At 45.1% G+C, this 54,622-nt stretch carries 62 protein-coding genes and 1 tRNA gene (2 of these 63 cut by a window edge); 45 read left to right on the top strand and 18 right to left on the bottom strand.

Annotated elements, in window-relative coordinates:
• The 3 genes from ACLWOR_RS17550 to ACLWOR_RS17540 form a co-directional block, all read left to right on the top strand.
• Window positions 1-89 carry the end of a hypothetical protein gene (locus tag ACLWOR_RS17550; protein ID WP_413942115.1) on the top strand. It extends 973 nt beyond the left edge of the window, so only the last 89 of its 1,062 coding nucleotides appear in the window; its start codon lies off the left edge, out of view; the stop codon is at window positions 87-89.
• 355 nt (window positions 90-444) lie between these two features.
• A complete protein-coding gene (locus ACLWOR_RS17545; protein ID WP_413942114.1) occupies window positions 445-1,155 on the top strand; it encodes a hypothetical protein in 711 nt (236 codons plus the stop codon).
• A gap of 27 nt (window positions 1,156-1,182) precedes the next feature.
• Window positions 1,183-1,803, top strand: coding sequence for a hypothetical protein (locus ACLWOR_RS17540; RefSeq protein WP_413942113.1), 621 nt, complete (start codon window positions 1,183-1,185; stop codon window positions 1,801-1,803).
• Between the two features lie 2 nt (window positions 1,804-1,805).
• On the opposite strand, the gene ACLWOR_RS17535 is transcribed toward ACLWOR_RS17540, so the two are convergent.
• Both ACLWOR_RS17535 and ACLWOR_RS17530 read right to left on the bottom strand, forming a co-directional pair.
• A complete protein-coding gene (locus ACLWOR_RS17535; RefSeq protein WP_413942112.1) occupies window positions 1,806-2,885 on the bottom strand; it encodes a hypothetical protein in 1,080 nt (359 codons plus the stop codon).
• A 101-nt stretch (window positions 2,886-2,986) separates the two neighbouring features.
• A complete protein-coding gene (locus ACLWOR_RS17530) occupies window positions 2,987-3,838 on the bottom strand; it encodes a LysR family transcriptional regulator (RefSeq protein WP_413942111.1) in 852 nt (283 codons plus the stop codon).
• Window positions 3,839-3,905: 67 nt separating this feature from the next.
• Here ACLWOR_RS17530 and ACLWOR_RS17525 point away from each other — a divergent pair, with 67 nt between their 5' ends.
• Window positions 3,906-5,045: a VOC family protein gene (locus ACLWOR_RS17525; protein WP_413942110.1), complete on the top strand. Its 1,140-nt coding sequence runs from the start codon at window positions 3,906-3,908 to the stop codon at window positions 5,043-5,045.
• Between the two features lie 38 nt (window positions 5,046-5,083).
• Here the strand turns inward: ACLWOR_RS17525 and ACLWOR_RS17520 are convergent, their stop codons facing one another.
• A complete protein-coding gene (locus tag ACLWOR_RS17520) occupies window positions 5,084-5,566 on the bottom strand; it encodes a hypothetical protein (protein ID WP_413942109.1) in 483 nt (160 codons plus the stop codon).
• 161 nt (window positions 5,567-5,727) lie between these two features.
• Between ACLWOR_RS17520 and ACLWOR_RS17515 the strand changes: the two genes are divergently transcribed.
• The 4 genes from ACLWOR_RS17515 to ACLWOR_RS17500 all read left to right on the top strand — a co-directional run bounded on the left by ACLWOR_RS17515 (window position 5,728) and on the right by ACLWOR_RS17500 (window position 9,003).
• Window positions 5,728-6,495 (top strand): SDR family NAD(P)-dependent oxidoreductase, encoded by a 768-nt coding sequence (locus ACLWOR_RS17515; protein WP_413942108.1) that lies wholly within the window; start codon window positions 5,728-5,730, stop codon window positions 6,493-6,495.
• A gap of 63 nt (window positions 6,496-6,558) precedes the next feature.
• Window positions 6,559-7,446 (top strand): tetratricopeptide repeat protein, encoded by an 888-nt coding sequence (locus ACLWOR_RS17510; RefSeq protein ID WP_413942107.1) that lies wholly within the window; start codon window positions 6,559-6,561, stop codon window positions 7,444-7,446.
• A 40-nt stretch (window positions 7,447-7,486) separates the two neighbouring features.
• Window positions 7,487-8,194, top strand: a complete 708-nt coding sequence (locus tag ACLWOR_RS17505; protein WP_413942106.1) for an SWIM zinc finger family protein — start codon at window positions 7,487-7,489, stop codon at window positions 8,192-8,194.
• 92 nt (window positions 8,195-8,286) lie between these two features.
• The gene (locus tag ACLWOR_RS17500; RefSeq protein WP_413942105.1) at window positions 8,287-9,003 is read left to right on the top strand and encodes an SDR family NAD(P)-dependent oxidoreductase; all 717 of its coding nucleotides are present in this window, start codon (window positions 8,287-8,289) and stop codon (window positions 9,001-9,003) included.
• Window positions 9,004-9,006: 3 nt separating this feature from the next.
• Here ACLWOR_RS17500 and ACLWOR_RS17495 read toward each other — a convergent pair whose 3' ends face one another.
• The gene (locus ACLWOR_RS17495; protein ID WP_413942104.1) at window positions 9,007-9,195 is read right to left on the bottom strand and encodes a hypothetical protein; all 189 of its coding nucleotides are present in this window, start codon (window positions 9,193-9,195) and stop codon (window positions 9,007-9,009) included.
• A gap of 164 nt (window positions 9,196-9,359) precedes the next feature.
• Here ACLWOR_RS17495 and ACLWOR_RS17490 point away from each other — a divergent pair, with 164 nt between their 5' ends.
• The gene (locus ACLWOR_RS17490; protein ID WP_413942103.1) at window positions 9,360-9,884 is read left to right on the top strand and encodes a hypothetical protein; all 525 of its coding nucleotides are present in this window, start codon (window positions 9,360-9,362) and stop codon (window positions 9,882-9,884) included.
• A gap of 75 nt (window positions 9,885-9,959) precedes the next feature.
• On the opposite strand, the gene ACLWOR_RS17485 is transcribed toward ACLWOR_RS17490, so the two are convergent.
• Both ACLWOR_RS17485 and ACLWOR_RS17480 read right to left on the bottom strand, forming a co-directional pair.
• Window positions 9,960-10,292 (bottom strand): hypothetical protein, encoded by a 333-nt coding sequence (locus ACLWOR_RS17485; protein ID WP_413942102.1) that lies wholly within the window; start codon window positions 10,290-10,292, stop codon window positions 9,960-9,962.
• A gap of 321 nt (window positions 10,293-10,613) precedes the next feature.
• Window positions 10,614-10,690: transfer RNA gene (locus ACLWOR_RS17480), tRNA-Pro, on the bottom strand.
• A gap of 82 nt (window positions 10,691-10,772) precedes the next feature.
• On the opposite strand from ACLWOR_RS17480, the gene ACLWOR_RS17475 reads away from it, so the two are divergent.
• Window positions 10,773-11,435: a hypothetical protein gene (locus tag ACLWOR_RS17475; RefSeq protein WP_413942101.1), complete on the top strand. Its 663-nt coding sequence runs from the start codon at window positions 10,773-10,775 to the stop codon at window positions 11,433-11,435.
• On the opposite strand, the gene ACLWOR_RS17470 is transcribed toward ACLWOR_RS17475, so the two are convergent.
• Window positions 11,432-11,632 carry a hypothetical protein gene (locus tag ACLWOR_RS17470; RefSeq protein WP_413942100.1) on the bottom strand — a complete coding sequence of 67 codons (201 nt, stop codon included), beginning with the start codon at window positions 11,630-11,632 and terminating at the stop codon, window positions 11,432-11,434. The two genes, ACLWOR_RS17475 and ACLWOR_RS17470, sit on opposite strands and share 4 nt — an antisense overlap.
• A 141-nt stretch (window positions 11,633-11,773) precedes the next feature.
• Between ACLWOR_RS17470 and ACLWOR_RS17465 the strand changes: the two genes are divergently transcribed.
• Window positions 11,774-12,166 carry a hypothetical protein gene (locus ACLWOR_RS17465; protein ID WP_413942099.1) on the top strand — a complete coding sequence of 131 codons (393 nt, stop codon included), beginning with the start codon at window positions 11,774-11,776 and terminating at the stop codon, window positions 12,164-12,166.
• 48 nt (window positions 12,167-12,214) lie between these two features.
• On the opposite strand, the gene rpsR is transcribed toward ACLWOR_RS17465, so the two are convergent.
• A complete protein-coding gene (gene rpsR / locus ACLWOR_RS17460) occupies window positions 12,215-12,484 on the bottom strand; it encodes a 30S ribosomal protein S18 (protein WP_413942098.1) in 270 nt (89 codons plus the stop codon).
• Window positions 12,485-12,642: 158 nt separating this feature from the next.
• Between rpsR and rpmB the strand changes: the two genes are divergently transcribed.
• The 9 genes from rpmB (at window position 12,643) to ACLWOR_RS17415 (ending at window position 19,165) form a co-directional block, all read left to right on the top strand.
• Window positions 12,643-12,927 (top strand): 50S ribosomal protein L28, encoded by a 285-nt coding sequence (gene rpmB / locus ACLWOR_RS17455; protein ID WP_413942097.1) that lies wholly within the window; start codon window positions 12,643-12,645, stop codon window positions 12,925-12,927.
• A gap of 12 nt (window positions 12,928-12,939) precedes the next feature.
• Entirely contained in the window at window positions 12,940-13,200 is a 261-nt protein-coding gene (locus ACLWOR_RS17450; RefSeq protein ID WP_413942096.1) for a KOW motif-containing protein, read from the top strand.
• Between the two features lie 157 nt (window positions 13,201-13,357).
• A complete protein-coding gene (locus ACLWOR_RS17445) occupies window positions 13,358-13,651 on the top strand; it encodes a hypothetical protein (RefSeq protein ID WP_413942095.1) in 294 nt (97 codons plus the stop codon).
• A gap of 6 nt (window positions 13,652-13,657) precedes the next feature.
• Window positions 13,658-14,488, top strand: a complete 831-nt coding sequence (locus ACLWOR_RS17440) for a carbon-nitrogen hydrolase family protein (RefSeq protein WP_413942094.1) — start codon at window positions 13,658-13,660, stop codon at window positions 14,486-14,488.
• Window positions 14,489-14,557: 69 nt separating this feature from the next.
• A complete protein-coding gene (locus ACLWOR_RS17435) occupies window positions 14,558-14,812 on the top strand; it encodes a hypothetical protein (RefSeq protein ID WP_413942092.1) in 255 nt (84 codons plus the stop codon).
• 16 nt (window positions 14,813-14,828) lie between these two features.
• Window positions 14,829-16,565, top strand: coding sequence for a 4Fe-4S dicluster domain-containing protein (locus ACLWOR_RS17430; protein WP_413942091.1), 1,737 nt, complete (start codon window positions 14,829-14,831; stop codon window positions 16,563-16,565).
• 48 nt (window positions 16,566-16,613) lie between these two features.
• Window positions 16,614-17,738, top strand: coding sequence for a THUMP domain-containing class I SAM-dependent RNA methyltransferase (locus ACLWOR_RS17425; protein ID WP_413942090.1), 1,125 nt, complete (start codon window positions 16,614-16,616; stop codon window positions 17,736-17,738).
• Between the two features lie 96 nt (window positions 17,739-17,834).
• Window positions 17,835-18,218, top strand: coding sequence for a hypothetical protein (locus ACLWOR_RS17420; protein ID WP_413942089.1), 384 nt, complete (start codon window positions 17,835-17,837; stop codon window positions 18,216-18,218).
• Window positions 18,219-18,406: 188 nt separating this feature from the next.
• Window positions 18,407-19,165, top strand: a complete 759-nt coding sequence (locus tag ACLWOR_RS17415; protein ID WP_413942088.1) for a transglycosylase SLT domain-containing protein — start codon at window positions 18,407-18,409, stop codon at window positions 19,163-19,165.
• A gap of 3 nt (window positions 19,166-19,168) precedes the next feature.
• On the opposite strand, the gene ACLWOR_RS17410 is transcribed toward ACLWOR_RS17415, so the two are convergent.
• Window positions 19,169-19,648 carry a hypothetical protein gene (locus tag ACLWOR_RS17410; RefSeq protein ID WP_413942087.1) on the bottom strand — a complete coding sequence of 160 codons (480 nt, stop codon included), beginning with the start codon at window positions 19,646-19,648 and terminating at the stop codon, window positions 19,169-19,171.
• Between the two features lie 255 nt (window positions 19,649-19,903).
• Here ACLWOR_RS17410 and ACLWOR_RS17405 point away from each other — a divergent pair, with 255 nt between their 5' ends.
• The 3 genes from ACLWOR_RS17405 to ACLWOR_RS17395 are packed head-to-tail and all read left to right on the top strand — an operon-like array spanning window position 19,904 to window position 21,083.
• Entirely contained in the window at window positions 19,904-20,341 is a 438-nt protein-coding gene (locus ACLWOR_RS17405) for a hypothetical protein (RefSeq protein WP_413942086.1), read from the top strand.
• A 13-nt stretch (window positions 20,342-20,354) separates the two neighbouring features.
• Window positions 20,355-20,759 (top strand): hypothetical protein, encoded by a 405-nt coding sequence (locus ACLWOR_RS17400; protein WP_413942085.1) that lies wholly within the window; start codon window positions 20,355-20,357, stop codon window positions 20,757-20,759.
• Window positions 20,760-20,762: 3 nt separating this feature from the next.
• Window positions 20,763-21,083, top strand: a complete 321-nt coding sequence (locus tag ACLWOR_RS17395) for a hypothetical protein (protein ID WP_413942084.1) — start codon at window positions 20,763-20,765, stop codon at window positions 21,081-21,083.
• 129 nt (window positions 21,084-21,212) lie between these two features.
• Here ACLWOR_RS17395 and ACLWOR_RS17390 read toward each other — a convergent pair whose 3' ends face one another.
• Complete coding sequence (locus ACLWOR_RS17390) at window positions 21,213-21,578, bottom strand: hypothetical protein (protein WP_413942083.1); 366 nt, start codon at window positions 21,576-21,578, stop codon at window positions 21,213-21,215.
• A gap of 12 nt (window positions 21,579-21,590) precedes the next feature.
• Window positions 21,591-22,634, bottom strand: a complete 1,044-nt coding sequence (gene lpxD / locus ACLWOR_RS17385; protein WP_413942082.1) for a UDP-3-O-(3-hydroxymyristoyl)glucosamine N-acyltransferase — start codon at window positions 22,632-22,634, stop codon at window positions 21,591-21,593.
• 125 nt (window positions 22,635-22,759) lie between these two features.
• On the opposite strand from lpxD, the gene ACLWOR_RS17380 reads away from it, so the two are divergent.
• From ACLWOR_RS17380 to ACLWOR_RS17360, 5 genes are all read left to right on the top strand, one after another.
• Window positions 22,760-23,323: a hypothetical protein gene (locus ACLWOR_RS17380; RefSeq protein WP_413942081.1), complete on the top strand. Its 564-nt coding sequence runs from the start codon at window positions 22,760-22,762 to the stop codon at window positions 23,321-23,323.
• A 50-nt stretch (window positions 23,324-23,373) separates the two neighbouring features.
• On the top strand, window positions 23,374-23,592 hold the full coding sequence (gene infA / locus ACLWOR_RS17375; RefSeq protein WP_413942080.1) for a translation initiation factor IF-1: 219 nt from the start codon (window positions 23,374-23,376) through the stop codon (window positions 23,590-23,592).
• 44 nt (window positions 23,593-23,636) lie between these two features.
• On the top strand, window positions 23,637-26,018 hold the full coding sequence (locus ACLWOR_RS17370; RefSeq protein WP_413942079.1) for a helix-hairpin-helix domain-containing protein: 2,382 nt from the start codon (window positions 23,637-23,639) through the stop codon (window positions 26,016-26,018).
• A gap of 209 nt (window positions 26,019-26,227) precedes the next feature.
• Window positions 26,228-27,619: a TldD/PmbA family protein gene (locus ACLWOR_RS17365; protein ID WP_413942078.1), complete on the top strand. Its 1,392-nt coding sequence runs from the start codon at window positions 26,228-26,230 to the stop codon at window positions 27,617-27,619.
• Window positions 27,619-28,962 carry a TldD/PmbA family protein gene (locus tag ACLWOR_RS17360; protein WP_413942077.1) on the top strand — a complete coding sequence of 448 codons (1,344 nt, stop codon included), beginning with the start codon at window positions 27,619-27,621 and terminating at the stop codon, window positions 28,960-28,962. The genes ACLWOR_RS17365 and ACLWOR_RS17360 overlap by 1 nt, the downstream gene beginning before the upstream one ends.
• A gap of 57 nt (window positions 28,963-29,019) precedes the next feature.
• Here ACLWOR_RS17360 and ACLWOR_RS17355 read toward each other — a convergent pair whose 3' ends face one another.
• Together ACLWOR_RS17355 and ACLWOR_RS17350 are read right to left on the bottom strand one after the other, a co-directional pair.
• Window positions 29,020-29,622, bottom strand: coding sequence for a hypothetical protein (locus tag ACLWOR_RS17355; RefSeq protein ID WP_413942076.1), 603 nt, complete (start codon window positions 29,620-29,622; stop codon window positions 29,020-29,022).
• A gap of 130 nt (window positions 29,623-29,752) precedes the next feature.
• Entirely contained in the window at window positions 29,753-30,538 is a 786-nt protein-coding gene (locus ACLWOR_RS17350) for an HAD family hydrolase (protein ID WP_413942075.1), read from the bottom strand.
• A 191-nt stretch (window positions 30,539-30,729) separates the two neighbouring features.
• Here ACLWOR_RS17350 and topA point away from each other — a divergent pair, with 191 nt between their 5' ends.
• From topA to ACLWOR_RS17305, 9 genes are all read left to right on the top strand, one after another.
• Window positions 30,730-33,438, top strand: a complete 2,709-nt coding sequence (gene topA, locus ACLWOR_RS17345) for a type I DNA topoisomerase (protein WP_413942074.1) — start codon at window positions 30,730-30,732, stop codon at window positions 33,436-33,438.
• A 71-nt stretch (window positions 33,439-33,509) separates the two neighbouring features.
• Window positions 33,510-34,412, top strand: a complete 903-nt coding sequence (locus ACLWOR_RS17340) for a hypothetical protein (RefSeq protein ID WP_413942073.1) — start codon at window positions 33,510-33,512, stop codon at window positions 34,410-34,412.
• Window positions 34,413-34,526: 114 nt separating this feature from the next.
• Window positions 34,527-36,545, top strand: coding sequence for a S41 family peptidase (locus ACLWOR_RS17335; RefSeq protein ID WP_413942072.1), 2,019 nt, complete (start codon window positions 34,527-34,529; stop codon window positions 36,543-36,545).
• Window positions 36,546-36,839: 294 nt separating this feature from the next.
• Window positions 36,840-37,934: a thiamine pyrophosphate-dependent dehydrogenase E1 component subunit alpha gene (locus ACLWOR_RS17330; RefSeq protein WP_413942071.1), complete on the top strand. Its 1,095-nt coding sequence runs from the start codon at window positions 36,840-36,842 to the stop codon at window positions 37,932-37,934.
• Window positions 37,934-38,989 carry an alpha-ketoacid dehydrogenase subunit beta gene (locus ACLWOR_RS17325; protein WP_413942070.1) on the top strand — a complete coding sequence of 352 codons (1,056 nt, stop codon included), beginning with the start codon at window positions 37,934-37,936 and terminating at the stop codon, window positions 38,987-38,989. Before ACLWOR_RS17330 ends, ACLWOR_RS17325 begins: the two co-directional genes overlap by 1 nt.
• Window positions 38,989-39,828: a class I SAM-dependent methyltransferase gene (locus tag ACLWOR_RS17320; RefSeq protein ID WP_413942069.1), complete on the top strand. Its 840-nt coding sequence runs from the start codon at window positions 38,989-38,991 to the stop codon at window positions 39,826-39,828. The genes ACLWOR_RS17325 and ACLWOR_RS17320 overlap by 1 nt, the downstream gene beginning before the upstream one ends.
• Window positions 39,829-40,097: 269 nt before the next feature.
• A complete protein-coding gene (locus ACLWOR_RS17315; protein WP_413942068.1) occupies window positions 40,098-40,904 on the top strand; it encodes a penicillin-binding transpeptidase domain-containing protein in 807 nt (268 codons plus the stop codon).
• 112 nt (window positions 40,905-41,016) lie between these two features.
• Window positions 41,017-41,754, top strand: coding sequence for a tRNA-uridine aminocarboxypropyltransferase (locus ACLWOR_RS17310; protein ID WP_413942067.1), 738 nt, complete (start codon window positions 41,017-41,019; stop codon window positions 41,752-41,754).
• A 118-nt stretch (window positions 41,755-41,872) separates the two neighbouring features.
• The gene (locus ACLWOR_RS17305) at window positions 41,873-44,146 is read left to right on the top strand and encodes a hypothetical protein (RefSeq protein WP_413942065.1); all 2,274 of its coding nucleotides are present in this window, start codon (window positions 41,873-41,875) and stop codon (window positions 44,144-44,146) included.
• A 6-nt stretch (window positions 44,147-44,152) separates the two neighbouring features.
• Here the strand turns inward: ACLWOR_RS17305 and trhA are convergent, their stop codons facing one another.
• Window positions 44,153-44,791, bottom strand: a complete 639-nt coding sequence (gene trhA / locus ACLWOR_RS17300; RefSeq protein ID WP_413942064.1) for a PAQR family membrane homeostasis protein TrhA — start codon at window positions 44,789-44,791, stop codon at window positions 44,153-44,155.
• A gap of 120 nt (window positions 44,792-44,911) precedes the next feature.
• Between trhA and ACLWOR_RS17295 the strand changes: the two genes are divergently transcribed.
• Window positions 44,912-46,051, top strand: a complete 1,140-nt coding sequence (locus ACLWOR_RS17295; RefSeq protein ID WP_413942063.1) for a murein L,D-transpeptidase catalytic domain-containing protein — start codon at window positions 44,912-44,914, stop codon at window positions 46,049-46,051.
• A 56-nt stretch (window positions 46,052-46,107) separates the two neighbouring features.
• Here ACLWOR_RS17295 and ACLWOR_RS17290 read toward each other — a convergent pair whose 3' ends face one another.
• From ACLWOR_RS17290 to ACLWOR_RS17275, 4 genes are read right to left on the bottom strand one after another with little or no spacing between them, the layout of a single operon-like run.
• Window positions 46,108-46,968, bottom strand: a complete 861-nt coding sequence (locus ACLWOR_RS17290) for a hypothetical protein (RefSeq protein ID WP_413942062.1) — start codon at window positions 46,966-46,968, stop codon at window positions 46,108-46,110.
• A gap of 45 nt (window positions 46,969-47,013) precedes the next feature.
• Window positions 47,014-47,529, bottom strand: coding sequence for an orotate phosphoribosyltransferase (gene pyrE, locus ACLWOR_RS17285; RefSeq protein ID WP_413942061.1), 516 nt, complete (start codon window positions 47,527-47,529; stop codon window positions 47,014-47,016).
• A 16-nt stretch (window positions 47,530-47,545) separates the two neighbouring features.
• Complete coding sequence (gene cutA, locus ACLWOR_RS17280; protein WP_413942060.1) at window positions 47,546-47,860, bottom strand: divalent-cation tolerance protein CutA; 315 nt, start codon at window positions 47,858-47,860, stop codon at window positions 47,546-47,548.
• A 2-nt stretch (window positions 47,861-47,862) separates the two neighbouring features.
• Complete coding sequence (locus ACLWOR_RS17275) at window positions 47,863-48,903, bottom strand: CNNM domain-containing protein (protein ID WP_413942059.1); 1,041 nt, start codon at window positions 48,901-48,903, stop codon at window positions 47,863-47,865.
• A gap of 203 nt (window positions 48,904-49,106) precedes the next feature.
• Here ACLWOR_RS17275 and ACLWOR_RS17270 point away from each other — a divergent pair, with 203 nt between their 5' ends.
• The 7 genes from ACLWOR_RS17270 to ACLWOR_RS17240 all read left to right on the top strand — a co-directional run.
• A complete protein-coding gene (locus ACLWOR_RS17270) occupies window positions 49,107-49,883 on the top strand; it encodes a dienelactone hydrolase family protein (protein ID WP_413942181.1) in 777 nt (258 codons plus the stop codon).
• Window positions 49,884-49,950: 67 nt separating this feature from the next.
• On the top strand, window positions 49,951-51,210 hold the full coding sequence (locus ACLWOR_RS17265; protein ID WP_413942058.1) for a sensor histidine kinase: 1,260 nt from the start codon (window positions 49,951-49,953) through the stop codon (window positions 51,208-51,210).
• Window positions 51,210-51,620: a response regulator gene (locus tag ACLWOR_RS17260; protein ID WP_413942057.1), complete on the top strand. Its 411-nt coding sequence runs from the start codon at window positions 51,210-51,212 to the stop codon at window positions 51,618-51,620. The genes ACLWOR_RS17265 and ACLWOR_RS17260 overlap by 1 nt, the downstream gene beginning before the upstream one ends.
• Window positions 51,621-51,716: 96 nt before the next feature.
• Window positions 51,717-52,208: a hypothetical protein gene (locus tag ACLWOR_RS17255; RefSeq protein ID WP_413942056.1), complete on the top strand. Its 492-nt coding sequence runs from the start codon at window positions 51,717-51,719 to the stop codon at window positions 52,206-52,208.
• A gap of 136 nt (window positions 52,209-52,344) precedes the next feature.
• On the top strand, window positions 52,345-53,133 hold the full coding sequence (locus ACLWOR_RS17250; RefSeq protein WP_413942055.1) for a M48 family metallopeptidase: 789 nt from the start codon (window positions 52,345-52,347) through the stop codon (window positions 53,131-53,133).
• 4 nt (window positions 53,134-53,137) lie between these two features.
• Window positions 53,138-54,259: a glyceraldehyde-3-phosphate dehydrogenase gene (locus ACLWOR_RS17245; RefSeq protein WP_413942054.1), complete on the top strand. Its 1,122-nt coding sequence runs from the start codon at window positions 53,138-53,140 to the stop codon at window positions 54,257-54,259.
• Window positions 54,260-54,341: 82 nt separating this feature from the next.
• A protein-coding gene (locus ACLWOR_RS17240) for a hypothetical protein (RefSeq protein ID WP_413942053.1) crosses the window boundary here: on the top strand, window positions 54,342-54,622 show its 5' portion. Its footprint extends 130 nt past the window's final position; 281 of the gene's 411 nt are visible here — the first part of the coding sequence; its start codon is at window positions 54,342-54,344; its stop codon lies beyond the right edge, outside the window.

Here is a 54,622-nt window from a genome sequence, read left to right as displayed (position 1 = left end):
CAACACTATTAACATCCGATGGAAATTATCTTGTTGTTTATGATAGTGATGGCAACGAATTTGGAAGTATCAAATACGAAAAAGAATAGTCGTCTTTATTCGGCCTCTCTATTATGTGGAGGCCTGCTAGTTTGTTTGTTCGCAAGGTCTGATTTGTATTCAGACAATCTTATCTAGTATCGACATTCCAAAATCCAAGCTGAGTGATGTAATACGGGGATGGTGAAGACCATTTCCGTTCTTCTACTCCTTATTTTTTCTGCGCATTCAAGTTTCGCGGCCTATCGGCTACGCGATGCCGTTGCGAAAAAGTATGTCGACTCCATTCTCGCCTTGATGTCGTATTCCGCTATTCCAGATTTGGCTTCAAGTTCGCTCTCAATTGATTCCGCACAGACTGGAAATCCCTCTATCCTTATGACTCAATTGGGGGGAGGGGCCACAATGAGCGAAAGCGTGCCCGTCTATTTGGAGGGAGCCATTGCCTACAGCCGCTATGACCCCATTTTTTTGGTGACCGATGGCACTGATACGCGAGAGCTGCCGTTTCGTTGGAACAGTGGCACCTTGCAAGGAGGAATTGGGGGCGACTACAAAATCGCGGAAAACTGGGTGATTCGCCCGATTTTGAATTTTTCAGCGGGTGTGATTGTCAGCGATCTGGAGGTCGGAACAGCAGTGATTGGGGCTCGTCTCGAATTAGAAGATGATTTCCTGGATGGTGGATCGATGACAGTCGGGGGCTTAGGTGGCTCCATGATGTTAGACTATGAGTTTCATTCTCCGGATTTGCACGATATTGATTTTGAACTTCGCTATACCTTTATGCATTTGCAAAGTATGGGAGGTAGCACCTCTGTTAAAGGATATTCTGACTCAAGCACTTCCAGTATGTATTATCGCTGGCGGGCACCGATCGCTGATTGGGTCGCCCTGGAAAAACCATTTCGTTATGTTTTAGAATCTTCGCTGTCGTATTATGCGGGTGACCAAGCTGGCATTTTAGGTTTTGATACCTTGGGCAGTCTTGGTGCTGGTATCGAGTTGGATTCCAGCGCCTACAATGTTTTTGTCACTCGGACGCGTCTTGTAGGCCGTTACATGTTTGGTCCTGGAGTGCGCGGTTACTCTTTCGGATTTGCATGTTCGTTCTAAACGAGAGAAGCTGTGGGGGGAGTTCTTATGTTTAAAAAGTTTTTGACATTCATCAGTTGTCTTTTGTTTTCACTCTTTTTGGGGAGCCCGTCAGCTTTGGCTGCTGATTTTGACTCTAACGATGGGATTTCGAAAGAAAAGCTTGTTGAATCTTTAAAAAAGAACACAACGCTCAATGCAGAACAAATCGAAGCCTTGATTCAAACGCTCCAAAAGCAATTTGCAGTGACACCGGAAGAGAAAATTCCAATTCAAGGTTATCTTTATGCTTCTGGTATGAATGGGGCTTTTTTAGTCGATCATGATGTGTGGACATTTGATGCGGCTTTAAGAGTGCCAGGTTCTAACGAGCTTGTTCGCATTCCTGATCTGTATCTTTGTGATTTTCATAACGGTGGTTTGAAATTTGAGATCGCTTATAAGTGGATGTTCACCTTTATACCCAGCGGGGTTACCGTCGACGAACTGCATGGCGGTATTTATGGGCGCGGACTTGGATTGGTCGCCGAAGCATTCTTAGGTCTTGAAGGATCCTGGATGCCGGCCAAGAATCGGGCCCATGATCTATTTCACGTCGCAATTAAGTTAGGCTTCGGCGGCGGAATTCTGGTTCCTAAAATGGAATTCAAACTCCGCAATATAAAATAATCTTACTGAAAAGCCGCAGCAAAAGCATTGATGAAAGCATCTAACCCTTGGGAGTATTTGGGACCAAGGTTATTGAGAGATTCTTTGTTTTTTTCTCTCCATGTGGCAAACGCGTTCACTAAATTCGGAAGATAATGAATCACGCTGCTTTGATAGTGAAAGTCTTGGAAGTCTGCCTTGTAGGTCGCAGTCAGTTTCTCAATCTCACAATGCATCTGAGTGCTTCTGCTTCCAATGAAAAATGCACTCGCAACCCCACCGCAGGACGGGCCAAAATAGAGCAAGCGTGAAAAGTCCCAATCAAATCCTATGGGGATGATTTGTCCTGAATCTTTGCTTTGGTAGAGGTGCATGTTTTTTTCGTAAAAACTCACGCTGCTTGAAATGTGGTAGTAAAAGCCGGGCACGCCAAAATCCAAGTTGCCGATAAAAAATTGAAAGGCATGCATCAGGGACGCGTATTTTTCGTCAGTCATTCCGACAATTTCTGTTTTAACTTTATCAATATCCTCTTGCTCTAGGCGGTGCAGGTTCAAACGAGCTTCGATATGATCTTCAGGCTCTAGGAAAAAAGCCAACTGTTTGTAAGGAGCAATTTTTCCTGAAGTATCCGTGTATGAAATCTCTGCGAGTCTTGTGCGGTAGTGAACTGGAAAGACCTCTTCATAAAGTTTGTAAATGAGGTAATTGGACAGGACACGTTTATCGAGTTCTTTATCCGTGATATTTGGAATGCAGATGCCCGATGTGAAAAGTTTTACTTTCTTAAAACCTGTAAAAGGGGTTCCTGGGATAGATGACTTATTAAAATTTAGTTTGAGCTGAGGCTGATCACATCCAAAAGAGCCTTTACCTCGGGGAGTGACTGAAACCGGAATGGAAGTTGAGCCATAGGTCACCACACCCTGAAGGCCTTGCTCTGAATTTCGCAAGCTTTCCTTCGAGGTTTTGAGCAATGAAATATCATAGCTCAAAGATATTTGCAGCGGCGTTTGCTCTTGAAAAAGGCTCCCTGCCGGCAAGGACTTTGCCAGGGACAAAGACGATATCAGAAGAGACGTTAAGAAAGCCAACTTATGCATAAACACCATCCCGTGGCGAAGAGAGCAAAGCCCGGGCCGAGCAAAAGTGAGCTCTATTGATTTTGGTAAAGATTTGCTGTCGAGAGTTTCAACAGCGAGCCTTAAATGAGACCCTTGATTAAGCTTTCCACCGCAGGGTTGGGTCGGGATCCCTTGGCATGGTGAAGGAAAATCTCATAATCGCACTGAAACCATTTTGGTTTTAAGATCCGAAGCTGCTTTGTCCGGTCAGGTGTTATGGCAATTTCAGGTACGAGCCCCACACCCTGTCCCGAACGGACCAGATGAACTATCGCATCCCAACTGCCGACCTCATAGCGGGCTGGCAGAGGCTCTTTAAATTCACGGTAGAATTCTTTTTTGAGAAGTTCGGTCTCGTAACGTGGCTCTGTCAGGATATAATCGCGTTCTTCCCACGGAGAAGGTTTTTTGCTTTCGGATTCAATTAAAACAAACTTACCACTACCGATCTGATTTTGTTTTAAGGTGGGCATGGTTTGATGACCGATTGTAAGGCCTATGTCGATATTTCCTTTAACGACGCCTTCGATAATCTCGTTTGTGGTTCCAAACCGAATGTGGGCCTTCATCTTTGGATATTTTTTTGCCAAATCTTGGAGCAGTGGGGAGAGATAAGCGTGACCCAAAGTCCGAGAAAGTCCAATCGAAATGGCTCCGGAGAGATCCTCGGTCTGCAGTTTCAATGAGGTGAACTCTCGGGCAGAAGCCAGCAGAACTCGTGCCTGCTCCGCGACCTGGTAGCCAGTGGGGGTGACCTGAAAGTTTTTTCTTTGGTGAACTAAGAGTTCGACGCCCATTTGTTCTTCCAAGGATGTGATAGCTCGGCTGATCGCGGGATGAGTGACGAAGTTTTTCTGAGCGGCAGCGCTGATACTTCCGAGTTCTACGGCATCAGCGAAATATTTCAAATGGTCCAGATTAGGAAGTGTCATAATAATTTACATATTATGTAGAAATTAAGTAATTTTCAATCACTTATAACTATGGCACATTCCCGGTATGCAGAACAAGGTATTTGATCAAAAGCAGTTTAAGTGTGAGGGGGAAGAATTCCTGACCAGTTTGCTTCAAGACATGGAGGCAGCGGGATTTTCCGTGCAGGGTTTGTCGTCTGATCACCTCTGTTTTCGCGTTGAAAGCTCGGCGGAGTATGAGTTTTATAAGGCCGCTTTGCTGTCGGTGGGTCGGCTTTTGACGGAAGCCTTGGTGAACGGTCGCCCGATCTGCACTTTTAAGTTAAATCAACCTTTTCAGGTTGGTTCGCATACGGTTCCTTTGGTGGAGCTTCCGGCTCCCAAACCGGGGGCGAATTACGCGACAGGCTTTGAGCACGCTGAATTTTTAATCAATGAGAGCTTTGATGTTTTTTCAGCTCGCTATCCAGGGCTTAACTTCACTCAATCGGGCAATAAATCTTTGAATCCCGAGTTGTGTGTTAAGCTTCCACGTGGCCAAGTGAAATTTCATCATCATTCGTTGGAAACAGTCATTGCTGTTGAAGAAGCAAAGCTCTCAGATTTGATTTTTGATCTCGATGGAACTTTGATTGCGTCGCGGGAGACGATTTACGAAATCAATCGTATTGTCTTTTCCGAAGCTTTAGAAAGAACTGTGACTTTAGAAGAGGCGAAGAGCAACTTTCATCCGGAGTTTTCAAAATTGTTCGAAGCATTTCAGTTGAACTGTCCTTTAAAACAAAAGGCGGCAGTTGATCGGTGGGGAGAGGTTTCTGAGACTTTTAAATTTGAACTTTTCCGGGGAATGAAAGAGATGCTTTATCGTTTGCGTGATTTCGGTTACCGACTGCATCTGTGGACGGCCCGAGATGAAAACTCAGGACGAAGTATTTTACGCGACCATGGAATTGACGGTTTATTTGTGACAACGAGTTTTGCAACTGAAGTCGATTCAAAGCCTCATAGCAAAAGCCTTAAATTTGACTGGAATCAGGCCAAGGCGAATAGTTTTATCGTGATTGGCGATAGTGCAACGGATATGCGGGGAGCCGCAAATGTCAATGCCATCCGAGCGGCAGCCCTATGGGATCCGTCAGTGAATGCTCAAGCACTCGTCGCTGAAGGTGCGCATATATTTTTCCATAGCGTCCAAGAGCTTGAGGGGTGGCTCATGCGAAGTTAGCTGCTGAGAACTGAGCTGAGGCTGAGAACTGAGACCTGTTATTGTGTGGTCTCTGTTTCGGTAGTTTGAGGAGCTGCAGCTGATTTTGTTTCAAGTTCGTTCACTCGTTGCTGCAATCTAAAAATTTGAGTTTTAAGTTCGCGAATTTCAGACATGATGTCTTCAGAAGCGACCACGGTCTGAGTTCCCGCAGTCCCGATTGATCCTTCTTTTTTAACTTTATCACCTTGACCATGAAAAAGACCTTCGCTGATCTCAGCGCGCTTGCGATTGATCGCGGTCAGAGTATCGACGTCTTGATCTTCCGGCATGGCAGACGTGACTGATTTCTCTAGCTCAGCTGATTTCGCCGCTGTTCCCATGGCTGAAAGTTGCGTGATGCTTTCGTAGCTGCTTTGAAGTTGTCCAAAGTCGGGCGGAAATTGGCGGGTGATCACGGAAAGACCAATTATAAACATCACACCCGAAACAAAAAGACTCGAAACCAAAGTGCTTAGAATTTTTCCGACAAGTTCTTTCATGGTAGCCCAATTTCCTTTTTAACAATGATGCTTGTTTGTGTTTGTGAAGCCAAGGCGAGGAGTGGACGCCTAGCCTTAGGATGAGCGTTTCAGACGACGATGTCCGATTCTGGCCAGTTTTTTGCCCCACGTCGATTTAATCTTCGGCCATAGGAGAATGTATGTTGCAAAGAAACGAACAAAAGAAAATAGCACTCGTCACAGGTGGCAGTCGTGGAATCGGGCAGGCCATCAGCCTTAAGCTTGCGCAAGCAGGTTTTTTCACGATCGTTCACTACGCGGAACGGGAAGAGGGGGCGCGTGCGACTCTCGAACAAATACACGCTTTTGGAGGCCAAGGAGCGCTCATCAAGGCGAACTTCAAAAGTCCCATGGCTGTCCAAAAATTATATGAAGAGGTGGATCAAATATTGAAAAGTCTCTCGGTTAATAAGTTCGATGTTCTGGTGAACAACGCAGGGATTGGTTGGATTCAAGAGTTTGAAAAAATGAGTGCCGCAGAATTTGATGAACTTATATCGATTAATTTGAAATCGCCTTTCTTTGTGACACAGAATGCCCTTGAACGAATTCAAAATGGGGGACGTATTATCAACCTTACCTCGATTGTCACCCGAATGGCGATGCCTGCGGTTCCAGCCTATTCCATGACCAAAGCAGCCTTAGATTCGATGACGTTGTGGTTGGCAAAACAATTGGGACCTCGGGGAATCACCGTGAATTCGGTTGCTCCAGGAATTGTGAACACCGAAATGAATGCGGGTTCTTTAGGTGATCCCGAAGCGCATAAGTTCATGGCTTCTTTGTCTGCCTTTAACCGCGTAGGGGAACCCCGGGATATCGCGGACGTGGTGGCCTTTCTGGCGTCTGACGAAGCTCGCTGGATTTCCGGACAAAGAATTGAAGTTTCAGGTGGGTCTTATTTGTAATAAGGAAATCTTTGAAAAAAATTTTAGGCAAGTGATATCGAAAATTGTGTTATAGAGAGGACTATGTCTAAACACTCTGAGCACTTGCCTGATTTTGATTCTTTATGGGATTTCTCTAACCCCGCAAAAACTTGCGAACTGTTTGATGATCTTATTCCGCTAGCGAAAGAATCCGGAAATCAAGATTACTTTTTGCAACTTCTGACACAGATCGCTCGTACCCAAGGGTTGCAAAAAGATTTTGATGAAGCTCATCTTACTTTGGATGAAGTTCAAGAGGATCTGACAGCAGAAACTCCCGTTGCAAAGATTCGGTATTTTTTAGAGCGCGGAAGAGTTTTTAACTCATCCAAAGAAGCAGCCAATGCTTTGGTTATGTTCAGGCGCGCATTTGAGCTCGCAGTTGAAGCAAAGGAAGATAATTTAGCCGTTGATGCCGCTCATATGATGGCGATTGCCGAATCATCTCAGGACTCAAAGATGGAGTGGAACTTAAAAGCTCTCAGTCTGGCTGAAAGATCACAAGACCCCAAGGCACAAGCTTGGCTCGGTTCACTTTATAATAATATTGGATGGACGTATCACGATTCGAAAAAATATGTTGAAGCCCTTGAGCTTTTCGAAAAGGCGCTGGCCTTCCGTCAAAGCCGAGGCCAAACTGCAAATATTCGCATCGCGAAGTGGTGTGTTGCACGCACGTACCGATCGATGCAGAAGTTTTCGGAAGCTCTGCAGATTCAAATGGATCTCAAAGGCGAGTTCGAAGCAGCTGGTGAAAAAGATGTCTATGTTTTTGAAGAACTCGGTGAGCTTTCGTTAGCCTTAGGGAAAATCGAAGATTCAAAAGAATTCTTCCGCTTAGCGTACAATCTTTTTTCAAAAGACGAGTGGTTCAAAACGAACGAGCCAGCTCGATTTAAACGCGTGCATGAACTAAGTCTCAAGCGCTAAATCACATGATTTTTAAAATCTTTTAAGTTAGAGTGCATGAATGTCAGTTGAAGCTTGGGAAAACTTTTTTAAACCAGAAGTTCGCAGTGCGGGACGTGCTTTCGTCAGTCAGCGCAAGGTCACAGTGTCACAACTTTCCGACACTGAAGTGCAAAGTTATGTTCGTGGTTCCAAACCTTTTAAAGTCGTTTTTAAAAGTCCTCGCGTCGACAGCAATTTGGTCACAGTCGAATGCAATTGTCCGCAATCGGCGAAAGGACAATTTTGCAAACATATCTGGGCAGCACTTCTTGTAACCGCAAAGCAAAAGCCGGACTTTCTTGAAGGCAAAACAGAAATTGAAAAAGCGACGGTAGAAGTTCAAGAAAAGACTCCACCTAGCTCGACATCAAAATCGAAACCGGCATCTGCTTCTGCGTCCTACGCAGAAAAACAAGCGGCCTTTAAACAAAAGCAAAGTGATTATCGCAAAGCTCAATATCAAAAACAAAAGCAGCGCTTGAAAGATATTAAAAATAAGGAAAGAGGAATTGTTATTGATGACTCTTATCCCGTGCCGGTCGAAGCCGCTTTAAAATACTTTTCTGAAAATGGCTTTGAATTACGCGAGCAAATGAATCGGGTTGCAATTGCAGCTGCGAAAAAACAATTGGCCCGCGTATTTCATCCCGATCTTGGCGGCAGCCATGAAGAATCTTTGGAACTGAATAGACAGGCTGAGATTCTGATGAAATTTGCGAAGTCTTAGTTTTTGCACGGGGAAAAAGTCTAGTTTTTTGCCACAGGCCGCAAATCGGTTCAACATAGTTAAGGTGCCCTTGAGCGCACAAAGGGGAAGACATGAAAAAGATCGCAATCGTCACTGGAGCCAGTCGAGGCTTGGGATATGCTACAAGTGAAGCTCTTGCCAAACGAGGATACAAAGTCGTGATGGCCATGCGTGACCCAGAAAAAAATCAATCTGAAATCAACAAACTTAAAATGAAAGACCTCGACGTCACGGCGCTCAAACTGAACGTAGCCGATGAAAAAAGTATTGAAACTTTCTGTCAAAATTTCAAAAAAGAATTCGGCGGTGTCTTAGATGTCTTAGTGAATAACGCGGGAATTTTCATCGACAATGAAGACGGTGGAGATAGCTCTGTTTACAAAACGAAGTCTTCAACGATTCAAAAAACTTTTACCACCAATACCGTCGGGCCGTTTTTGCTGATCCAGAAACTTTTGCCACTGATGATTGACGGTGGTTACGGTCGCATTGTGAATGTATCAAGCGGTATGGGGCAATTATCTGATATGAATCAAGGTTATGCCGCCTATCGTATTTCCAAAACAGCGTTGAATGTTGTGACCAGAGTATTTTCTCAGGAAGTGGCTTCACAAGGTGATATCTTAGTGAACTCGGTTTGCCCAGGCTGGGTAAAAACTGACATGGGCGGTAAAGGTGCGGATCGCACAATCGAACAAGGTATCAAAGGAATTGTTTGGGCCGCGACTTTGCCGAAAGGTGGCCCGAATGGTGGATTCTTTAGAGACGGCGAGAAGCTAGAATGGTAGCGCCTATTTGTTCTGCTTAAAGATTTCGTCGATATTAGCGTGAAGTTTTGACGTGAGGCTTTCCATGAGAGCCTTTGTGAAATCTTCCAGGCTGTCAGCGTTCTCGAAAGTTTCTTCGAGGAGTTCGGCTTCAGCTGTGAGTTGTTCAGGAGTTTCAGGTTGTTGGATTTTTGGTTCTTGTGTGTTTGGCATGAGTCCTTATCCATGATTGTCTAAAGCATGGCAAGATTCTGATGGCTGGGGCGGTGGCCTCAGTTCCCATCTGAAAAAATTATCTATTTCTTAAGATTTGGGCTTCAAAAGAACACCCAATTCAGCTATGAAGGGCACTCTAAGTTCAAGAAAAGCGAGTACCTGTGATCAGTAAAAAATTTGAAGTCGATGATGAAGTTGTGGCTGTGGGAGCAAGTCCCCTTGAGATTGCTAAAATTCAAATTGAAAGTGCTATTGAAATGCTTTTCCAGGGCCATCATCCGCTTGCTGTTCATGCCGTTGCTGAAGCGGGCTTGCAAATCGTACGCGATCTTGCTTCCGATAAAGAACTACCCCTCCTGCAAAGTTTAGAAGTCGCAGATGTCTCCTTTGATTCTTCAAAGAATTTTGCCGGTATCAGGCAAGATCTTAATGACGTCACTATTTTTTGGGCGATTCAACTTTTTGATGCTTTGGGTGGGAAACAGACAGCGGCTATGCATTCGTTCTATGCGGGTGTTGTTATGAAGTTCCCGGAGTTGGCCAGTACGCAGGTTGCCGGATTGACTGCGGAGATCACGGCAATTGCTAAGAAGCTGACGCGTGAAGAGTTTTTGCGTTACGGGGCAGCTAGTGTTCAGAGTGCGAGAGCTCGGGCAGAGCAGAAGCTGGCTCAGACTCTTCAGTAAGAAGGTCTGATTTTGATTTCAAAACGACTTTTAAAACCCGCAGTTTTTATGGGCTGCGGGTTTTTAATTTTGAATTTACGGACTTACTCTGAAAGTAAGGCGAGTCATCTCGATTGTACCATCCGATTGTTTTGCGAATGTACCGAAGATAACAACATCTTTCTTAGATTTTGCATAAGTAGAAAGAATGTCGAAGACTTCTTTTACTGACATATTACTGCCACGGTAAACCGGAAGAGTATAGCGCTGGCCTGATTGGTCTATAACAGATACTCCGTTTGAGTTTACATCTAAAGTTTTGATATTGATTCGAACAGGGGTCTTATCAAAACCTGCCATATAATAAACGCCTGCTTGAGCGGACACTGATGCTGCCAAGATGGCCATAGTTACGAGTGCTTTTTTCATAAAATCTCCTTGGGTTTAGGTATACTTGCTGCTTAAGAGCAACTCGTATGCCTTTACTGGAGCTTCTATATTCCTAAGAGCGATTTTTTTTTGTCTAAGATTTTTGCGGCTGCCACCTTTGGGCCCTGCTCCCGGCGTTACTGCGAACGGCTGGCTTCTTACTTTCTTGTCGCATTCCGTCTGGGATCCAACCTCCCCAAAACGAAAAAAGCCTTTTGAGTTCATCAAAAGGCTTTTATAAAAATTCAAACTTTAGGAATTACTTCTGCGGAGCAGAAGTGGAGACAACCATTTTTCCCAGCCAAAGGCTGGAGAGAAAAATGGTCGGGGAGATAGGATTCGAACCTACGACCCTCTGGTCCCAAACCAGATGCGCTACCAGACTGCGCTACTCCCCGACGAGAAATGGACAATAAATATTAGGACGGTTGTTGTCAAATCACTAGATCGTGACGCGGAATATAAGTTACTATTTTCATCATGGAAAAATTCATAAACTCACTTCCGAAACCTGTATTAGCCCTTCTTGCCATAATTGTCAGCATTGTTGTGATTATGTTGATCAATCCGCCGCACACGGTCTGCGATACCCAAGAAGCGGCCTTCCGCGACAGTCAAAAAGGTGTCTTGTTCATCACCGAGGTGAATAAAAAGAAAATTCCCGGCAGTCTTGCTCGCAGTAAAGAGGCTTGTCAGCTTGGGAATAGTGCCGGGTCTTGTTACGAGTATTTCACGGCTTTAAAAGGTGTCGCCGACAATATTGGGAAAGGGTCGTCGGAATGTTTGACCCAAATTTTTGATATTAAGGAAGTTTCCACCGTTATGAATGACGGAGTGGAGTTGATGGCGCGTCTGGCGTGGGGGGTAAAGCCTCCGGAGCCTGGGCTTGATCGTTTTGGTTGGATGCAAGAGGCAGAAATCGCTATTTTCTGCCGACTTAAAAATGTCTACACACGTGCTAAGGGTGAAGAGGCTTGGACAGAACTTCGTAAAAAGATTTTTGCGAAACTTCCTGGTGAGGAGCCTGTGGTTTCTTCGGACCCTTCGATGGCGGCGGCCACTCCGAAGTCTGCCACGGCGGCTATGTCTGAGCAGGATATTTGGAATCGAAGTTTGTTCTCGGTTCGTTGCGACGCCTACTAAAGAGAAACCAAGATCAGTTTTTTCCAACGAGGGCGGCGGTTGCGATACTCCAGCTGTCCTAAGAATGAAAAGCTCTTGTCGCCATTGTGTTGAACGCGGAAGTAAGTGTTGCGGATTTTTTGAATCGTCCACTCTGCGGGATTCAAACCGTAGTTAATAAGGTCTGTTTGTAGCTTTAAAAAATTTAGTTGTGACATGTGTGTCCCCCTTTAAAAAGTTTGTGCAGGGACGAATTGCAAGCCGGTTGCCATCCTTGTGCGGACTTCATTGCGTCTTATATTTGCGCTCAGCGCCGTGCGACCTTGAGTTGTCTAAGAGGGTGGTCTACGTTCTTAGATATGAGAAGAAAAACATTCCTTCAGTATTTTATGGCGCAAGTGATTGTGATCTTTGTTGTGATGGCTCTCTTCAAATGGGTTGAGAATCGTCAGATTGCAGCGACTCTTGCGGGTCTTCTGTTTGTGATTTTGCCAACGGTGCAGATGATCAAAGAATATCAGCGAGCAGAGCTTGAAGAACAGTGGTGGTTCGTCGCTGTTTTGCAGTTTTGGACTTTGTTTGCGCTCCCGATTTTGTGGATTCGTCTAACGAATTGGGGAGTTCCTTTTGATCAATTGTCTCTTATCGGAATTCCGGGGCCGGTGATCCACTCGTGGTCGAGTAAAAGTTACACGGCAATGATGATTCTGACGATTTGGACGGCGTTTAAAACTAAAAAAGCCGGTTCGTAAACCGGCTTTTTCAAGGAAATCTCAAAAAATTTCAATTCGCTTCGACGATTAAACTTCGAAAGGAACTGGAGAAATCGCTTCAGCTCTGTTGAAAGTGTCGTAAGAGTCAGAGCCAGAAGGCAATAGAGACAAGTTACGTGCTTTTTTAACAGCTGCAGCTACGCGTTTTTGTTGCGCGATGCTGAGTTTAGAGATGCGAGATGGAGTGATCTTGCCACCGTCACCGATAAAACGAGTCAAAGATGCTGGATCTTTGTAATCGAATACGTGATCACCTGAGAATTCCTGACGGTATTTGCTACGAGTTGTTTTTTTCATGACTAGTCCTCTTTTTGATTTCCTTTAAGTTAGCGAGTCCATGTGTATACGAGAAAAAAAGGTTGCCATCAAGTGTCTTTTTAACTTATATGGTTGTTTCTTGTTTTCAGCGCCCATCGTGGCAAAGAACCAGACTTGTAGCTAGTAGGAGCATAGTCATGAGCAGATGTGAAATCACTGGAAAAGGCCCAGTTGTTAAGAACTTGGTGAGCCACTCCAACATTAAAACTAAATCAACAGCGCAACCAAATGTGCAAAAGAAACGCATATTTAGCCGCACTTTGAACGAAATGGTTCGTTTGCAAGTTGCGACTAGTGCTATCCGTGATATGGAGCACTCTGGTGGTTTTGACGCTTTCATCTTGAACCAAGATGACGCAAAACTTTCTAAAAGAGCTTTGGCTGTTAAAGCTAGAATCAAACGCAAAATCAGCAAAAAGTAAGGACTTCGCATTATGAAATTGAAAATCAAAAAAGGTGCGACTGTTCAAGTTATCACCGGTTCAGATAAAGGTAAAAAAGGTACAGTTTTGGCTGTAGACGCGATGAACATGAAGATCCAAGTTCAAGGCGTTAAAGTTCAAACTCACTATGATAAAAAAGATGGTCTTTTGAAAAAAGAAGGCTTCATCGATTATTCAAATGTGAAATTGGTAGAAGCTGCATCTAAAGAGAAAAAGACTTCTAAAAAAGCGACTAAACAAAAGTCTGCCTAAGACAAAGTCTAAATTTGGTCCTATAGGCGGCCTCTTCACTTTAGTCTTCCTACTAGCTGCGTACAATAGAAGTTGGGCATAGACCCAACTTCATATAGGAGAGGCAGCTTTGGAACGGGACCAATTCTTTAAAAATAAAAAAGCACTGCTTGTGTCAATGACAGCAGTGCTTTTTTTTTCATCACCGGCATGGTCTGAAATCGGGGACTCTCTTGTTTTGTGCAAACACAACAAGACTGTTCGAACTCTTAGAATTGAGATGGATGCCGACAAAAAATGTAGAGCGATCTACACAAAACAGGGCGTAGATCAAACTATCGGCTCTGGACAATATCTTAATTCTTGCGAAGAAATTGTGGGCGGAGTTCGCAAAAATCTCGAAGAAGCAAAATGGAATTGCCGAGAAGTCAAAGAAGCGCGAAGCTCTAGTGTAAACCCACTAGCAGAGTAAGGTGTTATGTCTTCCGAGCTTTTGATTGCCGCAGTTCAAATGACCTCTATCGACGATGTTGATTCGAACGTCATGCAAGTCGAAGCTCTTTTGGAAGACATTTTTAAAACACAGAAACCTCGTCTGGTGTGCTTTCCGGAAAACTGTCTTTATTTTCGCATCATCGAAGGCGAAAAAATTGAAGGTTTCTCTCTGGCACATCCAGCGCTCCGTCGAATGGCGGAACTTTCTCAACAGTACAAAACCTATCTACATATGGGATCAGTTCCTCTTTACGTAGATGGGCATCTTTATAATTCTTCTGTGGTGGCAACTCCTGATGGGGATCTGTTGCCGACTTATCAGAAGATGCATCTGTTCGATATTCAACTCGAAGGGCAAAAGGCCATTCGAGAATCTGATGTTTTCCGCCATGGACAAACTCCGCATACGTTGGAAGTTGATGGTTGGAAAATCGGCGAAGCGATTTGTTACGATCTTCGATTTGCGGAATTGTTCTCTCGATATGCTCGCCAAGAAGTGGATGTCTTGTTGTTGCCAGCGGCTTTCCTTGTGAAAACCGGTGAGGCACACTGGGAAATACTCCTGCGGGCGCGTGCGATTGAGACTCAGTCTTATTTGATCGCAAGTGCGCAGGGCGGAACTCACAAAGGTCATCGTGCGGGCACGCGTGAAACTTATGGGCACACTCTCGTAGTGGACCCTTGGGGAACGATTGTCGGTCAGGTGGAAAAACGAGCGCCGGGCTTCACGATTGTGAAGCTTGCAAAAGAGCGAATTGAGTCTGTTCGCAAGCAGATTCCAATGAAGGACCATCGTCGTCTTCCCATCGCGTAATCTGCACTATTTCCATGACATCATTCTCACTTAGCTTTTATTATGGCGACCATGCCAGGAGCGAATTTCATGGGTTTTAAATTAGGAATTCTTATTTTCTCGTTGATGTCCGTAATGGCCGTTTCTTATGCGCAGGCAGAAGAAGTTTTGGCGGGTTCTCAATACGACGAAGCCAAAGAAGCAGAGCTGCAACAAAAAGCCAAGAAGCGTCTGTATCCTGGTGGCCGAGATGAGGGGGACTTGAAGGTGCAATCGCAACTCATGACTCCGGCTCGTAAGCTTGCTCCGCAAGCTGAGGTCAAAGAAGAATCTGTCGACGAATAATTTGGAGAAAGAAATCATGTCACAATTTGATCAACTACCTGAAGGTGTTACACGCGAAACGATGGAATGTGATGTTCTCATCGTGGGTGGCGGTGCAGCTGGTTTATCAGCAGCTCTTCATTTGCAAAACCAAATCCAAAAACACAACGATGCTGTTGCTGCTGGTACAAAACCAGGTCAACCGATTCCAGAACAAATGATTGTTGTGATCGACAAAGCTTCTGAAATTGGCGCGCACAGTTTCTCAGGTGCAGTTTTGAATCCTAAAGCTTTGGAAGAATTGATCCCGAATTTTAAAGAAGAAGGTTGCCCGATTGATTCTGAAGTCAAGAAAGACGCGGTTTATTACCTCGGTTCTGATTTCTCTTTCAAACTTCCAATCACGCCTCCGCCTTTCCATAACGAAGGCAACTACATCATTTCTCTTTCTAAGTTCAACCGTTGGTTGGCAACAAAGTGTGAAGAAAAAGGCATCAACATCTTCCCAGGTTTTGCAGCTGTTGAAGCGCTTTACGAAGGAAACAAAATCGTCGGTGTGCGCACAGGCGATAAAGGGCGTGATAAAAACGGCGCTCCTAAAGGTAACTTTGAGCCTGGTTTGATTTTGAAATCAAAAGTGACCATTTTCGCGGAAGGAACTCGTGGTTCTTTGTTCCGTCAAGTGGCGAAAAAATTGGATCTTTACGCGGGTAAAAACAAAGACGTTTACGAAGAAGGCGTTAAAGAAATCATCCAAATGCCAGCAGGCACAGTGGAAGCCGGCCAAGTGATTCATACAATGGGCTTCCCATTGTCGAAATCAATCGGTGGTACTTTTATCTACACTTTGCCAGGTGATAAAATCATCGTGGGTCTGGTGGCTTACCTTGATACTCACGATCCGTTGTTGGATCCACACCGTGAATTGCAAAAACTCAAAACTCATCCGTTCCTTCAAAACATGTTGAAGGGTGGTAAGGTCATCGCTTACGGCGGTAAGACTTTGCCAGCAGGTGGTTGGTACTCGATGCCAAAACTTTACGGTGATGGCTGGATGGTGTGCGGTGACTCTGCAAGCATGGTCGACGTACAAAAACTAAAGGGTATCCATTTGGCGATGAAATCCGGCATGCAAGCAGCTGAAACAGTTGTTGAAGGCTTGGCGGGTGGTTCTGAATTCACTGAAGGCATCACAAAAGCTTACGAAGACAAAATCACGGGTGGCTTCGTGAAGGAAGAGCTCTACAGAGTTCGTAACTTCCACCAAGCTTTGTCGAAAGGTATTGTTGCAAGTATGCCTCTTCTTGCTGTGCAAGAGATCACTGGCGGTCGCGGTCTTCAAGATCCAATGCCGATCACGGAGAACGATGCGGATACGACTGAGAAGGTTGTCGATGTGTGGGGACCGAATGGTTTTGAAGAGCAATTGGGTCAATTGCCGAAGCCAGATGGGGAGCTGTTCTTTGATAAGCTTTCGAGCGTTTATTTGACGGGCACAATGCACGACGAAGATTCTCCGAACCATTTGATCCTTAAAAATGGGGATATCTGCCGTACGGTATGTGAGCCGAATTACAAATCGCCATGTAATCATTTCTGTCCAGCCTCTGTATACGAGATGGTACCGTCTACGAAAGAAGCGGGTAAGAAAGACCTACAAATCAATTATACCAACTGTATTCACTGTAAGACTTGTGATATTAAGTGCCCATTCGAAAATATCGAGTGGACCGTTCCTGAAGGGGGCGGTGGACCACAATATCGCGAAGTATAAGGCTCAGCGCTTGGGACTGGGCCTTTCAACAAACGAAAGGACAGCCCCATGCCTCAATTTTTTGTCTCTACCGCTAAAGGCCTCGTAGAACCCCTCGAACTTGAAGTTAAAGAGTTAGGATTTAAAATCACCGACAAAGCTGCCGGTGGTGTTTATGTCGATACCAACTGGGAAGGTTGTTATCGCTTAAATCTTCAATCTCGTTTGGCGAGCCGTATCTTGAAACCAGTTTTGGATTTCACGGCTTACCAACCTGAAGAATTGTACGGACAAATTCTCCGTCACGACTTCACAAAATACATCAAACCAAATCAAACGATCTCGATCGATGCGACTGTTAAAGACGGTGCGATGCGCGACCAACGTTTCGTGGCGATGAAAGTGAAAGATGCTATCGTCGATCAGTTCCGCGAAAAATTCGGCGTGCGCCCTGACGTTGATAACGAAAATCCTGCGATCCGCATTTACGTTCGTGCGGTAAAAAACCAATTCAACGTTTCAGTTGATACTTCAGGTGATAGCTTGTTTAAACGTGGCTACCGCAAAGAAGTTGGTGATGCTCCATTGAAGGAAAACTTGGCAGCAGGTTTGATCAAGGTTTCTGGATGGGATCGCAAATCCCCACTCGTGGACTTTATGTGCGGTTCTGGAACTTTCTTGATTGAAGCGGCGATGATGGCCTTGAATATTGCTCCGGGTATGCAGCGCAAACGTTTTGCTTTCCAAAACTTTATCGGTTTTGACATAGAAGCGTGGGAACGTGTTGTGGAAGACGCTTTGGCCCAAGAAAAAGAAGACCTGGATTTCAAACTTTATGGTTTTGATATCGACCGTCGTGTTTTAGCGAATGCAAAAGACAACGCCAAACGTGCAGGTGTTGATCATGTGATCGAATTCCGTAAAGAAGCCGTCGCGACGGTGGAACCACCTGCTGAAAAAGGCTTGATCGTTGTGAATCCGCCGTATGGTGCGCGTATCGGTGACGAAGATAATCTTCGTGACGTGTATCGCGACCTTGGCTACACGCTGAAGCACCGTTTTAAGGGTTGGGATGCTTGGATCTTGTCGGGTAATAAAGATTTGATTCAAGATTTGAAATTGAAATCAACGCAAAAGCACTTCGTATTCAACGGCAATATCGAATGCCGTTTCTTGAAATACAGCATGTTCTAGTTTCTATAGGTGGGCCCGAGAAAAAGATCGGGCCCCATCCAAAAAACAGTAGATACCCAACCCCTTTTGTACTAAGAAACTGCCGGGGGGCGGGTTATGAAGTTTATCTTTTCTTTGATGGTTTTAGGATTGGTCGGAACCGCGAATGCGGCTCAGCTTAAGGCTGTTATTTTTAAATCCGTTGCTTGTCAGATTTCTCAAAACAACCAAATGCTTCGCGAAGTCACTCAACCTCTGATGCTTTTGCAAATTGACGACGGGTTTGGTCGCTTTGCCCAAATCCAATTCGGTAATGAAAATCTTAAAATGCAATATCAGCTTCTGATCGAGGATGACAGTGCTGTGAAGGGGAACGTGATCGTTCTACAAAACTGGCTTGTCGGAGAGCGTGAAGTTTCTGAAGAAGTCTCTGTCGAAGATGTGTCTTCAGTTGCCGTAGCCAATGAAGGCTACAGTGTGAAGTGCGAAATCTCGAAGTAATTGTGCAAAATTCACGAATGCTGACATCGCCTTTGGTAAGAAGGCCGATGGTCTTGAAACCAGCTACCAGAGCGGGTTTTGTGGCGTTTTTGCATTTTAGTGTCAAAGAAGTTTTCTAAAAAAGATCAAAAGTTTCGACAGAAATTTCCAAAGTTAAGTAGATTGTATGAGCTGCCGATCTGTAGCTCATGCAACATAATACATTTAAAAATTCATTAGTGTTTGCAGCTCTTGTTTTTTCCCTGCAAGGGCTTACGGGCTGCTTATCTAGCAACGGAAGTCTGTCTGAAGGTATTTCTGACAACTCTTCCTCGGGAACACCATCCACTCCGAGCACGCCGGATGATCAAGAGCCTTCAACGCCTGCGGAGCCTTCTGTACCGGGCGAGGCGCCTGTTGCTGCCGATGCTGTGCCCCTGTGGGAAGCAAAAGTCAGCGATGGCAAAGAGTGGACATCGCATGTGAATAAGGCGCTGGATAGTTTGGGACAAACGCTTTTGGATGTGGTGCCAGCGGATCGCAGTTTGTTTTGTCCTAAATATGCGAGTCTGTCTTATGCGCAGAGAAAACAATATTGGACATTTATGTTGTCGGCCATGGTGAAGTTTGAAAGTAATTTTAAAACGGAAACCTCGTACACAGAAGGCTTTGATGACAGCAACGGGAACGCTGTAATCAGCCGTGGTCTTTTGCAAATCTCGATTGAAAGTGGCAATGCTTATGGTTGTGGATTTAAGACGACCAAAGATTTGCATGACCCGTATCAAAACTTGAGTTGCGGTATTCGTATCTTAGATCGTTGGGTCGGGCGAGATGGTCGCATCGCTGGTAAAGTCGACAGCCAATGGCGTGGTGGCGCTCGCTACTGGTCGGTCTTACGAGCCGGTGATAAAACAAGCTACCAGTCCATTTTGAAATGGAGCCAAGAGCTTTCATTTTGTCAGTAGAAGCTATTTGAGGGCGGCCCCCGATGCTGCTTTCGCTGGCTGGGCTTTTCGTACAGTCGTAGCCATGCGAGATTCTTTCGTGAGCATGCATTCTGGGTAATTTCTTTGGGCTTCTTGAATGAGGCCCAAATTAATATTGTGCATTCCATAGAATGAATCATTCAGTGCTTTTTTCTTTGCATCACCTTTGAAAAGTCCCTGATCGAGGCCATCGTAGGCGAGTTGGAATTTCTTAACACGCTCCTGGGTATCTGTGGCGACTTCTGCTTTGCCTAGGTGTTTGATCACGTTAAATTTGAAAAGCATGCTATAGAGGTTTCCGACGCTTGCTCCGTCATGCACCATCTCTTCGTGTTCTTTGACCATTTTGTTCAGGATAAAGCAGCGGTCTTCTTTTTCTCTCTCTTCCCAGGACTTTTCTGCATGTGCAGAAGTTGCGACAAAGATGGAAAAGAGGAGTGCAAGTAAAGCTGTGAATTTCATTTTGCCCCCTGAAAGTCATTGAAAAATCGGGTGTTTGACAACTCTTATTGTAGCGAAAGTCGTGCCGAGCTCAGGGGAAACCTATTCTTGTTGGGCTTCAAAACCTGTGTCTACATTAACTGTTTATACAAAAGATCTACGTCTCATTTTGGAAACATCTCACTGTGAGATCGAATTTTGCGGCGCAGGGTCTAGTTTTATAAGCCCTGCTGAATAGCACTTTCCTCGCGAAATTCGCTTTCATAAACTGCTCATATGCAAAAACTTTTGTTGTCTTCTGTTTTGATGTTCATGGTTTCAGGCTGTGCAGTTCTTCATCACGTGCAAGTTGGAACAATCGATAATCGCGATTCACAAGTACAAATTCCTTTTGAAATTTTGATGAATGAAGTGGGCGTGAGCACGCACGAAATCGGTGCTGCCGGGAAGCTTGCGAACAGCAAAGGTGGCGATCAGGTTGCCGATGCGGCTGCGATTCTTTCACTTTTTCAAATGGGTCCTCGCACGGGAAACCTCACTTACAATCAAAGATTCGCTGAAAAGCTTGTCTATGAAATCTATCAAAAATGTCCTTCAGGAAATGTCACGGGCTTGATGTCTATCCGCGAGATGCGCAAGTACCCGGTTATTTCCGGGGAAATCGTGAAGGTCACAGGCTTCTGCCGTAAAGATCGCGTTCAAGCAAAAAATTAAGGGGATTATCCAGATGTTTCAGTCATTCAGAAAACAAATTGTTCTAGTAAGTATCGCGATGTTGGGTCTTGCGGGTTGTGCGCATGTGAACTCTGTTGCCTTAACACCGATTCCTTCAAATCGTACCAACCAAGTTCGTGCTGAAGTTTCTAAAACGATCTTCTTGGCATTTAGCTTTGATAACGATTTCATCGATCCATTGGTTGAAGATTTAAAACGCCAGTGTCCAAATGGTGTTGTTTCGGGAATCCTAACGAAAGACGAAACGATTTCTTACGTGATCGTGTTCACGAAAAAAGTCACGGCAACTGGTTACTGTAATAACGTGGCAAAAACAGCGACAAACAAAGCCAAACCACGTGTTCCATCCTCAGTTGAAGAACAACCAGAAAATTCGAACGCGTTGGAAATGGAGTAGGACATGAAGTTCTTAGGTCTTCTGTCTTTTTTGTTTCTTGCGTCTTGTGCGCATTCTATTCATGAAGTGCAGACGTCAGACTTTATTCCGTCAGCACCGATTGAAGCGGGTGAAATGGTAAAGGCTTCCACTGAGCAGTTCGTAGTTTTGGGTTTTGTGGGGAATACGGATTACGTGGATCAAGCTTATCACAAACTGATGTCAGCATGCCCGAACGGAGCCATTTCCGGAATCACGACTCAGTATTCAACGAGTTTGGGATTTTTCTCTTGGACAAATAAGATCCTGATGCAGGGTCTGTGTCTTCCGAAGAAGAAAATCTAGTTTGAGTTTTAAGAGCGGGCCGAGAAGGCCCGCTTCGCATTTTAACGGCGAAAAAAAAGCCCACGGTGTTCGTGGGCTTTTTGGACGAAAAGAACCTGGTACCTTTTCGATACGAAAGGAAGCAGGTACCTAGAATGGTTTTGTGATGGCTAGGATTGCTGCTGATGTGCCGAGACCCCAAAGAAGGATTGCGATTGGCCAGCCGATGTAGCCTTTGCGTTTTACTAGAGAGATACCGATTCCCAAAAGAACCCAGATACCGATCTTAGCTTGAACCCAGTTTGGCAAACCAGTGATCATGCCCAAACGAGCCGCCATACCGAAACCAGAAACGAGAATAAGCAACAAGCCGATTCCATGAGTGATAAAGCCCATGATGCGTGCTGATTTTTTTAGTTCTGCACGAGCGTAAGCAGCAACTAGCAATCCACCAAAACCGAAAAATGTAAGCATCAAGCCTAGCATGTGGAGGATTTTATAAAACTGATAAGACATCGTTGTTCTCCTTTAGTCTTCTTTTAGGTTCAAATGCTTCAAAATCTTCGCAACATCTTTACGGATGCGAGTCAGTTGCGCGATGTTGGCAATCGTTTTCATCGCATCACGGAGAGGTTCTAGTGGATACCCACCGTATTGTCCAGACTCAGTAATGTCTTTTGTAACGCCGCTCTTGCCAGCTACGATCACATTGTCGCAAATATGGACGTGATCGGTAACTGCCGTATCTCCGCCAACCATAAAGTTGTTACCGATTGTGCTCGAGCCTGCGACTTTAAAGCCGGCCGCCATCACACAGTTTTTCCCGATCACAACGTTATGAGCGACATGGCAAAGATTATCCATCTTGGTGCCGTCGCCAATGCGTGTTTCCGTCAAAGCTGCACGGTCAATCGCGCAGTTCGCACCAATTTCAACGTCATTTCCGATCACCACACGGCCAATTTGTGGGATCTTTTTATGAGTGCCTTCGCGAGTCGGGGCAAATGCAAAACCGTCTGCACCAATTGTTGTGTGCGGATGAATTTCACAGCGCGAGCCCACTTCACAATGACCACCGATAAAGACGTGAGAGTGTAGCAACGTGTGATCACCGATCACGGCGTAGCTTTCCACGACTGTGTGAGCTGCGATTGTTGAGCCTTCGCCCACACGCACATGCTCACCGATGACCACATAAGGTCCCAAGCAGACGTTATGTCCCAAGTGGGCCGTTGCATGAACAACAGCTGTCGGGTGAATTTTGGTCTCTTGATTGAAACGGTTCATCTTACCATCAAACAACGGCAAGATCGCCGCCATAGAAAGTTGCACCGAACCCGTGGTAAAGAATGTCGCACCTGATTCCGGAAGTTTCAGGGATTTATGTGCCACAATAATAGGTGATTGAGCCTTCAATGCGGCTTCAAGTTGATCGGGCTTTGATACAAAGACCAATGTTTCCTTGTCGGCTTGATCAGGAGGAAGAACTTTTGCTGCCACCGCCTGTTTATTGCCGGATACGAATTGAAGATCAGGGGAATTTAAATCTAAAATGACTTCTGCGTTTATCATAGTGATGCCTCGCGCTAACACTTTACTAGAATTTTTTTGATGTCAAGACACCGGGTGATAGTATAAACCTGCACTATTGACACTTTTCGATCATTTCTCACCTTTAATTTGAGAGAGGAACTGAGATGGCAAAGAAGGCAGCAAAAAAGGAAGCACCTGCGGCAAAAGCAAAGAAAACTGCGAAGCCGGCAAGTAAACCCGCTGTAAAAGCATCTGCGAAACCAGCACCAAAGGCGGCAGCGAAAGCTCCTGCTAAAAAAGAAGCAAAACCAGCTCCGGCGGCAAAGCCAGTGGCTAAGAAAGCTTCTGCTCCTCCAGCTCCTCCTCCGCCAGCAAAGGTCGCAAAACCTGCAAAGCCTGAGGCAAAAATCGAAAAGCCTGCCAAAGAAGAAAAGAAAGCGAAAGCTCCTATCGTTGAAGAGGAAGCAGTCGCTCCTAAAAAAGAGAAAAAAGCTAAAATTGATAAAACAGGTATGTCTGAAGACCAGCTTCGTTGGGCAGAACTTCATGAAAAGTACAAATCTGTAAAAGCGAACGCTTATAGCATTGGCGGCCAATTTGAAGCGAAAACTCCGATCTCGCATAAGATTTTTGGCTGGGGATTTATTCTTTCCAATGAATATGACCGCCTGGAAGTCTTGTTTGAAGATGGAAAGCGAATGCTGATCAGCAATAGGAAATTGTCATAGGGCAGAATTCTATTGCAAGGCCTTAGAAACTGACCTAAAAATTTACCTGCATGGCAAAAGAAGATTTAGTACAGATTGACGGAAAAGTGGTCGATGCACTCGCTGGGGGCATCTACAAAATCGAACTCGATAACAAAGCGGTCATCAACGCAAAACTTTGCGGAAAAATGAGACGTTTTAATATCAGAGTTGTGGTCGGAGACAGAGTGAGCGTAGGGGTTTCTCCTTACGATCCAACTCATGGTCTGATCATGTTCCGTCATAAGTAACTGATTTAATCGTTCAACCTATTCCAATTAAATCTAGAGGTTCTATGGATCAGACTCTTCAGAGTTATTTGGCTCGTATTGTCCCAACTGTATCAGCAAAGTCCGCACAGGCCGTGATCGAACTTGCTGCAGAGGGCGCGACCGTTCCTTTCATCGCTCGTTACCGTAAAGAGAAAACAGGCAATTTGGACGAAGTTCAAATTCGCGGCGTTATCGAAGGTCATGAGACTTTCAATGAAATCGTGAAGCGTAAAGCCTTTTTGATCAAAGAAATCGGCGAGCAAAACAATCTTACAGCTGAAATTCAAAAGCGTATCGAGCTTTCTTGGGATTTGGGTGAGCTTGAAGAAATCTACAAGCCGTTCAAGAAAAAGAAAAAAACAAAGGCGACAATTGCCCGCGAGGCTGGTTTGGAACCTTTGGCGCAATGGATTTGGGACATGGGTCATGGCACGTTGAAAGACGACACGACTATGGAAATGAAGGCGAAAGCTTTCTTGAATCCAACTGCGAAGATCGTTACATACGAAGAAGCGCTTAAGGGTGCTCAAGACATCATCGTTGAGAAAATTGCCAATGATGCAGATCTTCGTGCCATGGTTGCAAAAAACTACAACGAAAAAGGTCGCGTGATCGCGAAAGCGGCAAAAGGCTACAAACCAAACTCGAAGTTCGAAATGTACAAAGAGTTTGAAGAGCCGGTGAAGACTCTTTTCGATTCTAAAAACAATCATCGTTACTTGGCGATGCGCCGTGGATGGCAAGAGGAAGAATTGTCTGTCGATGTGAAAGCAGATGACGAAGACAATTTGAAATCTTATGAAAAATTCGCGACGTCGACTCCAGATAATGCGATCGGCGAGTACTTGAAACAATGTGCGCGTTTGGCATTGAACGTTTACGTGTTGCCATCGGTGGTGAACGAAGTTCACCGTATGTTGAAAGAAAAAGCAGACGAAGACGCTATTAAAGTTTTCGCTGAAAACGTTCGTCAAGTTTTGTTGGGCTCTCCATTCGGACCAAAATGCGTTTTGGGCGTGGATCCAGGTCTTCGCACAGGCTGTAAAATTGCGTTGATCGACAAAGGTGGAAACTTTATTTCTCACACAGTGCTGTACACTTTGGGTGACGGTGCCGAACAAAAAGCGAAAACTCTTTTTGGTGAAGTGATGAAGCAAATCACGATTGAAGCAATCGCTGTAGGTAACGGAACTGCAGGTCGTGAAACTGAAGCTTTCATTCGCAAAATTTTGAAAGAGCTTGGTAAAAATATTCCAGTAGTGATGGTGAATGAATCGGGTGCCTCTGTGTACTCGGCTTCAGAAGCTGCTCGCCAGGAATTTCCAGATTTGGACGTCACTGTTAAAGGCGCGATCTCAATCGCTCGTCGTTTGCAAGATCCACTGGCAGAACTTGTTAAGATTGATCCTAAATCTATCGGTGTTGGTCAGTATCAGCATGATGTCAGCCAAACTCAGTTGAAAAAATCTTTGGAAGCAGTCGTTGAGTCTTGCGTGAATAACGTGGGTGTCGATGTAAATACGGCTTCTGCGGCGTTGTTGTCGCATGTAGCGGGTATTGGTCCGGCACTTGCGAATGGTATCGTTGAGTACCGTAAGAAAAACTTGTTTGCAGATCGAACAGAACTTTTGAAAGTTCCAAAATTCTCTGCAAAAGTTTTCGAACAAGCAGCAGGTTTCTTGCGTATTCCAGCCAGCAAACAAGTCTTGGATTCAACAGGAATCCATCCGGAACGTTACCAAGCGGTGACGGACATGGCGAAAGATTTGGGCGTTGGTTTGTCTGAGATCATCGGTGAAGGTGCGAAAAAGCTTCTTGCTTCTCGTACAAAATGGGCTCAATTGGTCGGTGAATTTACATTCGACGACATCGTAAAAGAACTTGAAAAGCCAGGACGTGACCCTCGTGATCCGTTTAAAGCTTTCCAATTCCGCGATGACATTTTTGAAGTGAAAGACCTTCAAGAAGGTATGATCTGTCCAGGTATCGTAACAAACGTAACGAATTTCGGTGCGTTCGTAGATATTGGTGTTCACCAAGATGGTCTTGTGCATATTTCTGCTTTGTCTCACAAGTTCGTTGATGATCCACGTAAAGTCGTGAATCCAGGCGATCATGTGACTGTTAAAGTTTTGAAAGTTGACCAAGTTAAGAATCAGATTTCTCTTACTATGAAGATGGATGATGCTCCTGAAGCAGCAGCTCCTCGTGGTGAGCGTCGTCCGGATCAAAACCGTGGTCCAAGACCGCAAGTAGGTGCTTCGGCTTCTAAAGGAAGCAACCGTGCACCAGCGGGCGCTCCGGGCAAAGGTCCTGGAACGGGTGGAGCAAGACCTCAAGCAGGTGGATCTCCGTTTAACAATCCGTTCGCGGCGTTGATGAACACGAATACTAATAAAAAATAACTAAGGAGAACTAACATGGCAGTAAAAGGAAAATCTAGAAAAGGTATCCGTCACTCAAAAAAGAGACTTCTTAAAAAGAAAAGAATGTATAAAGCAAAAATCCGTAAGTAGTAACTGACGGTACTTGCAAAAAGCCCCGCCGAAAGCGGGGCTTTTTATTTTGTGAATCCTCGCAAATCCGCTATCCTCAAGAGATCTAGGAGGTCCACGTGATTATTCAACCTCACATCCTTTCCAAAGCCATCGATGCTGCACTTTCAACCGGCGCTGACTTTGCCGACATCTTTGTCGAAGAAACTTATTCCAGCGTTTTAACTTCCCTAAATGCCAAGCCTGAAAATGCTGTTGTCGGAACATTGTATGGTGCGGGTATTCGTCTGTTCTTTGGTCATGAGATTGTTTACGTTACAACAAATGATTTGTCTGAGGCCGGAATGGTAAAGGCCGCTTTGCAAGCAGCTCGTAGCAAAGGTGATGCTTCAAAAATCTATCAACCTAAAGAACTTCTCTATACTCCCGTTGATTCCATTCACACTTTTGGCGACAAGCCTTGGGAAGTGAACCGTGAAAAGAAGTTTCACTGGCTTAATTCTTTAGATCAATATGCTCGTGCGCGCAGTTCTTTGGTGACGGTTGTTGAAGGGCACTTAAACGAAAAATTCCAACGCGTGCAGATCGCGAATTCTTCAGGCCTGCATAAATACGATGAGCGTGCTTATGCTCGTATCGTCAATTCAACTTATGTGGAAGACCAAGGAAATAAAGAGGTGACCTTTGATAATGTCGGGCACATGGGAACTTCTGAGCTTTTCGATCAAGTTGATTTGAAGAAGCTCGTTGAAAACAACGTCGATCGCGCTTTGTTGTTAGCAAAATCAGAATACGCTCCGGCAGGGGATATGCCTGTTGTGATTGATAACGGATTCGGTGGTGTTTTATTCCACGAGGCCTGTGGGCACGGACTTGAAACAACGTCTGTTGCGAAAGGTTCCTCTGTATTTAATGGCAAACTCAATGAACGTATTGCCGCTGACTGTGTGTCAGCGATTGATGACGGCACAATTGCGAATGGTTGGGGCTCGTTGAATGTCGACGATGAAGGTCGCGAAACAAAGAAAACCACTTTGATCGATAAAGGTATTGTGACTTCTTATATTGTCGATGAAATGGGTTCGCGCCAAACCGGCTATGAAGCAACGGGCAGCGGTCGTCGTCAGTCTTATAAGTTTGCTCCGGCGTCTCGTATGCGTAATACGTACATCGCAGCTGGCCCACATAAGTTTGAAGAAATGATTCGTGATATTGACTACGGTCTTTACGCGAAAAAAATGGGCGGCGGTTCTGTGAATCCTGGAACGGGTGATTATAACTTCCAAGTTCAAGAGGCCTACATCGTTCGCAATGGTAAAATTGAAGAATCCGTCAAAGGTGCCTGCTTGATCGGTCGTGGTATTGATACGCTTGGTAAGATCGTAAAGGTCTCTGATGAATTACAATTGGCGCCAGGAATGTGCGGCTCTGTCAGCGGAACACTTCCAGCAGCTGTCGGTCAGCCTCAGATTTTGGTTTCTAGCCTCACAGTCGGTGGGAGAGCGAAATAATGGATACAATTAAAAATCATTTCCAAAAAATCGTCGAACAAGCTCGCCAAGATGGCGCCAAGGTTGAGTTGCTTTTATCAGGCGGGGAGAACCTCAAGCTGGGATATCAAAAAAGCAAACTTGAAACTTTTGAGTCAACGCAATCTCAGGTTGCGGGCTTTCGTGTGATTTTGAAATCCGCGCAAGGGTATGCTTATACGGAAAATCTGTCTTACGAGTCTTTGCTTCGCACATACAAAGATGCATTGGCGAATGCGCAGACTCTGGGTGAGAAATCCAAAGATGAAGTTCCATTGATGAAGCCGTCGCAAATTCAACCGATGAGTCATCTTTTCCGTGAAGAGAATATTCCCATGGAAAAGAAAATGGAGGCTGCAAAAACACTCGAAGAAGCTTGCTTTAAAGCAGACCCTCGCGTGCAAGCAGTTCCGTATTGTTCTTTCAATGAAAGCGTTAGCTTCTATCGGATTTTAAATTCGGAAGGCCTAGATCATGAATTCCGGCAAAGTTATTACTCAGGCTATTCGTATCCTATCGTGAAAGACGATACGGGATCAAAAACGGATTATGAAAGTTTCTTTGCTCGTTCATTTAACGATATCAAGGCGCACGAAGTCGCTGAGACGTCCGTTAAGTCTGCTGCTTCACGCTTGGGAGCGCAGAAACTGCATACAGGAAATTATCCAGTTGTGATCGATCGTGACGTGTTCACCACGTTTATCACAATGATCACGGATTATTTCTCAGCAAAAGAAGTCGATGAAAAGCGTTCTCTTTTTGTGGGCAAGCTTGGGCAGAAAATTGCCGACGAGAAATTCAATCTGATCGATGATCCATTCAATGAACGCGGTACGGGTGTTCGCCCGTTTGACAGTGAAGGCGCGCCTTCGCAAAAAACTGTGTTGATCGAAAAGGGCGTTCTTAAAAATTTCCTCACCAACCTTGAATATGCCCATAAAATGAAACTTCCGCACACAGCCCATGCCTACCGTGGTCCTTCAAGTTCAATGGCTATTGCGCCGACGAATTTGGTGATGGAAAAGGGAACAAGCTCGCTCCATGATCTTTTAAATCGCCCGGGCAAAGTCATTCATATCACGAATTTGAATGGAGCTTTGCACTCTGGATTTAAAGAGGGCACAGGTGACTTCTCTTTACCAGCCGAAGGTTTCTTGTATGAAAACGGAAAACTGGTGGGTCCTATTGACCAGTTTGTCATGTCGGGAAATATCTTTGATGTTCTGGAGAAAATCGAAGCTCTGGGGAATGAATACAACAAAATCGGAAGCTCAATTATGACTCCGGATGTGTTGGTTCGTGAACTGAGTTTTGCGGGGGCTTAATTTATCCCCATAAGAAATATCTGATGCGCGAGATGCGCATCAGATATTGAGATTAACTTAATATGGAAAGCCAATTTCGATTGGCGTTTGGTTTGGTAAATATTCTCGTCCCTCTTCTGCTGCAGACATATCTGGACCCCACTGCGTAAAGTGCACCATAAGTTTTCCGTGCTTTTTAGTCAGATATATAAATGAACGAGCGGATCCATTTCGTTCTGGAATGTAGGCGTGAAAGCTAATGCGTACACTGGATTCAATATCGCATTGACCTTGAGTCGATTGTTTGAGTTTCTGTTCCAAGTTCTCAAGTAAATCTAAAATTGCGGCTTCATCGAGGGTAAACGTGTTACCCGCAGGCACGATGGAAGAATCAATTCGCTTTGACTCAGAAAACGATTCATAGATGTACGGAGCAAACGGATCATAAGGAACATTGGCCGTGCGAGTGAAGCACTTTTTCCAAGTTCCGAATATTTTTGAGTTGCTGTCGGAAGTAAATGCGGATGCAACAACATACTCGATGCTCAACTGGTAATTGGAATAATTTATTTGCTTCAAACGGTCTACGGCATTTCCCATTTGAATAGTTGTCGGCGCTGCAAATGCATTCACTGTTGCAAGAGTCATCAAGAATACTGCTACTATAGAAAAGGTTTTCATAATATCTCCGTTTTAGTTTTTTAAAACGGAGATGAATCTACAGGGACAACATCAAAACCGAAAGCGGCTTTATAAGATTTATAGGGAAATTTGATGACAGCTTTGCTGGAAATCTGTCAAAGCTGCTCACTTATTTGCTGGGAGCAGTCTGAAGAATGCGCTCGGCAATTTCTGTAAAACCAATTCCGCCACGAGCTTTCGCGACATAAGTGGGTTTGAGCTTCAATTGATCAATAAAATTTTGAATATTCGCCACCGCAAAACTGTGCGGGAAATAAGCAAACATCGGTTCGTCATTCGGTGAATCACCGCTAAAGCCGCAGACTTTTTTTGCTTCCTGTGCACTTACTCCAAATTCGCGTTCTAAGAAACGCAAGGACATTGTGAGTTTGTCGTATTGACCAAACCATCCGTTTACATGGATAGAAGAAACCTTGGCCTGAGCGCCGTGCGAATGGAAAATATCGACGATTTTCTGAACATCAGTTCGTGGAAGTGCCGGAACGTCTTCACAGAAATCAATGGCCAGATCCATCAAACGACAAAATTGATCGCTCGCTAAATCACAACCAGGAACTTTGCTTAAAATTTCAGCTTCAAGAGTTTTCAATTTCGCGCGGTTTTCTTTTTGAGTTTTCTCATCAAAGAAAAAATGGCGATGCATTTTGCGATTATGATAGCGGAAATAAAATCCGCCGTTTTCGCCGACGATTCCGCTAACAGGCCAGACGCGTGCGATCATCTCGCACCAGCCCGCCGGGCGACCGGTCACAGGAATGATGTGAACACCGGCGTGATGAAGTTTCCAAAGAGCTTCATAGGCTTCGGAACCCAAATGACCTTCATCAGTCAAAGTGTCGTCGATGTCGGTCAGAAGAAATTTTAGCGGGCTTGAAAATTCAGAAATCTGTTTCATATCGTGAATTTGAGTATAGCGAGAGATTCTCCTAAAGTCTGTGTTGATACGGAAAGTCAAAAATTAGACTTGCGCCTTCGCTTTTTCGGCTTCATGGTTCTGTCTATATATATAGTTGGGTGGCGCTTGGGGTTTCCCGGTTGTTTGCTCGACGCTTCGGCGCACGAGTGCGCCTGGTAAAAGGACTTTGAATGGCTAAAAAATCGGATTCATCATCGGGAACTAAGCTCGTCATCGTCGAGTCCCCGACCAAGGCCAAGACGATTCGTAAGTTTTTAGGCAAGGATTACGTCGTTGAATCCTGCATGGGTCATATTCGTGACCTTCCTCAGTCCGCAAAAGACATCCCTGAAAAAGTGAAAAAAGAGAAGTGGGCGCAGCTTGGCGTGAACGTCGATAAAAACTTCGAGCCCCTTTACTGCATTCCGAAAGATAAAACCAAGGTTGTAAAGAACCTTAAAGATAAACTTAGCGAAGCCTCAGAGCTCTATCTCGCGACCGATGAAGACCGCGAAGGGGAATCTATCAGCTGGCATTTACTTGAGGTTTTAAAACCAAACGTTCCGACAAAGCGAATGGTGTTCCATGAAATCACTAAGGACGCGATTCAAAAAGCTTTGAAAGATACGCGCGAAATCGATCTTAATCTTGTGCGTGCACAAGAAGCGCGTCGTGTCTTAGATCGTTTGGTGGGTTATACGATTTCTCCTCTTCTTTGGAAGAAAGTCGCTTACGGTTTGTCAGCGGGTCGTGTGCAATCCGTAGCTGTTCGCTTGATCACCGAGCGTGAACTTGAGCGTATCGCGTTTAAAAAATCATCTTACTGGGGTGTCCTTGCTGAGTTGGTGAAAGACGGCGTGAAGTTCGAATCACGTTTGCAACAATTTAAAAATCAAAGAGTTGCAACAGGTAAAGACTTTGATGGTCTGACAGGACAATTGGTTTCAGGTAAAGACGTTCTTGTCTTAGATGAAAAACAAGCGACGAAATTAGCAAATGAACTTCAAAGCGGCGCTTGGAATGTCACGGACGTTGAAGAAAAACCAACATTCCGGAAACCAGCAGCACCATTTATCACTTCGACTTTGCAACAGGAAGCCAATCGTAAATTAGGATTGAGTTCTCGTGAAACAATGCAAGTCGCACAAAAATTGTACGAGCAAGGTTTCATCACCTATATGCGTACGGACTCCACATTCTTATCGAATGAGGCGATCAATGCGGCTCGTGATTGTATCCAGGGAAAATACGGCAAAGAGTATTTGACTCCGCAGCCACGCAATTACGCTGCAAAAAAAGTCAAAGGTGCCCAAGAGGCCCATGAGGCGATTCGTCCTGCGGGCAACCAGTTCGTCGATCCAGACGATACAGGTCTGACAGGTACGCAATTCCGTTTGTATGATTTGATTTGGAAAAGAACTGTGGCATCACAAATGGTGGATGCTCGTCAAAAGCAAGTCAGCGCGAAAATCCAAGTGGGCGATGCCTTGTTTGGTGCTTCCGGCATGACGATTGAATTTGCCGGTTTCTTGCGTGCCTACGTGGAAGGATCGGATGATCCTGAAGCAGATTTGGCTGAACGTGAAGTGCGTTTGCCGGCGCTGAAAGTTAAAGACTCCGTGAAGTGTGCAAAGCTAGATCCAACTTCGCACGAAACAAAACCGCCAGCTCGTTACACAGAGGCGAGTCTTGTTCAAACAATGGAAAAAGAAGGTATCGGTCGTCCGTCTACGTACGCATCCGTTATCGGAACTATCATTGATCGTGGTTATGTGAAGAAAAACGGAACAGCTCTTGTTCCAACTTTCACGGCGATGATCGTATCAAAACTTTTGCGCAACTATTTGCCAGAGTATGTGGATCTTGGATTCACCTCTGGAATGGAACAAAGTCTTGACCATATTGCCGAAGGCGATTTGGATTGGGAAAAATATTTGGCATCAATTTACAAAGGCTCAAAAGGTTTGAAAGCTTTGGTCGATGATCAGGCTGAAAAAATTGATCCAGATGAAGCTCGTACCATGACGATTGATGGAATGGATAAATATAAATTCCACGTCGGTCGTTACGGTGCTTACTTGTCAACTCAACGTGACGGCGCTGATGTCAGTGCCTCTTTGCCAGAGAGCGAATCTCCTGCAGATATCACTCCTGAAATTGCGGAAAAATTAATTGATCAAAAAATAAACGGGGCGGACGCTCTTGGTAAAGATCCTGAAACGGATCAACCTATTTACGTCTTGAATGGTCGTTACGGTCCCTACGTGCAATTGGGTGATGTGACTCCTGAGGATGACAAACCAAAACGTGCGTCTCTTCCTCCGGGCACACAACCTGAGCAGGTTGATTTGAAAATGGCGTTGGATCTTTTGTCACTGCCAAAAACGTTGGGCAAACACCCCGGTACAGGCAAAGAAATCAAAGCTGGCCTTGGTCGCTTTGGTCCATTCGTTGTGCATGATGGTGACTATCGCTCGATTCCAAAAACAGACAGCATTTTCAATATCACCTTGGAAAAAGCGCTTGAGATGTTGAGCCAGCCGAAAAAGGGACGTGGTAAAGCGGCTCCTCTGAAAGAGCTTGGCAACCACCCTGATTCGGGCGATGCCATTCAGGTTTTGAACGGTCCTTATGGTCCTTACATTAAGAGCGGAAAAGTGAATGTTTCTCTACCTGAGGGTGTGACACCTGAAACCGTGACGGCCGAACAAGCCATCGCGCTTTTAAATGAAAAAGGTGTGACGGCGAAGGGCAAAGGGAAAGCCGCGAAAGGTGCTAAGGGCGCTAAAGCAGCAGCTCCAAAAGCCGCTAAAAAGACTTTAAAGAAGGCTGAGACCGCAAAGGAAAAGGCCGAAGCTTTAGGTGTCAAAAAAGTCGTCACTCGCAAGGCTAAAAAGTAATTTGTACAAGCCCCTTTTGGGGGCGCGTGCTTTTGTGTTAAATTAACCCTCATTCTTGTGAGGGTTTTTTTATGAGCGAGAGTCCCCCGAAGGGACAATTGGAACTAGGTATTAATCGCACACCGGAGAAGGATCGCAACTTCCATCTGGGCGGACGTAGTTTCTATTTCTTTGATTTCGACGACAACATCGCGTTCCTCACAACGCCTCTTGTTCTTTTTCATAAAGACAACAAATCTGAAGTACAAATTTCCAGCGGTGACTTTGCTCAGTATCATTCGTCGATCGGGGAGTCGGGTCCTTACGCTGACTACAAAATTGATTACTGTGACCTAACAGGTACATTCCGCAACTTCCGTGATTTGCAAATTGAAGAACTTGAAAAACTCCAAGGCAAACGACAAGTCTTTGTTCAAGACGTGATGTCCGCTCTTGGGATGCCTGACACACAATGGAAGGGTCCTTCTTGGGAGTGTTTCTATCACGCGGCTTTCAATCAACGTCCCTTGTCAGTAATCACGGCTCGTGGTCATCATCCGGAAACTTTAAAAGAAGGCATTCGTGTTTTTGTTCAGAAAAAAGTTTTACCGATTGAACCGAACTACCTAAGTGTTTTCCCGGTAAGCCACAAAGAAACGCGTGTACTTTTAGGAGATCCTGAATTCCGTGAAGGTACCGCAGAGTTAAAGCAGCGTGCTATCCGTCGCAGTGTTGAGCAAGCGATTGAAACTTACGGTTACAGTCCTCATCACCGCTTCGGCATGTCTGATGACGACCCCAAAAATATCCAATTAATTGCTGAAGAGATGACTCGACTTAAGGCGAGATTCCCGGAGATGTCGTTCTTTATGATCGAAACTCAGCACGGAAACTTCATCAAACACGAAATCAAAAACAATGGTTTGTTCACGAGTGAACGAAAAGAGGGTCTTTCTCAGCTTTCGTTCTTTGAATCAGACAGACCTAAGTCTTAGTGTCCGCTACGTCCTAAAATTGTTCCTTCCCTAACAAATAGAATGCTCTTGGGTAAATCTTTGCTAATCTATAGCAATTAGTCTGCTCCAACGGGGAGCCAAGGAAGGACCATCATGAGTTCACTGAGAACAGGTTTGAATAGTTTGATCATTGCGGGATCACTGACGATTGCCGCTACGGCGCACGCCCAATTGAAAGAGGGACTTGAGTGCCGCTATATGACGGTTATCGAGCAGGGCTTCCTTGCCAATCATGTGAAGTACACAAACCGCGATGCGGATCTTAGCAACCGTGTAGTGGAGCAATACCTTAAAAGAATCGATCCTTCCAAAATCTATCTCACAGCTGCCGATGCGGAAACTGTGAAAAGCACAATGGGAAATGTTTTTGAAAAAACAAAAAATCGTGATTGTGCATTCCTCAATACGATCCAAGCTTTGGCAGTAAAACGCGTTCAAGACCGTGCGACATTTGCGAAAGAATACTTGGGTAAGAATTTTAAATTTGATGAAAAGACAGAGTTTGCGTTTGACCCAGATAAAAAACCTTGGCCAAAAGATGCAAACGAAGCCAATGAGTATTTGAAAAAATACATCCAATTCCAAATCGGAAACTATCTTGCAACTGACATGAAGTTGGAAGAAGCCAAAAAGAATGTCGCAAAAAATTATGAAAGAGCTGTAAAACGTGCGCAAGAGACGAACCAAGACGATTTGTTCTCTGGTTATCTTGATTCTTTCGCCCGTGCTTTGGATCCACATTCAAGTTTCTTCTCTCGTGACGTGCTTGAAGATTTCGAAATCCAAATGCGTTTGTCACTTGAAGGTATCGGAGCGACACTTTCTTCTCAAGACGGCTTCACAGTTGTTGAGCAGCTTGTTCCAGGTGGTGCAGCAGCGAAATCTGGTTTGATTGAGCCGCAAGATAAAATCATCGCTGTTGGTCAAGATAAAGGACCAATGGAAAACGTGATCGACATGGATTTGAAAGACGTAGTTAAAAAAATCCGTGGTAACAAAGGAACGAAAGTTCGTTTGACGATCCTGCGCAAATCAGGCGAAGGCAAAAAACGTTTCGACATCGCTTTGACTCGTGAAAAAGTAAACTTGGAAGACGAAGCAGCGTCTATCATCTTCACTGAAAAAGAAATCAATGGTCAGAAGAAAAAATTGGGTATCTTGAATTTCCCAAGCTTCTACGCAGATTCCCGCCGTGGTGGCCGTTCTTCAGCGGCTGACATGAAAAAACTGATCAAAGAAGCTGTTGATAAAAAAGCAGACGGCTTGGTTCTCGATCTTTCAAATAACGGTGGTGGTTCACTTGAGGATGCAGTTAAAATCGCGGGCTTGTTCTTCCAAACGGGTAACGTGGTAAAACAATCTTCAAAAAATGAAGGCCGTGCCGAAGCCGCTCTTCGTGATGTGGATCCAACAGTTGATTGGTCAGGTCCACTTGTTGTTTTAACAAGCCGTATTTCGGCATCCGCTTCTGAGATCGTGTCTGGAACTTTGCAAGATTACAAACGTGCCGTTGTCGTGGGTGGAGATCACACTTACGGTAAAGGAAGCGTTCAGTCGGTACTGCCAATTCCAAATAACTTAGGCGCAATCAAAGTAACAGTGGGTATGTTCTTTATTCCAAGTGGTAAATCAACTCAGCACAGAGGTGTTGACGCTGATATCGTATTGCCAGGTCCATTTAGCACAGATGAAATCGGTGAGAAGTACATGGATTACTCGTTGCCACCGAAAACGATTGAAGCTTTCGTTTCTCCAGATGCTTTTGTTAAAGAAGGCCCTGGTGCATGGAAAGAAATCAAATCTGACTGGTTGAAAACCATGAAAGAGCGCTCTGAAGACCGCGTAAGCAAAAACGATGATTTCAAAAAAATCGTTGAAGAGCTTAATAAAGCGAAAGAACGCGGTAAAGTGATCCGCGTGAGCGAAGTGCTCAAAGACAAAAATGAAAAAGAGAAAAAAGATAAGGCGAAGAAGACTGCAAGCAAGGCTAAAAAGAATGAGGAATATTTGAAGCGTCCTGATGTTCAGGAAGCGGAAAACGTCCTTCTGGATTTGATCCAACTGGAAGAGGGTAAAACCCTGACAGTGCCGAAGCAAGCAAGCTCCAAATAAGTCTTAGGCGATCGATAAGTTGTTGTTAAGAGCCCAGGGGAAACTCTGGGCTTTTTTATTGGGGCAGATGAAAAGGGCCCAATCGACTGCGTTGTCGGGCCTTGTCCTCGCTCCGACGTACCTTCAGTACGCCTGCGCTGCGGGAAGCCCCTCCGCCTTGCGCTTGAACCCTTTTGATCTGCCCTGGTTCTTTATTGAATTGACGCATTGTGTTTGGTGGATTTAGGGGCGACAAAAAGGGGCGTTTTCGATTAGATAAAGACGCAAAATTACGTGTAAAATGGAGATCTTCTCATGTCGAAAAAGACTCATGGCAAAGCGACTGCAAAAGCTGCTGCCAAAAGCCCGGCAAAAAAGGCAACTGCCGCTAAAAAGCCGAGCACAAAGAAAGACAATTTCCAGGGACTATCTAAAGACATTCTTTTGAAGATGCATAACTTCATGGTGAAGTCCCGTGTCCTTGAAGAACGTTTGATCAAAATCTACAAAGCTGGTGAAGCTTACTTCTGGATCGGTGGACCCGGTGAAGAAGCATTCGGGGTTCCACTCGGAATGTTAACTCGTAAAGGTGAAGGTTTAGCTTACGATTGGTTGCACTTGCACTATCGCTGTACGCCAACGTTGGTCGCTATGGGACTTGAGATGATTGATTCTGTTCGTTTGATCATGAATCGTTCGACAGATCCTTCTACTGGTGGTCGTAACTTTGCTAATCACTACTGCTTCCCAAAATGGAATGTGGCGCCTGTGACTTCTCCAATCGAAGTTCAGTATCCTCTGGCTTGCGGAACAGCTCATGCACAAAAACGTTTCGGCAAAAAAGCTTTGTCGATCGTAACAGGTGGTGATGCGGGAACTGCTGAAGGTGACTTCGCATCAAGCCTTATCTTGGCTTCTCGTCCAGGTAGCGAATTGCCAGTTCTGATCACTGTTCAAAATAATAAAATGGGTATTTCGACTTCTTATGATGGCCAACATGGTGAAACGCATATCGCGGACCGTGCGGCGGCTTTCAATATTCGTTCACGTGTGATTAACGGTAACGATCCTGTTGAGACATACATCGCAATCCAAGAAGAGATGGAATACATCCGCAAAACAGGTAAGCCTTCATTCATCGAGGCTTACACGACTCGTTTGTACGGTCACTCTTCAGCAGACGGCGCGAATAAAAAAACTCAGATGGTAGATCCTGTGACGGTTTTTGAAGAGCGTTTGATCAAAGCAGGAATTTTGACTGCCAAAGATGCAAAGAAAATCTGGGATGACTACGAAGCAGAAGGTGTGGCCGCACAAGAAATTGCGCGCGGTGAACCAGCTCCAACTAGCGAATCTGTTTGGGATCATGTTTACGTTGGTAATGAAAATGCAGATTGGAGAAAATTCTAATGGCAAGCGTGGCACAGGCCATCAGAATGGCCCTTCACTATGGTGAAAAAAATCTCGGCGTTAAAGATATCTTCGGTCAAGACGTAGGCGCACCACTCGGTGGCGTATTCACGGCGACTCAAGGTTTGAAGACAGCATGGAACTCTCCACTTGATGAACGTGGTATCATCGGCATGGCAATGGGTATTGCGATGACGGGGGACCGTTGCGTGGCCGAGATCCAATTCGCGGATTATATTTTTAATACGATCGATCTTTTGAAAATCGCAGGGAATACTTTGTGGTGTACGAATGGTCAGGTTGAACTTCCAATGGTTGTGATGACTCCTGTGGGCGCAGGAATTTTTGGTTCCGTTTACCACTCGCACTCGTTTGATGCGTGGGCCTCTCGTTTGCCGGGTTGGAAAATCGTGATGCCTTCAAATCCTTTGGATGCATACGGTTTGATGTTGTCAGCTATCCAAGATCCAAATCCAGTTTTGTATTTGAAATCAAAAGCTTTGATGCGCCATAAAGGTGATGAGCTCATCCCGGGCGAACCAGCTGATGAAAAAGAATTAAAAGCGATGATTGATAAACCAGTTCAGAACTCTGACGGCTGGAAACCTCGTTGGCCGGAACTTGAGAACTATATGGTTCCAATCGGCAAAGGTAAGATCACGCGTGAAGGTGAACACATCACCGTTGTGACTTATTCTCGTATGGTTCACTTGTGTAACGAAGTAGCGGATCATTTGAAACAAGAAGGTCACTCTGTTGAGGTGATCGATCTTCGTTCGATTTATCCGTACGACTGGCAAATGATCAAAGACTCTGTTGCTAAAACAGGTCGTGTGTTGTTTGTGAACGAGGACACAGAAGTGACAAACTTTGGTGAGCATTTGGCTTACCGTGTGACTCAAGAATTGTTCTATCAATTGATGGCGCGTCCTCGTGTTCTTGCAGGTAAAAACTTGCCAGGTATTGGTTTGCATCCGAACCTTGAGAAGAACTCTGTGCCTCAAGCAAATGACATTGAAACTGCAATTCGTGAAGTACTGGCGGAAATTCCATAATGGCAAAAATGATGTCTCACAGAAAAAAAGTTCGTCGTCGTGTTGGTCGCAAAGATACTAAGACGGTATTTGATAAATATGATCTGTACCGTCGTGCGGTTCAATCAGCGGAAAACGACGTTCAATTTTTGCGTGATACATACAAAGAGCTAAAAGGAAAATCAGCTCGCGTGTTCCGCGAAGACTTTTGCGGAACATTTGCATTATCGACCGAGTGGATTAAGTTGAATCCTCGCCATGAGGCTATTGGGGTGGATCTTGATCCGGAGCCAATGGCTTATGGTAAGTCTCATTACTTCTCCAAACTAAAGCCTGAGCAGCAACGTCGCATGAAGTTAATCGAAGGCAATGTTCTTGATCCGAACTTGCCGAAATCAGATATCGTGGCGGCGATGAACTTTTCTTATTTCTGTTTTAAGAGCCGCGATCTTTTAAAGAAATACTTTGCCAATGCATATCGCTCTTTAAACAAAGATGGCATCTTCCTGACAGACATCTTTGGTGGCAGTCAGTGTTACGATGCTATTGAAGACACGATCAAGCACGACGGTTTTACGTACTATTGGGATCAAACAAACTTTGATCCGGTAACGAACGAAGCTCTTTTCCATATTCATTTCCGCGTGGGCGGTAAAAAGATCGAACAAGTTTTCACTTACGATTGGAGACTTTGGACGATTTCTGAGATCCGCGAAGTGATGCACGAAGTGGGATTCAAAAAGACCCATGTTTACTGGGAAGGAACTGCTAAAGACGGATCTGGCGATGGCAACTTCACACGTGTCGATCATGGGGAAGCTTGCGAATCTTGGATTGCCTACGTCGTCGGGGAGAAATAGTCGAGCGGTGAAAAAGGCCCATCCGACTGCGTTGTCGGGCCTTGTCCTCGTTCCGACGTACCAGGGGTACGCCTGCACTGCGGGAAGCCCCTCCGCCTTGCGGTTGAACCTTTTTGACCGCTCGAAAGAAAGTCCCACAGGGGCTGCTTCAACATGTAAAAGCTAAAAGCCCTTCACCAGTTCCGGATCGCGGTGTTCTTTTTGACAAGTTTGCCTCGAAAGTTTTCCTTTTCTCGACAGAGCTAAGCTTGCCTCTTAAGCTAATGGGCATGAAGACCATTCAAATTATTTCGTTCTTATTATTTCTTTCCATTTCTGCGCGTGCTGATGTTGATTTTAAAAAAGTGTTTCAAGATAGGGATGCGTGTTTTTTGATTTCTGATCTTGATACGGGGAAAGTTCTTGCTGAGTACAATCCTGAGCGTTGCAAGGTGCGTGTGACCCCTTGTTCTTCGTTTAAGGTTCCTGCGGCTTTGATGGCTTTTGAGAAGGGGATTTTGAAGGATGAGAATCAGGTTATTAAGTGGGATGGCGTTAAGCGGGGGCGTGCTGTTGAGAATCGGGATCAGACGGCTCTTACTTGGATGAGTGACTCTGTGAAGTGGGTTACGGAGTGGGTGATGCCTCAGGTTGGGCAAAAGGGAATCAAGAAGTTTCTCCGTGAATTTAAATATGGGAACGAGGATTTTTCAGGAGGGATGAAGGATGCTTGGGTGACCTCTAGTTTGAAGATTTCTGCTCATGAACAGAGTGCTTTTATGACAAAGCTTTGGAAAGAAGAGTTGCCTCTTTCAAAGAGAACGATGGCGCTCACCAAGAAAATTATTTTTATTAAAAAAATAGAGGGCTCTGAGCTGTATGGAAAAACGGGGACGGGGTGCCTTGTTGGTCATTCGTGTATGGATCGTCCTGATAAAATGATCGGGAACTTTGTAGGAGTTCTTAAATCCGGTTCGAAGACTTACGTTTTTGCTGCCAATGCATCAGACCTCAGAAATCAGGAAAGCCCCGCTGGTCCTCGTCTGAGAGAAACAACAATCGAAGTTTTAAAAGGAATGGGTTTGGTTCCTAATTAAGAGCGATAACTTCAATTTTGGTCCGGCTTGGACTTTTGGCTGAGTTTCTCGTGAAGAATGATTCTGTGAAGTCCTTTCCTATGAGATGCTTCAAGGAACTCTTGGAGCTCTGATGAATTTGCAACAGTACCTAGAACAAAGAAAACAACAGTCCGAAGCAACCCCATTATTTCGAGAACTTTGTTTGTCTTGTATCCAACCCCGATTTTCTTGTTATTGCCATCATATTGAGAAGTTTGATCCCAATATCGACTTCGTCATTCTGATTCATCCAATCGAAGTTCGTCGTCGTATAGCTACGGGTCGCATGTCGCATCTTTGTTTGGAGAATTCGTTTTTGATTCGTGGGCAAGATTACACCCACGATGCAAGCGTCAATGAGATCTTGTCGGACCCTAATCGCCAGTGCATGATTCTTTATCCAGGTAAGACTTCTCAGAATCTGACTCCGATGACTCAAGGGGAGCGCCGGGGACTATTTGATCAGACAAAGAAACTGACTTTGTTTGTGATTGATGGAACTTGGGCGAGTGCGATTAAAATGATGCGACAAAGTCAGAATCTTTTGAATCTGCCGCGCATTTGTTTTTCTCCGGAAAAGCCTTCTAATTTCCGCGTTCGTAAACAACCGCATGAAGGTTGTTATTCTACGATCGAAGCCATCCATCACACGATTGAACTTCTGGGTGAGAGTCAGGGCTTTGATGTTTCGTCACGTCAGCATGATAGATTGCTGCATGTTTTTGATTCGATGGTGGAGTTGCAGCTAAGTTTTATCAAAACAGCTGACGAAGTCGATGATCCAAAACGCTATCGAGTGCCGCGGTTTCTTTCTCGTAGGGCCGTCTAAAAATCCCGAGGACATGTTTCACTTTGAAACACTAGTCTTGTATGTCCGCAAGTTTAGAAGAAGGTTCAGTTCTCGCCTGTTTCCATGGTAAAATGGAAGCTCTTGGGAGTTTTTAAAAATGGATCGCCGTCGGTTCGTGAAGGGTGTGCTTTCATCTTTAGGAGTTATTTCTGTCGGTGTTTTCACCGCTCCGGCATCGTCGTTGGGATTCGTTGGACCACGAATGCTCCGCCGACGTATCGGCCCAGATAAACTTTATGTGTGGGGTTTTAATTACTACGATGCCCTGGGAGTGACGGGTCCAGATCGTGTTTCCACTCCCGTTTTGCAAACATCTTTTCAAAGTTCAGCACACAACTGGATTACGATTTCTCCAAGCCAATCGGCGACCTTCATGCTTAAGGGAGATAAAACCCTTTGGGCCGTAGGGACGGATTTATTTAATACGGGTGTGTTCGGTAACGGCACCGTCGGTGCTCAGGTAAGTTCTCCCATTCAAATCGGGACAGATGCTTGGATGTCGATCGCAACAAATGCATTGGGGGCTCTGGGCGTAAAACAAGACGGAACTTTGTGGACGTGGGGATCGAATCGCTATCAAACGTTCGGCTTTGCCACGGGCTCGTGGGCCGTTCCCAATCCGACATTCATCATGAATGCAAAAATCGGAAAATTTGATACGCATAAAAACACCACACTTGCGATCAACAGTTCAGATCAACTTTATGGTTGGGGAACGAATCGCGAAGCGCAACTTGGAATTGGCAATCGCAATAACCCCAGCAGTTTAGTCCTTGCAAATGCGGTCACCTGGGCGAAGTGCTCGGTAGGTAGAAACAGCAGTGCGTGCATCAAATTAGATGGAACGCTGTGGGCTTGGGGGCTTCGAGAAGATGGCTCTGTTCCTGATGGCAATACAGTGACTGCTTATATCTCAACACCTGTGATGGTCAGCTCTGAAGTGACATGGACTCATGTGGGAGTAGGTTTTGATTTTGGTATCGCACGAAAATCCGACGGCACCATGATGGGCTGGGGTTACAACTTTTCAGGCAATACCGGCGTGGGACTGACACCAGGCACGCATACGTATTCTCCGACTTTGATTTCCGGAACGAACTGGGCTTCGATTTCTGTTGGTGATGTTCATTTTCTTGCTCTCAAAAGTGATGGAACTCTTTGGGCATGCGGTGACAATGGGAATGGACAAATAGGAAATAACTCAGGCTTTGATACGTCAACTCCTGTTGCGATTGGTGCAAATACTTGGTCGCAAATCTCTGCTGGTTGGTACCACAGTCTGGGAATTCGCACGGATGGGACTCTCTGGGGTTGGGGATTAAATGCCGATGGGCAATTGGGGCAAAATCACACGAGCAACCGCAGCTCTCCTGTGCGAATTGGAACTGACTCAAATTGGATACGAATAGCAGCTGGAGGATATGCTTCGCTGGGAATTCGCAGCAACGGCACATTGTGGTGGTGGGGTTATTGTGGCGAGTGGAATGTCAGTGGAATTCTTCGCACGTCTTCACCCATTCAAATCGGATCTGATACCGACTGGCAGGAAATCAAAGCTGGTCAAATGACTTTCATGCTGCAAAAAACCAATGGCGATCTTTACGGTCTTGGTCTTGGTGGAATCGATGCGTGGGACTCTATCAACACCATGATTGAGCCATCGTATACAATGGGTAAGAAGGTCGAAGCTATTGTTTCAACTCCGGTGCAAGTGGGCACAGCGACGGATTGGAAGTATGTTGAGCTCGCAGAGAAGCAGGCTTTCGCGATTAAATCTGACGGCACTCTCCATCAGTGGGGTTGGATTATTTATGATTTTACGGACAACTATTCATACGAACGTTATTCAACACCTGTTCAAGCGGGCAGTGCCACAACTTGGAAAAAAGTTGTGTCAAAAGGAAGTATCCATCTCGCTTTACAAAATAATGGAACTATTTGGTCATGGGGAACGGCGCAGGAAGCTCTTGGCTTAGGGAATGCCGGAGATCAAGCCTTGCCGGTGCAGATCTCTTCACCTGTTGCAACGTGGACGGATATCGCTGTGTCTCAAGACGTTGCATTCGGAATTGCCTCAGATGGAAATCTTTATTCATGGGGCCCACAGGACCCAGTTCGTGGAAAAACAGGAGCGGCTGTGAGTACGCCTGTAAATACCAACACTGGAACTTGGTTGAAAGTTGCTGGTGGTGCGAAACACGCCATTGGAATTAAGAACAATCACACTTTGTGGGGTTGGGGATGGAATACCGACGGTCCGTTAGGAATAGGAAGTACCGCAGATCGTTCAACACCTGTGCAGTCAGGCAGTGCCACTGACTGGCGAAATGTATTTGCCGGGGGCCAGAAGTCTTTTGGTACTCGATGGTAGTTAAATTTAAACGACGTAAAGCCAGAGGCAGAGGTATTGACAGGTGCTGCCACCAATCACAAACAAATGCCAGATGCCGTGACCATGAGGAATCTTATGGTCGTTCAGCCACACGATAAATCCAATTGCGTAAGACAAAAATCCCAGCATGATCAGAGCAAAACCCCAGGTGTGAACTGCTGTCGCGAGTTGTTGCAGAACCGGAATTGCAAGTGCACTCATTGAAAGATAAATTAAATTTGAAATCGTACGGTGCTTGGATCTCAAGGCAAACTCTTGCAGAATTCCGATCGCGGCAAGAGCCCACACCGAAGCCAGAACCGTAAAGCCTTTGAGTCCGCCGATTGCAAGAATCATATAGGGCGTATAGTTACCCGCGATCTTGAGATAAATACCGATATAATCAAGCTTTCGGAACATGTCCTTCTTTTCACCACGACTGCCGTGATAAAGTGTGGAAATGATATAGATCCCAATCGTCGTCACGCCGTAAATAGCACAGCTTAGAATGCGAACGGGGTCTTGCTTGGAAATCGCGGTGGCCATCAGAACAAGCACTCCGCAGGCTGCAAAGAATATGGCGACTAAGTGGCTAAGTGTGTTGAAACGTTCCCCGTGGGCGATGGCTTCTATTCTTTTCCGCATAAAATAATTCTAATGTTGCTTAACAGGCTTCGCAAGATGAGGGCCCTTCCGAAGCGAGACTTTGGCCTAAAATCCTGCCCGGAAATTTGTGAGCTCACAAAAACCAGGTAGACTGAATTAATGTATACGAAGTTCATATTTCCTCTAACATTGGCATTGGCTCTGCCATTGCCAGGTCGGGCTCAGGTCTCTGTGAATCCGGTTTACTATCAAGCGGGAACTGTTCCAGCGGGGACCTACCTTGATGCGGCGACGGCCAATATGAATGCGTACTACATGCAAATGTCAGTACTGACTCCGCAAAACACGATCGCTCAAATGCAAAAATCTATGATGCAAACGCAGATTCAAAATCAAATGATGTTGATTGCGAGAGATGCTTTTCCCAGTTTAATGGGCGATACGAGCAAGAGCAAAAAAGAGCGCCGCTTGCGAACGCGTGAAGACCAAGAAACTCCTTACTATGATACGAAGCTTTATGAAACCACTCCGGAAACGCCGATAGAAGCCTCGCCGGTGCCGCCGACAAACCAAGAAGTTGTCGAGCAAGTTGATGTTTTGCAAAAATCTGTTGATAAGGTTTCAGGTGGTCAGTCTGTCACACAATCCACTGAAGACTGTAATAACGAAAAGCTGACAAGAACGCATAGCTATTCAAGCTGGGAAGATTATTTAAAAAATATCGAAGCCACGGCGAAAACAGCAAAACCTGCGATTTCAGCAAAGGCCGTGCAAAAGACTTTGGATTTTTTGAGAAAAAACAAAGAACGACTTGAACCGAAACTAAGAAATCGTGACTACGTTGTTATCAATGATTTTACTTTAGATAGTACAAATAAGCGCATGTTCGTTTTAGATCTCAAGAAAAAGAAAGTGCAACGCTATCTTGTGTCTCATGGGATTGGAAAAGGCTACCCCGACAGTAAAAAGACTCCAGCTATGTCCGGCCGTGATGGATCTTTTGAAACACCACCAGGTTTTCATGTGGTGGAAAACGAAGCCGCAATGAACGATAAAAAGCTTGTTCCTTTTAGTCCGACTAAAATTATCATGGATGGACTTGAGAGTCGCAATGCGAACTCGCGGGCGCGAACAATTGTTTTCCATGGTGGGCCTATTTCCCAAGATGAAATCAAACGCACTGGAATGCTTGGCTTTAGCAAGGGTTGCATTCAGATTCCTAAGCAAGACTACCAAGACATCAAGGATGGTTTGCAGGGCGGATCGCTTATGTATAATTTCGGTAGCCAGGATACTTAGGTGCGAATTTTGAAAATAAAAAAAAGGCTGGTCACCCAGCCTTTTTATTTTTCGTACTATTGAACTGGTGGAGGAGCAGGAAGTCTGCGAACACCACTGCCTGTTGGTTGCGGCTGACTTGGAGCTTGTTGGCGTGTTTGACCTGATGGTGGTTGGTAGCGTGTATCGATCGCACCACAAACTTCCATATTCAGATCACAAGAGTTTACCATCGCCTTGCACAGTTCTCCGCTTTCAAGGTCGGAGCGGTTCATTGTTTCGCGCATTTCATCGATACAGTCGCTTGTCGCCCATCCCTCGTCATTTCCTTTTAACAACTTGGAGGCTGATTTTTTCGAAGCATAACGTTTTGGAATATCATCGGTCGCAGCTAGAAACACCTGACGTCGTTCCGCGAGAGATTTGCCAATATGTCTTGAATCTTCAAACACGGCTTTAAAGTTGTCGATTTTTGTTTGCTCTTTAAATCCTGCAAAGCCCAGGTATTTCGCAAGCTCTGCAATGTCGGACTGACTTCTATCACGATCATTCGTGATGAATGATTTTACATAGCCCCAGTCAATGGACGATTTCTGAGTGCAAAACCCGTAAGCTTGAATTTGAGAAATTAAAACTCTCTGAAGGTTTTTAGCGGCGATATCGTGACGAACCGTGCTGTCGCCAGAACGGCTCGTATCGCCAGCGTTTAATTCACGGAAGCTTCGAGCGGCAGCAGCCATTGTCGCGAGAAGTCTTTCGGAAGGAACAACCTCTTTGCCTTTGCTGCGATAGTAATCTTGAATGCCACACGATACGCAACGCATAGGCATCAACTTCATTGTTGTGCTCTCTTCACAGTAGCGTTCATCAAAACCTGCAAACACGTGAACCGAAGAAAGTACCATCGCAGTCGCGAGGACTGTTGAAAAACGTCTCATTCCTTCTCCTCATAATTAAAACTGAAATCCAGTTTATATTATGACTTAGAAGTCTGATTTCTTAAAGAGCGGCGTAAGGGTGAGCCCGACTTCAGTCAGTTTTGGTTCAGGAAATTGAGGACCGCGATGGATAACGCAAAGAACGTGTTCCACTTGAGCGCCCAAAGAGCGGATATCTTGAGTAGAAATCACGACTTGGCCGCCGGTTGTGACGACATCTTCGACGACACAAACCTTTTTGCCTTTAAGGTCATAACCTTCGGCAAACTGGCAGGTTCCATATTCTTTAGCTTCTTTACGAATAAAAGCGACCGGCAGGCCTGTTTCCAAGCTTAGAGCTGTGGCGATAGGAATGCCACCCATCTCTAGTCCAGCTAACACTTCAGTTCCTGGAGGAATCAAAGGGGCCATTTGCTTGGCGATTTCACGAAGGAGGTGAGGCTGAGCTTCAAAACGATACTTGTCGAAGTACTCGTTTGAAACTTGACCGGAACGAAGTTTGAATTCGCCCGTTAAGTGGGCCACGTCGTAAATCTTTTTGGCGAGCTCTTGTCTTGTCATGTCCCTTTTTGTCTCACTAGGAGAGGCTTTGTGCAAGCCAAGACAAATAGGGTTCGTTGATTGCTGCGACAGGCAGACTCATTATGCAAGGGACGTTATATGGATGTAGTTCAGAAACGCGTTTTTCGATATTTTTTTGTGCGTCAGGGGTTTTCAAAGTTTTAAGGAGCAGGATATGCTCAGAGCTTGTCTCCAATTTTCCTTCCCACCAATAGTGGGATTCCATTCCCGGAATAATATTCGCACAACCAATGAGTTTTTCTTCTAAGAGAGTGCGAGCGATTTTTTCAGCGCACGCTTTGTCAGGGCAGGGAATATAAAACAAAAGCATGACTAGCTCCTGCGAAGTTTTTGTTTCCTTAATTGCCATTGCTCAAGAGCAAACTTTCTCATGTCGGCAACGGAATCAAGCTCATCAACGATTTCCACACCCAAAAGTGTTTCAACCGCATCTTCCAGGCTCACGATACCCGCAACGATACCGTATTCGTCCACGGCTAAGGCAATATGCTCTTTTTCCTTAATAAAATAATCCAGCACTTGCGAAACAGTCATGCGCTCCGGAATGCTTGAGATCGGAGAAAGAAGGTCACCGATTTTTTTATCATGTTGGTCATTAGAAAGAGCTTCATGAATTTTAAATCGGTAAGTCATGCCTGTGATGTTATCAAGACTTCCTGAATAAACCGGAATACGAGAGAAACGAATCGGTCGGTATTTGGTAAACACTTCTTCAACAGTGAGATTTTGATCCAAAGCAAAGAAAACTGAACGTGGAGTCATGATATCGGAGACATAGATTTTATCGAGCATCAAAAGATTCTTGATGATGTTCGACTCTTTACCTTTCAAAGTTCCTTCTTCAACCCCCAACTCTGCCGTCATCAGAATTTCTTCACGCGTGACTTCAGGATCTTCGGAGCGTTTCATAAAGAGCTTACCCAACCACTCTGACATCACGACCAGTGGATAAAGCATGATGATCATCAGCTGAATGCAATAAGCCGTAAATGGGATCAAGGCCTTCCAATGAGAGGCGCCAATTGATTTAGGAATGATTTCAGAAAGAACAAGGATGGCAAAAGTCAGAACGAAAGAGGCAATCGTGACAGACTCTTCGCCATACACAGCTTGGACCTGGTAAGCAATTGCTGCTGATCCCAACGTGTGTGAGAGAGTGTTCAGTGTCAGAATTGCTGAAATCGGACGATCGAGATTTGATTTCAAATGTTCTAACAATTTTGCGCTTCGCTTGTTTTCTTTTACCAGAACTGCGATGTAAGCCGAGGTGGAAGTCAGAAGGACGGCTTCTAACATCGAACATAGGAAGGAAATACCAAGGGTGGTGATGACTAGAACGATGATTAGGGTCATAAGGACTTCAAAGATGAAAAGTAAATTATCATAGAGATTTCAGTGTATCACAGGAGAGAAGCCCTCTGTCTATCAGACAATAACGCAAGTTATTAGGTCGTTGGTCTAGGTCCATAGTTTAAACTGTGCTTTATCAAGTCAAAACGCCTTATTTTGACCCTCAGTTCTTCACTCACATAAAATAAACATAGGAGGATTCAGTGCTGAAGCCAATTCTGTTCACAATATTTGCATTTGCCTTGTCCGCAAATGCGGCCGTTAAAACTGAAGTCGTCATTTACAAGGACGGCAAAACGGAGCTAGAAGGTTTTATCGCATACAATGACAGCGTGAAAACTCCGCGACCGGGAATCCTCATTGTCCATCAATGGATGGGACTTTCCGAGAACGAAAAAATGCGAGCACAAAAATTGGCCGAATTGGGATACGTGGCCTTCGCCGTCGATATCTATGGAAAAGGCGTGCGCCCACAAAACCAACAAGAAGCCGGAAAACTTGCGACAGAATACAAAAACAACCGAGCACTTTTCCGTCAGAGAGAACTGGCTGCTTACAATTTCTTTAAAAAAGACAAACGCGTCGACGCAGGAAAATTAGTTGTGATGGGTTATTGTTTTGGCGGCACCGGAGCTCTTGAGTTGGCGCGAACGGGAACTCCCTTAGCAGGAGCAGTCAGTTTTCATGGGGGACTTTCAAACCCGCAGCCTCAAGACGCCAAAAAAATTAAAGCGCCAGTCTTAGTTTTGCACGGAGCTATTGATCCAAATGTTCCGACCAGTGAAGTAGAAGCCTTTCAAAAAGAAATGAATGAAGCAAAGGTCGACTATCAATTTATTGCTTACGCCAATGCGGTTCATGCTTTTACTCAAAAAGAAGCGGGGAATGACAACTCAAAAGGTGCGGCTTACAACGAACTTGCTGATCAAAGATCTTGGAAAGCGCTACTCAGCTTTCTAGGTGACGTCGCACCTCTAAAATAGAGGTAATGTGGATACTGAAATAAGCGAAGTAATTCTTCTTTTAAACAAGGTCAGTAAAATTGACCAAATGTTTTCCGGAGAGGAGTACATTCGCGAGCTCATTCGTGTGATCGCGGAAGAATTGGGAATCGCATACGCCTTGGTCGGGCATCCTGAAGGTCCCGAATCGACCAAAATTAAAACCGACTATTTGTGGATGCATGGTCGGTTTGTCGAAAACATTTCTTATGATCTGGCTGGCACACCTTGCGTAAATGTGATCTGTGGAACCCGTGTGAGCTGTTTTGTTGCCGGTGTTGCAAAAATGTTTCCCGAAGATAAAATGCTGACAGACCTCAATATTGAAGCTTACATTGGTGCCCCGACCTTAAAGCCCAACGGAGAGCTTTTGGGTTTGGTTGTTCTTATGGATGACAAGCCCCTTAAGAACATCGAGAAATTCACTTTTGTCGCAGAATTTCTGGCCACTCGAGTGGGTGCTGAATATCGTCGTCAAGAAATTGAAGAGCGATTGCACAAAATAAATAATGAGCTTGAGAGACTCGCAGAAACTCGGGCCCAAGAGCTCACTGTTGCGTTAAAGCGTCTTTTATCTCAAGAAAAGCTTGCGACGATTGGACGTATTACTTTTGGTATAGCCCACGAGCTTAAAAATCCTCTGAATATCATTATTAACTCTGCAGAGTTGGTCAAAGAGCTTTTAGAGGAAAAGGTCCGTCATGAGGACTTGCGCGAGCCTATTGATATGATTGCAAAGCAAGGTCAACGCGCAAACGACATTATCACCGATATGTTAAGACAGGCTCGGCAAGATATGGGAGCCGTTAGTGAGGATGTGGATCTTACGCATCTGATCGAGCGCACTCTGACGATGTGTTTGACGTCTTTGCCGGATACCGAAATTCGTCGACGATTAAAAATTGAACGGGACATCGAGCCCCACGTTGTCACCTGTCTTTTCGATCCCCCCAGCATGGAGCGCGTCTTTATCAACATCCTCGATAATTCAGTCTATGCGCTGAATGAAAAAATGAAGTTAAGCCCCGAAGATTTTGAGCCCGTTATTCAGGTTTCTCTTAAAACAGTAGGACAGAAAATTCTGATTGAGTTTTGCGATAATGGAACAGGAATTTCATCGGCTCACCGTGATCATGTATTTGAAGAATTCTATACAACAAAACCTGCGGGGGATGGAACGGGACTGGGGCTTCCAATTGCCAAGGAAACCGTCGAAAAAAACAACGGCACAATACGCTTAGAAAGTGAATATGGACACTTCACTCGTATTCACATCGAACTGCCCGCGCAAATGAGTGGGAGGGCCTAATGACGGTGGATCTCGTGCCATTATCCATTCTGGTCGTCGATGATGAAAGCAGCGTGAAGTATCTGAGTGAAATGAATTTTCGTAAAGCGATTAGCGCGCATCAAGTGGAGCTTCATTTCTTTTCCACAGCGCAGGAGTGCCTGGAGTACCTATTGCGCTACTCTGAAAATGCGAGGGAAACTGTCGTGTTGACTGATATTAATATGCCCGTGATGAGTGGCTATGAACTTTTAGAAAAGATTAAACACGACTACCCTGAGGTTAACGTCTATATGATGAGTGCTTATGATGACGATGCCAGTATGGAAAAGTCCTATGAGGCAGGTGCCCGTGGATATTTTATAAAGCCTGTTAACTACCGATTCCTTAAACAGCAGCTCTCTGATCGATTTGGAGTGTCGTTTTCTTAGACAGTCGTGAAAATATGGCAATGCTACCACTTGTCGGATGGCCTTTTTCCTCTCGTGTGATAGGACTCAGCGCTTGAAACGATAAGGAGTAGATCTATGAAGTCTATCATAGCATTGGCCTTGATTTTGGGGGCCTTTACAGTACACGCGCTTGATGCAAAAGCAGTCACTAACAAGTCTCAAGAGATCAGCGCAAAAGCAAAAAAAGGTAAAAACGAACCTGCACCTCGCGATCGCGATGAACGCCAAGGTGGTGGTGATGAGAAAGATCCTCGTGAGGAAACTTACGAAGGTAACGACCGCGATGAAGGCGGTTCATTTGACGGTGGTGGTTACACTGGCGGTGGCGAAGGTGGCGGTTTCTTAGGTGAAATCTTCAACTCTGCAAACGGTGGTAAAACATACCCAACGCAAATGACAACGAAAGTGGAAGATCGTGGTGACGTATTAGTTTACCTGACTACGATTCAAGAAGACATCAGTGCGACAGAAACTTGTGTAACAACGGTTGTAACTGTTGTTGATAAAGCTTCTGGCAAAACTCTTCAATCTGACAGCGATCGTTTCTGCAACGTAATCGCGCTTTAATTCCTGCGAATAAAAAAACACCAAAAGGCTCGACTGAAAAGTCGGGCCTTTTTTATTTGGCATCAAATTGATTGTAGATAAGCAGGAAAGAGGGATCCCTCTTCATTCCACTTGATACCTGACTTAAAATCAATTTATGAAAACAGTCTTCCTTTTTCTTTTACTGGTTCTTGCATCTTGCGCCAGCTCGACTGAAAAGGGCGCTATTGGTGTCGAGCGCAAACAGCTGCTTTTAATTCCCAACGAACAAGTGGTTTCCATGTCGGCGCAGGCGTATACGCAGACAAAAGAAGAAGCACAAAAGAAAAACGCTCTGGATAAAAACCCTCAACAAGTTCATCGTGTGCAGGCTATTGCCAAAAAAATAATTCCGCAAACCGCTATCTTTCGCAGTGATGCACCGAAGTGGGCCTGGGAAGTTCACGTGATCACCTCTCAAGAACTCAACGCCTATTGTATGCCCGGTGGTAAAATCATGTTCTACTCTGGCATCATTGATAATCTTAAACTCACGGATGGAGAGATCGCCGCGATTATGGGGCACGAGATCGCCCATGCATTGCGTGAGCACGGTCGAGAGCGCATGTCAGAAGAAATGCTTAAAAACGTCGGCATGCAGGCCATTATTCTTAGCGGTAAAATGGATCCTGCATATGCAGGATATGCGGATCAGCTAACCACGGTGGCGCTAACTCTGCCTCACAGCCGAGGCCAGGAGGCCGAAGCCGATGATATAGGAACTGAGCTGATGGCTCGCGCTGGTTACAACCCAACTGAAGCATTGAACCTGTGGAAAAAAATGGCGCAACAAGGAGGCGGAAAACCTCCTGAAATTCTCAGCACACATCCTGCTGATGAAACGCGTCTCAAACGCATCGCGGATCTTTTACCGAAGGTGATGCCTCTTTATGAGAAAGCGAAATAGCTGAATGAATCGTGGAATTCTGTGGGGCCTCGCCATTGCAATTCATTTTGTAGTGTCATCCAGTTTTGCTGAAAGCATTTTTATTGATCCCGAAGATGGATATCTTGATGGCAGCCGTTGGTTGCTTGAGCACAGTGGATTTTTACCGGTTCCTATTATTATCACGGAACCTGCCGTTGGCGTCGGTGGCGGTTTGGCTTTGGTATTTATGGAAAAAAATAAGGATGCTCCTCGCCCAGGACATTTCTCTCCTCCGACTATTACGGGTGTCGGTGCCTTTGGGACTGACAATCAGAGCTGGGGCGGATTTGGATTTTATATCAAGAATTGGGATCAAGACCGCTGGCGTTACATGGGTGGAGTTGGCTACGCTTCATTGAATCTGACATTCTATGGCTTCGGTGGATTTCCCGGTGTGGATGATCTCAAAATGGATTACAACTTAAAAGGTGCATTTCTGGTTCAGGATCTTCGCCACCGGTTAGGGGAATCCAATTTTTTCTATGGCGGTCGTTATCTTTATTCTGACCTCGAAGCGAAATTCGAAGGCGATAAGCCTGAATTTCTAGTCGATAAAGCTATTGAAAATCGCAATGGGGGGCTTGCGATACTCGGAAATTACGACAGTCGCGATAATACCTTGTCGCCACAATCAGGACTGTTAAGCGAGTTGCGATATTATTTTTTCTCTGAAAATTTTGGCGGGGATTTAGACTACAACTTAGGTGCCTGGGATACGCAGGGATATTTTAAATGGTCAGAAGCTTGGGGAGCATCGGCACGCCTATTAGGAAAGTGGATCAACGGGTCAGCGCCTTTTTATGCAAAACCCTACATTGATTTGCGAGGTATCGCGAAACAGCGTTACCAAGGTGACTATGCTCTTTCGACCGAGGTGGAGCTGCGCTGGCGTCCTCATCCGCGCTGGCAGTATTCTGTTTTTGGGGGCGCCGGTAAGGCGGTCACTGATACTGAACAAATAAGTGATTCAGAGACAGCCGGAACTTATGGTGCTGGATTTCGTTATCTCATCGCGCGTCTTGTAGGATTTCAAATGGGGATCGATATTGCGCGCGGTCCCGATGAAACTGTGTTTTATATACAAGCAGGAACGGCATGGTTCTAGGGTGATTCACAACAACTTCAAGATATTTTATAGATTTCAAAACGATTCCTCCTAGGATGTTCTTACAAAAAAGGAGAATCGTATGAACTTTAAAAAATTACTTGGAACGTCTGTTTGTCTTTCACTTATTTCTGCTGTTGCATTGGCTGCACCACCACCCCTCACAACTGTGACTACAAATTCTGACGGGCAAAAAATGGTTGCCGATAGTATGGGTAAAACATTGTATGTGTTTGATCCAGATATGAATCAACCAACACCGACTTGCACAGGAGATTGCGCAGAAGTGTGGCCGCCATATCTTTTGACACCAGATGAAGCCAACGCTGTGAAAAATCCATTGGGAAAAGTGGAGCGGGCTAA

Origin of the sequence: Bdellovibrio sp. HCB2-146 (assembly GCF_047345725.1) — a bacterium.
GTDB lineage: Bacteria > Bdellovibrionota > Bdellovibrionia > Bdellovibrionales > Bdellovibrionaceae > Bdellovibrio.
Note: the sequence above shows the minus strand (reverse complement) of the source record. Positions and strands in the feature narration are given on the sequence as shown.

Coding starts and splice junctions, on each gene's coding strand:
- ACLWOR_RS17545 (WP_413942114.1), top strand. CDS start 445: ATGAGCGAAAGCGTGCCCGTCTATTTGGAGGGAGCCATTGCCTACAGC.
- ACLWOR_RS17540 (WP_413942113.1), top strand. CDS start 1,183: ATGTTTAAAAAGTTTTTGACATTCATCAGTTGTCTTTTGTTTTCACTC.
- ACLWOR_RS17535 (WP_413942112.1), bottom strand. CDS start 2,885: ATGCATAAGTTGGCTTTCTTAACGTCTCTTCTGATATCGTCTTTGTCC.
- ACLWOR_RS17530 (WP_413942111.1), bottom strand. CDS start 3,838: ATGACACTTCCTAATCTGGACCATTTGAAATATTTCGCTGATGCCGTA.
- ACLWOR_RS17525 (WP_413942110.1), top strand. CDS start 3,906: ATGCAGAACAAGGTATTTGATCAAAAGCAGTTTAAGTGTGAGGGGGAA.
- ACLWOR_RS17520 (WP_413942109.1), bottom strand. CDS start 5,566: ATGAAAGAACTTGTCGGAAAAATTCTAAGCACTTTGGTTTCGAGTCTT.
- ACLWOR_RS17515 (WP_413942108.1), top strand. CDS start 5,728: ATGTTGCAAAGAAACGAACAAAAGAAAATAGCACTCGTCACAGGTGGC.
- ACLWOR_RS17510 (WP_413942107.1), top strand. CDS start 6,559: ATGTCTAAACACTCTGAGCACTTGCCTGATTTTGATTCTTTATGGGAT.
- ACLWOR_RS17505 (WP_413942106.1), top strand. CDS start 7,487: ATGTCAGTTGAAGCTTGGGAAAACTTTTTTAAACCAGAAGTTCGCAGT.
- ACLWOR_RS17500 (WP_413942105.1), top strand. CDS start 8,287: ATGAAAAAGATCGCAATCGTCACTGGAGCCAGTCGAGGCTTGGGATAT.
- ACLWOR_RS17495 (WP_413942104.1), bottom strand. CDS start 9,195: ATGCCAAACACACAAGAACCAAAAATCCAACAACCTGAAACTCCTGAA.
- ACLWOR_RS17485 (WP_413942102.1), bottom strand. CDS start 10,292: ATGAAAAAAGCACTCGTAACTATGGCCATCTTGGCAGCATCAGTGTCC.
- ACLWOR_RS17475 (WP_413942101.1), top strand. CDS start 10,773: ATGGAAAAATTCATAAACTCACTTCCGAAACCTGTATTAGCCCTTCTT.
- ACLWOR_RS17470 (WP_413942100.1), bottom strand. CDS start 11,632: ATGTCACAACTAAATTTTTTAAAGCTACAAACAGACCTTATTAACTAC.
- ACLWOR_RS17465 (WP_413942099.1), top strand. CDS start 11,774: ATGAGAAGAAAAACATTCCTTCAGTATTTTATGGCGCAAGTGATTGTG.
- rpsR (WP_413942098.1), bottom strand. CDS start 12,484: ATGAAAAAAACAACTCGTAGCAAATACCGTCAGGAATTCTCAGGTGAT.
- rpmB (WP_413942097.1), top strand. CDS start 12,643: ATGAGCAGATGTGAAATCACTGGAAAAGGCCCAGTTGTTAAGAACTTG.
- ACLWOR_RS17450 (WP_413942096.1), top strand. CDS start 12,940: ATGAAATTGAAAATCAAAAAAGGTGCGACTGTTCAAGTTATCACCGGT.
- ACLWOR_RS17445 (WP_413942095.1), top strand. CDS start 13,358: ATGACAGCAGTGCTTTTTTTTTCATCACCGGCATGGTCTGAAATCGGG.
- ACLWOR_RS17440 (WP_413942094.1), top strand. CDS start 13,658: ATGTCTTCCGAGCTTTTGATTGCCGCAGTTCAAATGACCTCTATCGAC.
- ACLWOR_RS17435 (WP_413942092.1), top strand. CDS start 14,558: ATGGGTTTTAAATTAGGAATTCTTATTTTCTCGTTGATGTCCGTAATG.
- ACLWOR_RS17430 (WP_413942091.1), top strand. CDS start 14,829: ATGTCACAATTTGATCAACTACCTGAAGGTGTTACACGCGAAACGATG.
- ACLWOR_RS17425 (WP_413942090.1), top strand. CDS start 16,614: ATGCCTCAATTTTTTGTCTCTACCGCTAAAGGCCTCGTAGAACCCCTC.
- ACLWOR_RS17420 (WP_413942089.1), top strand. CDS start 17,835: ATGAAGTTTATCTTTTCTTTGATGGTTTTAGGATTGGTCGGAACCGCG.
- ACLWOR_RS17415 (WP_413942088.1), top strand. CDS start 18,407: ATGCAACATAATACATTTAAAAATTCATTAGTGTTTGCAGCTCTTGTT.
- ACLWOR_RS17410 (WP_413942087.1), bottom strand. CDS start 19,648: ATGAAATTCACAGCTTTACTTGCACTCCTCTTTTCCATCTTTGTCGCA.
- ACLWOR_RS17405 (WP_413942086.1), top strand. CDS start 19,904: ATGCAAAAACTTTTGTTGTCTTCTGTTTTGATGTTCATGGTTTCAGGC.
- ACLWOR_RS17400 (WP_413942085.1), top strand. CDS start 20,355: ATGTTTCAGTCATTCAGAAAACAAATTGTTCTAGTAAGTATCGCGATG.
- ACLWOR_RS17395 (WP_413942084.1), top strand. CDS start 20,763: ATGAAGTTCTTAGGTCTTCTGTCTTTTTTGTTTCTTGCGTCTTGTGCG.
- ACLWOR_RS17390 (WP_413942083.1), bottom strand. CDS start 21,578: ATGTCTTATCAGTTTTATAAAATCCTCCACATGCTAGGCTTGATGCTT.
- lpxD (WP_413942082.1), bottom strand. CDS start 22,634: ATGATAAACGCAGAAGTCATTTTAGATTTAAATTCCCCTGATCTTCAA.
- ACLWOR_RS17380 (WP_413942081.1), top strand. CDS start 22,760: ATGGCAAAGAAGGCAGCAAAAAAGGAAGCACCTGCGGCAAAAGCAAAG.
- infA (WP_413942080.1), top strand. CDS start 23,374: ATGGCAAAAGAAGATTTAGTACAGATTGACGGAAAAGTGGTCGATGCA.
- ACLWOR_RS17370 (WP_413942079.1), top strand. CDS start 23,637: ATGGATCAGACTCTTCAGAGTTATTTGGCTCGTATTGTCCCAACTGTA.
- ACLWOR_RS17360 (WP_413942077.1), top strand. CDS start 27,619: ATGGATACAATTAAAAATCATTTCCAAAAAATCGTCGAACAAGCTCGC.
- ACLWOR_RS17355 (WP_413942076.1), bottom strand. CDS start 29,622: ATGAAAACCTTTTCTATAGTAGCAGTATTCTTGATGACTCTTGCAACA.
- ACLWOR_RS17350 (WP_413942075.1), bottom strand. CDS start 30,538: ATGAAACAGATTTCTGAATTTTCAAGCCCGCTAAAATTTCTTCTGACC.
- topA (WP_413942074.1), top strand. CDS start 30,730: ATGGCTAAAAAATCGGATTCATCATCGGGAACTAAGCTCGTCATCGTC.
- ACLWOR_RS17340 (WP_413942073.1), top strand. CDS start 33,510: ATGAGCGAGAGTCCCCCGAAGGGACAATTGGAACTAGGTATTAATCGC.
- ACLWOR_RS17335 (WP_413942072.1), top strand. CDS start 34,527: ATGAGTTCACTGAGAACAGGTTTGAATAGTTTGATCATTGCGGGATCA.
- ACLWOR_RS17330 (WP_413942071.1), top strand. CDS start 36,840: ATGTCGAAAAAGACTCATGGCAAAGCGACTGCAAAAGCTGCTGCCAAA.
- ACLWOR_RS17325 (WP_413942070.1), top strand. CDS start 37,934: ATGGCAAGCGTGGCACAGGCCATCAGAATGGCCCTTCACTATGGTGAA.
- ACLWOR_RS17320 (WP_413942069.1), top strand. CDS start 38,989: ATGGCAAAAATGATGTCTCACAGAAAAAAAGTTCGTCGTCGTGTTGGT.
- ACLWOR_RS17315 (WP_413942068.1), top strand. CDS start 40,098: ATGAAGACCATTCAAATTATTTCGTTCTTATTATTTCTTTCCATTTCT.
- ACLWOR_RS17310 (WP_413942067.1), top strand. CDS start 41,017: ATGAATTTGCAACAGTACCTAGAACAAAGAAAACAACAGTCCGAAGCA.
- ACLWOR_RS17305 (WP_413942065.1), top strand. CDS start 41,873: ATGGATCGCCGTCGGTTCGTGAAGGGTGTGCTTTCATCTTTAGGAGTT.
- trhA (WP_413942064.1), bottom strand. CDS start 44,791: ATGCGGAAAAGAATAGAAGCCATCGCCCACGGGGAACGTTTCAACACA.
- ACLWOR_RS17295 (WP_413942063.1), top strand. CDS start 44,912: ATGTATACGAAGTTCATATTTCCTCTAACATTGGCATTGGCTCTGCCA.
- ACLWOR_RS17290 (WP_413942062.1), bottom strand. CDS start 46,968: ATGAGACGTTTTTCAACAGTCCTCGCGACTGCGATGGTACTTTCTTCG.
- pyrE (WP_413942061.1), bottom strand. CDS start 47,529: ATGACAAGACAAGAGCTCGCCAAAAAGATTTACGACGTGGCCCACTTA.
- cutA (WP_413942060.1), bottom strand. CDS start 47,860: ATGCTTTTGTTTTATATTCCCTGCCCTGACAAAGCGTGCGCTGAAAAA.
- ACLWOR_RS17275 (WP_413942059.1), bottom strand. CDS start 48,903: ATGACCCTAATCATCGTTCTAGTCATCACCACCCTTGGTATTTCCTTC.
- ACLWOR_RS17265 (WP_413942058.1), top strand. CDS start 49,951: ATGTTTTCCGGAGAGGAGTACATTCGCGAGCTCATTCGTGTGATCGCG.
- ACLWOR_RS17260 (WP_413942057.1), top strand. CDS start 51,210: ATGACGGTGGATCTCGTGCCATTATCCATTCTGGTCGTCGATGATGAA.
- ACLWOR_RS17255 (WP_413942056.1), top strand. CDS start 51,717: ATGAAGTCTATCATAGCATTGGCCTTGATTTTGGGGGCCTTTACAGTA.
- ACLWOR_RS17250 (WP_413942055.1), top strand. CDS start 52,345: ATGAAAACAGTCTTCCTTTTTCTTTTACTGGTTCTTGCATCTTGCGCC.
- ACLWOR_RS17245 (WP_413942054.1), top strand. CDS start 53,138: ATGAATCGTGGAATTCTGTGGGGCCTCGCCATTGCAATTCATTTTGTA.